This window comes from Bacteroides caecigallinarum, from assembly GCF_016901995.1.
Classification (GTDB): domain Bacteria; phylum Bacteroidota; class Bacteroidia; order Bacteroidales; family Bacteroidaceae; genus Phocaeicola; species Phocaeicola cellulolyticus.
The window spans coordinates 1-42,379 of record NZ_JACJLE010000038.1 but is presented as its reverse complement, the minus strand read 5'-3'; the positions used below and the strand labels follow the sequence as shown (position 1 = coordinate 42,379).

General features: G+C 38.9%; 30 protein-coding genes. 17 read left to right on the top strand and 13 right to left on the bottom strand.

Annotated elements, in window-relative coordinates; translation table 11 throughout:
- Positions 1–174 precede the first annotated feature (174 nt).
- Genes H6A61_RS10580 through H6A61_RS10570 form a run of 3 tightly spaced genes read left to right on the top strand, consistent with a single transcriptional unit; the run spans position 175 to position 5,586 of the window.
- Positions 175–1,635, top strand: coding sequence for a DUF3375 domain-containing protein (locus H6A61_RS10580; RefSeq protein WP_204393484.1), 1,461 nt, complete (start codon positions 175–177; stop codon positions 1,633–1,635).
- A complete protein-coding gene (locus H6A61_RS10575; RefSeq protein WP_154043264.1) occupies positions 1,632–2,210 on the top strand; it encodes a DUF4194 domain-containing protein in 579 nt (192 codons plus the stop codon). Before H6A61_RS10580 ends, H6A61_RS10575 begins: the two co-directional genes overlap by 4 nt.
- Positions 2,194–5,586, top strand: a complete 3,393-nt coding sequence (locus H6A61_RS10570; RefSeq protein WP_204393482.1) for an ATP-binding protein — start codon at positions 2,194–2,196, stop codon at positions 5,584–5,586. The genes H6A61_RS10575 and H6A61_RS10570 overlap by 17 nt, the downstream gene beginning before the upstream one ends.
- A 96-nt stretch (positions 5,587–5,682) precedes the next feature.
- Here the strand turns inward: H6A61_RS10570 and H6A61_RS16190 are convergent, their stop codons facing one another.
- From H6A61_RS16190 to H6A61_RS10555, 3 genes are all read right to left on the bottom strand, one after another.
- Positions 5,683–8,133, bottom strand: a complete 2,451-nt coding sequence (locus tag H6A61_RS16190) for a glycosyl hydrolase family 18 protein (RefSeq protein ID WP_204393480.1) — start codon at positions 8,131–8,133, stop codon at positions 5,683–5,685.
- A gap of 63 nt (positions 8,134–8,196) precedes the next feature.
- On the bottom strand, positions 8,197–9,195 hold the full coding sequence (locus tag H6A61_RS10560) for a DUF5119 domain-containing protein (RefSeq protein WP_204393478.1): 999 nt from the start codon (positions 9,193–9,195) through the stop codon (positions 8,197–8,199).
- Positions 9,196–9,266: 71 nt separating this feature from the next.
- Positions 9,267–10,373: a DUF3575 domain-containing protein gene (locus H6A61_RS10555; RefSeq protein ID WP_239469186.1), complete on the bottom strand. Its 1,107-nt coding sequence runs from the start codon at positions 10,371–10,373 to the stop codon at positions 9,267–9,269.
- Positions 10,374–10,745: 372 nt separating this feature from the next.
- On the opposite strand from H6A61_RS10555, the gene H6A61_RS10550 reads away from it, so the two are divergent.
- Positions 10,746–11,051: a GNAT family N-acetyltransferase gene (locus H6A61_RS10550; protein ID WP_204393474.1), complete on the top strand. Its 306-nt coding sequence runs from the start codon at positions 10,746–10,748 to the stop codon at positions 11,049–11,051.
- A 130-nt stretch (positions 11,052–11,181) separates the two neighbouring features.
- On the opposite strand, the gene H6A61_RS10545 is transcribed toward H6A61_RS10550, so the two are convergent.
- Both H6A61_RS10545 and H6A61_RS10540 read right to left on the bottom strand, forming a co-directional pair.
- Entirely contained in the window at positions 11,182–11,370 is a 189-nt protein-coding gene (locus tag H6A61_RS10545; RefSeq protein WP_204393472.1) for a DUF6722 family protein, read from the bottom strand.
- A gap of 67 nt (positions 11,371–11,437) precedes the next feature.
- The gene (locus tag H6A61_RS10540; protein WP_204393470.1) at positions 11,438–13,240 is read right to left on the bottom strand and encodes a MutS family DNA mismatch repair protein; all 1,803 of its coding nucleotides are present in this window, start codon (positions 13,238–13,240) and stop codon (positions 11,438–11,440) included.
- Between the two features lie 109 nt (positions 13,241–13,349).
- Here H6A61_RS10540 and H6A61_RS10535 point away from each other — a divergent pair, with 109 nt between their 5' ends.
- The 3 genes from H6A61_RS10535 (at position 13,350) to H6A61_RS10525 (ending at position 17,401) form a co-directional block, all read left to right on the top strand.
- Positions 13,350–13,892, top strand: a complete 543-nt coding sequence (locus H6A61_RS10535) for a methylated-DNA--[protein]-cysteine S-methyltransferase (RefSeq protein WP_204393468.1) — start codon at positions 13,350–13,352, stop codon at positions 13,890–13,892.
- Positions 13,893–14,017: 125 nt separating this feature from the next.
- On the top strand, positions 14,018–15,016 hold the full coding sequence (locus H6A61_RS10530; protein ID WP_204393466.1) for a metallophosphoesterase family protein: 999 nt from the start codon (positions 14,018–14,020) through the stop codon (positions 15,014–15,016).
- A 33-nt stretch (positions 15,017–15,049) separates the two neighbouring features.
- Positions 15,050–17,401 carry a family 20 glycosylhydrolase gene (locus H6A61_RS10525; RefSeq protein WP_204393464.1) on the top strand — a complete coding sequence of 784 codons (2,352 nt, stop codon included), beginning with the start codon at positions 15,050–15,052 and terminating at the stop codon, positions 17,399–17,401.
- A 95-nt stretch (positions 17,402–17,496) separates the two neighbouring features.
- Here H6A61_RS10525 and H6A61_RS10520 read toward each other — a convergent pair whose 3' ends face one another.
- Positions 17,497–19,635, bottom strand: a complete 2,139-nt coding sequence (locus H6A61_RS10520) for a cation:proton antiporter (protein WP_154043275.1) — start codon at positions 19,633–19,635, stop codon at positions 17,497–17,499.
- 273 nt (positions 19,636–19,908) lie between these two features.
- Here H6A61_RS10520 and H6A61_RS10515 point away from each other — a divergent pair, with 273 nt between their 5' ends.
- Both H6A61_RS10515 and H6A61_RS10510 read left to right on the top strand, forming a co-directional pair.
- Complete coding sequence (locus H6A61_RS10515; RefSeq protein ID WP_204393462.1) at positions 19,909–20,511, top strand: RNA polymerase sigma-70 factor; 603 nt, start codon at positions 19,909–19,911, stop codon at positions 20,509–20,511.
- 24 nt (positions 20,512–20,535) lie between these two features.
- Positions 20,536–21,531, top strand: coding sequence for a FecR family protein (locus tag H6A61_RS10510; RefSeq protein ID WP_204393460.1), 996 nt, complete (start codon positions 20,536–20,538; stop codon positions 21,529–21,531).
- Between the two features lie 223 nt (positions 21,532–21,754).
- Here H6A61_RS10510 and H6A61_RS10505 read toward each other — a convergent pair whose 3' ends face one another.
- Positions 21,755–21,940 (bottom strand): DUF6722 family protein, encoded by a 186-nt coding sequence (locus H6A61_RS10505; RefSeq protein ID WP_204393458.1) that lies wholly within the window; start codon positions 21,938–21,940, stop codon positions 21,755–21,757.
- 281 nt (positions 21,941–22,221) lie between these two features.
- Here H6A61_RS10505 and H6A61_RS10500 point away from each other — a divergent pair, with 281 nt between their 5' ends.
- The 8 genes from H6A61_RS10500 to H6A61_RS10465 all read left to right on the top strand — a co-directional run bounded on the left by H6A61_RS10500 (position 22,222) and on the right by H6A61_RS10465 (position 34,370).
- Positions 22,222–25,620: a TonB-dependent receptor gene (locus H6A61_RS10500; protein ID WP_204393456.1), complete on the top strand. Its 3,399-nt coding sequence runs from the start codon at positions 22,222–22,224 to the stop codon at positions 25,618–25,620.
- Between the two features lie 11 nt (positions 25,621–25,631).
- The gene (locus H6A61_RS10495; protein ID WP_204393454.1) at positions 25,632–27,032 is read left to right on the top strand and encodes a RagB/SusD family nutrient uptake outer membrane protein; all 1,401 of its coding nucleotides are present in this window, start codon (positions 25,632–25,634) and stop codon (positions 27,030–27,032) included.
- A 20-nt stretch (positions 27,033–27,052) separates the two neighbouring features.
- Positions 27,053–28,993, top strand: a complete 1,941-nt coding sequence (locus H6A61_RS10490; protein ID WP_204393452.1) for a PQQ-binding-like beta-propeller repeat protein — start codon at positions 27,053–27,055, stop codon at positions 28,991–28,993.
- Between the two features lie 74 nt (positions 28,994–29,067).
- Entirely contained in the window at positions 29,068–29,952 is an 885-nt protein-coding gene (locus H6A61_RS10485; RefSeq protein ID WP_204393450.1) for a sugar phosphate isomerase/epimerase family protein, read from the top strand.
- A gap of 9 nt (positions 29,953–29,961) precedes the next feature.
- A complete protein-coding gene (locus tag H6A61_RS10480) occupies positions 29,962–31,026 on the top strand; it encodes an MBL fold metallo-hydrolase (protein WP_204393448.1) in 1,065 nt (354 codons plus the stop codon).
- Complete coding sequence (locus tag H6A61_RS10475; RefSeq protein ID WP_204393446.1) at positions 31,023–31,922, top strand: glycerophosphodiester phosphodiesterase family protein; 900 nt, start codon at positions 31,023–31,025, stop codon at positions 31,920–31,922. Before H6A61_RS10480 ends, H6A61_RS10475 begins: the two co-directional genes overlap by 4 nt.
- An 8-nt stretch (positions 31,923–31,930) precedes the next feature.
- Entirely contained in the window at positions 31,931–33,280 is a 1,350-nt protein-coding gene (locus H6A61_RS10470) for an MFS transporter (protein WP_204393444.1), read from the top strand.
- 103 nt (positions 33,281–33,383) lie between these two features.
- Positions 33,384–34,370, top strand: coding sequence for a hypothetical protein (locus H6A61_RS10465; protein WP_204393442.1), 987 nt, complete (start codon positions 33,384–33,386; stop codon positions 34,368–34,370).
- Between the two features lie 65 nt (positions 34,371–34,435).
- Here H6A61_RS10465 and H6A61_RS10460 read toward each other — a convergent pair whose 3' ends face one another.
- The 6 genes from H6A61_RS10460 to menB all read right to left on the bottom strand — a co-directional run bounded on the left by H6A61_RS10460 (position 34,436) and on the right by menB (position 42,273).
- Positions 34,436–35,518 (bottom strand): AMP-binding protein, encoded by a 1,083-nt coding sequence (locus H6A61_RS10460; RefSeq protein ID WP_204393440.1) that lies wholly within the window; start codon positions 35,516–35,518, stop codon positions 34,436–34,438.
- A 205-nt stretch (positions 35,519–35,723) separates the two neighbouring features.
- Positions 35,724–36,887 (bottom strand): esterase-like activity of phytase family protein, encoded by a 1,164-nt coding sequence (locus H6A61_RS10455; protein ID WP_204393438.1) that lies wholly within the window; start codon positions 36,885–36,887, stop codon positions 35,724–35,726.
- Entirely contained in the window at positions 36,887–38,728 is a 1,842-nt protein-coding gene (locus tag H6A61_RS10450; RefSeq protein WP_204393436.1) for a lamin tail domain-containing protein, read from the bottom strand. Before H6A61_RS10450 ends, H6A61_RS10455 begins: the two co-directional genes overlap by 1 nt.
- 11 nt (positions 38,729–38,739) lie before the next feature.
- A complete protein-coding gene (locus H6A61_RS10445) occupies positions 38,740–40,095 on the bottom strand; it encodes an OprO/OprP family phosphate-selective porin (RefSeq protein WP_204393434.1) in 1,356 nt (451 codons plus the stop codon).
- A 157-nt stretch (positions 40,096–40,252) separates the two neighbouring features.
- The gene (locus H6A61_RS10440) at positions 40,253–41,314 is read right to left on the bottom strand and encodes an o-succinylbenzoate synthase (RefSeq protein WP_204393432.1); all 1,062 of its coding nucleotides are present in this window, start codon (positions 41,312–41,314) and stop codon (positions 40,253–40,255) included.
- Positions 41,315–41,451: 137 nt separating this feature from the next.
- Complete coding sequence (menB, locus tag H6A61_RS10435; protein ID WP_154043278.1) at positions 41,452–42,273, bottom strand: 1,4-dihydroxy-2-naphthoyl-CoA synthase; 822 nt, start codon at positions 42,271–42,273, stop codon at positions 41,452–41,454.
- Positions 42,274–42,379: the final 106 nt, after the last annotated feature.

Sequence of the window (42,379 nt, the reverse complement as noted above, 5' to 3'; positions counted from 1 at the left end):
GAAGAGGACAAATATTCCTCCAAATAAGACAAACATTCTTCTTTTGAATACTTTCTATATTCACGCATGTTACTAAATAATTTGTGTCAACTTATTTAGTACACTACAAGCTCTCATTGCAGTGTCGGATTTTATAGCTAACTTTGTATGATAACTTATTTCGAATAAAAAAACATGTCCGAAACCCAGCTATTGTCCGATATATTGAACGATTCCCCATACGCGGAACTTTTGCGTTTGCGAAACAGGGAGATTATTGTATTGTTTCTGTATGAAACATTTTATAAGCACAGAGAGCCAGTGGCATATGATTCACTGAAAATGCGACTTTCAGATTATCTTTCTTCCATTAATCTGGAGAAGGATGAGGAGAACGATATAAATGTGTTCGATTCATACGACGAAAAGGCATACAAGTATATTCAGAAATGGACGGACAAAGGTTTTCTCCGCAATTATCAGGAAGAAAGCGGCGAGGTGTTCTACGAACTTTCGTCATATTCCAGCAAGGTGATAGACTGGCTTCTCAGTCTGAAGAAGGATGAGTTCGTGGGAACAGAGTCGAAGTTTATGAACCTTTACGGACAGATAAAGGAACTTGTTGAGTTTACCAACGAGGATCCTGAAGAACGTATCCGAATGCTTGAGCAGAAAAAGATGGAGATAGAGCATCAGATTCAGAGCCTTAGAGCAGGCGAGTCGGCAATGGTCTATGAAGATTATCAGGTGCTCCCACGTTTCCGAGACATTACCCGTACGGCAAAGGAGCTTCTTTCCGATTTCAAGGAAGTGGAAGACAATTTTAAGTCCATTACAAAATCCATATATCAGAAACATGCCGAGGGAGACGTTTCGAAAGGTGATATTCTTGGATATACGTTCGATGCACTTGACAAACTTCAGCAGAGTTCGCAGGGAAAAAGTTTCTATGCTTTTTGGGATTTCCTTATGACACCATCCATGCAGGACGCATGGGATAATATGGTTGACGATTTGTATCATTCCATCGATCCGTCGCAGATCCGTCAGGAAGATATGTTCCTGAAAAATATGAAGCAGTATCTTTATAACAGCGGAAAGAAAGTATATCAGGCAAACGACAAGATGGCTGAAAAGTTGAGCCGTATCATCTGCGAAAACAATAATTCTCAGTCGGCTGCATCGAAACGTGTTATTCAGGACATACAGTCGGTACTACTTCAGTTGGCAAGTCAGAACATCAAACCGGATGTTTCGCTCGAACTGGAGACTATACCGGAAATATCCATGCCGATAGAGAGAAAACTTACTCTTGAAAAGACTGACGATGTGAACTATAACAATGTGATAGAAATAGCAAGTGCGGACATTGCCGAGGCAGAACATGCCGACAAGCTTTTTGTAAGTCATGGAGTGGATCGTTCGATACTCAAACAGAGAATTCATGATTCATTGAAGCGTCGTAAGCAGGTTTCTCTGTCCGACGTGGTAGAGGAGAGTGGAGGACTGGAAAAAGGACTGGCAGAGCTGTTCGGATATATCAGTGTGATACGCGGATTCAGGCATACCATTAATGCCGACCGTACACAAACAATACCGTTTAACAGCGAGTTGAAGAAATCAATAGTAATACCGGAAATTATTATCTTAAAATGAATATAGATTCTATAATAGCACCTTACGGACGTACCGTAGTACGCCTTCTTAAAGGTCCCGTAGAGGTAACAGACACGAACGCATGGGAGGACATCCTTAACTATCAGTCGGAGATAAACAAGTATCTCGCAAATATTGGTATAGAGCTGATAGTGAAACGCGATGAAGGTTTTGCATATATCAAGCAGATAGTGGATGATGAGGACAGGACCACAGGACTTATTCCTCGCCAGCAGCTTGGTTTCGAAATATCGGTGATTCTGATAATCTTAAGACAGATGCTTGAAGAGTTCGATAGCAATATGGACGAGCTGTATGCTACAGAGCGTTTTGTCAGTGCCGACGAGTTGAAGGAGCGAATAGAGATATTCCTTCCTGAACGTTTCAACAGAGTGAAGTTACTCAGCGAGATAGACACATATATCAACCGTATAGTGTCGCTGGGATATCTGAAACTGATAAAGCGAGACAATGTGAATACATACCAGATTCACAGAATAATTAAAGAGAAAGTAACATTGGACAAACTACAAGAATTTAAGGATAAACTGCAAGAATATGTTGAGTCTGTTTAGTACCGGTTCCGATACGTCGGGATTTCGTTTGAAATACATGGAGATATACAACTGGGGAACATTTCACGAAAGGATTTTCCGCATGGAGCCCCAGGGAAACAATGCCCTGCTTACGGGAGCAAACGCTTCGGGAAAGAGTACCATAATAGATGCTCTACTCACTCTGATGGTACCTGCCAAGAAGGATAGGTTCTATAACCAGTCGTCGGGAGTGGAGAAGAAAGGTAACCGAACAGAGGAGACATACGTTCTTGGTAATTATGGAAATATTCAGCGCGACGGCGAAAGCGGTGCAAGCACACAGTCATTGCGCGATCATTCGGCATACTCTGTGCTTCTTGCCACTTTTACCAATACCGATACCCGTGTGGTTACAGTGTTTCAAGTACGCTGGTTCTCAGGTGGTGAGTTGAGGCGTACCTTCGGTTTGGCTCATTGCGAACTGGATATTAAGACCGACTTCCAGCCATTCGATGGCAAGGGTATGTGGCGTCGCCGTCTGGAAAGCTCGCATAAGGGGAACCGTACGATGGTGGAATTCTTTGAAGGACCTGTAGGCTATGCCGACCGTATCACACAGCTTTTCGGTATGCGTTCCGTAAAGGCTCTTTCACTGTTCAATCAGATAGTGGGTGTGAAGGTACTAGACGACCTTGATGATTTTATCCGTACCAATATGCTTGAAGAGCAGCATGCAGAGTCGCAGTATATAATGCTTAAAGACAGTTTCAAGACTCTGATGGAGGCAAAGACCAATATCGAAAAAGCAGGAAAACAGATTGAATTGCTTACACCTATATCAGAATATGCAGACGAGATAAAAGAATATGCCCAGAAAATAAAGCAACTTTCCATGGACAGGGAAAGCATTGATTACTGGTTTGCCCGTAAGACTATAGAACTGGGTAAGGAACGTGTGGATTCTTTGGAACAGGAGCAGGAACGTCTTGAAAAAGAGGAAAAGAAACTTCGTGACGACGAGGACAGAATGCGTCAGGACGAACGTTCCATAGCCCTTGCCATAGAGAATGATGAGGTTGGCAGGAAGATAAAGGAAATGGAGCAGGAGATTAAGCGTCTGGAAGAACTTCGTGACGAACGTGTATCGCGTATGGATGAATATAACTCGGTGGCATCTGTGTTGTCGCTCACTACTGACCCAGACAAGGATACTTTCATAAGTCAGCGTGACTCTGTATCCGGACGTCTGGAAAGCATGAATGCCGGTATAGAGCAGAAAATCAGAGAGACAATATCCTTTGAAAACGAAAGGAAAGATATTACTATGAAGATTGATGAGTATATCAAGACCATCGAATCTCTTAAGAAGAACAAGAACAATATTTCAGGACGTGAGTCGGAGATACGCGAAATGATTCTTGAACATACCGGAGCCACAAAGGATGAGATACCTTTCATCGGTGAGCTGATAAGGGTAAATCCTGCCGAAATGGAGTGGGAGGGTGCCATTGAGAAAATCCTTCACAACTTTGCCCTGCATCTGCTTGTGCCTGACCAGTATTATCATGAGGTAAATAAGTTTCTTAACTCTAACGACTTGAAGGGTAGGATTACTTATTACCGCTATCGTACTTACAACTCGCTTGCAGGAATGGATACATTCACATCCGATGATGCCAGACTGCTAGACAAGATTGAAATACGTCCCGACTCTGAATATGAGGAGTGGATACGCGATACCATATTCCAGAAATACAATTATGCGTGCGTAGAAAATCTTGAAGAGTTCGAACGCTATCAGGAAAAGGCTGTTACGCGTGAGGGACTTATTAAGTTCTCGCACGACAGGCATGAGAAGGACGACCGTCCTCAGGTAGTGAGCAAGGCAAATTATATCCTCGGATGGGATAATCAGGACAAGATATCCCTGCTTCAACATGAGATAAAGGAACTTCAGGAGAAAGACATAGAGCTGATGGCCAAGCTGAATGATATAAATTCCGAGAAACAGAAACTCCAGTATGACTACGACATGAGCAAGAAACTGGTGGATATGTTTAAGGACTTCGATGCCGTAAACTGGAAAGAATACGCCACACGTCTGCAGGAGAAACTTTCCGACAAGGCTGAATTGGAAAAGAACAATAATACCATACAGGCTCTTCAGAAACAGTTGGAGCAGGTACGTCAGGCCATACGTAATATTTCGCTGGAAGAGATACGCGACAAGGTGAGCCAGATTTCGGATATAAAATCCAATATAAAGGAAACGAAAAATGAGATGGAAGAATGTCAGAAGGCTATTTCATCAATGCGTTCTATTCTTCTTTCCGACTTTGAGCAGGCTTACGAAGAACTGAAGAACTGTACATTCGAAGATCTTGATAAGGAATACAAGTCATTCATCAGCCGTAATGACCGCGAACGTAATAAACTGTTTAATAAGAAGCGTGAGGCGGAAGACAAGGCGAAGAACCATATCCGTGATTTCAAATATCCTTCGGAATATATCACCGAGAAGTTCAAGGACTGGCGTTCGGACGTTAATGCTTTGCCTGATGCTGACAATATCGACCTTATAGACGAATATCAGGAAATGTTGCACCGTTTGCAGAAAGAAAACCTGCCGAAATACGAAAAGCAGTTTGACAACTATCTGCAGAAAACGCTTACAGACAAGGTGGGTGACTTCCGTATGTTCTTCATAAACTGGAAGAGTGCGATAGACGACAATATACGCATGCTGAATGAATCACTTCATGGTATTGATTACCGCAAGCAGCCGGCTACTTACATTCAGCTGGTTATGCAGACAAGAATAAATGAAGAGGTCAGAGAGTTCCGCCGTCTGATGGATGAGGCTATGCCTAATGTGCAGAAAATCAATTCTACGATAGACGGGCGTAAGATACATTTTCGCGACCATATCCAGCCGTTTATGGAACGTCTGGAAAATGAGGATTGGAGAAACAGGGTGATGGATGTGCGTTCATGGTTCACCTATAAGGCAGAGGAATTCAACCGTAATACAGGAAATAAGGAAACAACATACGAAAACATGGGACACTTGTCTGGAGGAGAGAAAGCGCAGCTCACTTATACCATCCTCGGTTCTGCCATTGCATACCAGTTCGGTTTGACAAAGAGCGGAATGCAGGACAATTCATTCCGTTTCATTGCCATCGACGAAGCCTTCAAGGCGCAGGACGAGGATAAGGCACGCTATCTGATAGACTTGTGCAAGCAGCTTCATCTGCAGCTCCTTGTGGTTACTCCGAATGACAATATACATATCGTAGAGAATGACATCTCGTATGTGTATTTCGTAGAACGTAAGGAAGAAAAGACCTCATGGCTTTACAGCATGCCTATAGAGCAGTGGAGGGCAGAGAAGAATCCGGGAACATTGTTCTGATGATTCATTTTTTATAAAACTAAAAAACTGTGTTCGCAAGCAAAATCTGACTTGCTTGCGGACACAGTTTTATATTGTATATTCTTTACTGAAAATTTATTGTGGCTGTGCAGGTATTTCCTTTAACATAGCTTTCAATAATGAATATTCATGGCTGAGTGTGACATCTGTTGCAAGGTCCCAGCTCATCATACCTGCCATGCCTTGCTCCATTGTGTATCTTGTCTTCTCACGTATGGCATCTGCTCCATCATATATAAATACTTTACCTTTGTAAGTTACTTCTTTTTGTGAGGTTGAGGTTACAAGATTGTTTTGCACAAAGTTCCAATAAGCTTCAGTACTTTTTGAGCCATCTTTAGTAACTCCATAGAAAGGTACTCCCATTACGATTTTATCTTTAGGGAATCCCCATGCTAGTACAGCCTGTGCATCATTTTTGAACTGTGACATTGGAAAACGCTCTGGTGATGGACCGTATGCCTGTATTGAAATGAAATCGACATACTTTGCAGCTTCTAGTGACATCTTATATGAAACCGGATGTAATGAAACACTAAATGTATAATCGTAGCCGATAATGCTTCTTACAGCTATAACTGTCTGATTGTATGTGTTGAAAGCACCTTCGTTGTTTGCAGGCCATTCAAAATCCAGATCTACACCATCAAGATTATATGTTTCTAATAGATTTTTAACGTTATTGGCAAACTTTTGTCTGGCGGCTGGAGAATCACACATGGCTTGCCATCCACCAGATGCTATACCGATACGTAATTTTATTCCAGGATTAAGTTTGGTACGTAAATCATTCAGAATAGTGACCCATGTATGATTATCCTTTCCAGGATTTTCTTTGTCGAATGTCCAATAGGCCTGAGTCTTGCAAATATTCCAGCTTTTATATGATAGTTTTCCTTCGGCATTCATTACAGTTCTGATGTCTCCGCCTCCAAGAGGTAGGAAATTGAAATAAGCTTCGTCGATATATCCCTTCAGACCTTTACCTAATTTAGTTTCTGTCTGCATGAAAGGAAGTTCGTTTACGCTAATAGTACCACTTGTTGCAGATGCGTCATCACCGTTTACGTATAGGCGCAAAGTACCTTTATTGCCATATGTCATAGCTATGTGTATCCATTTCCCTGATACTATATTACTGTTGCTGAGTGTTGCTGTCTGGTCGTTTATTCTGAAAATTAAATTACCTTCTGTCTCGCCAAGTGTAAGTGAAGTCCTGTTGTTTCCGCTGCTTGCTGCCTTGGAAAAGAGAGTTGCACCGGAAGTCCATTCGTCTATATATATCCATGTAGCAAATGTAAACTGGTTGACACCTTTTGTCGCAGAGTTCAGAAGACCGTGTCCTGCGTTCATTTCTCCTGTTCCGTCAAAATGCATAACCCCTTTCTTTCCGTTGAATTCATCAGTTGCTGTAACACCACTTTCTGTGAATGTAGCTGTGTTATCAGGAGTTTCAAAATAAATGTCACCGTTTGCGTATGGGCTTGCTGTCATGAATATTAGGTCATTACATGCATTCATACTTTCGGTATAAACGCGATCGGTTTCATAGAAGTTTGGTCTGATGTATGAACTGATAATCTTTTGAGGAGCAATTTCAGTAGTGTTGCCGTCTTTCCAGTTATCTATTTCAGGTTTGAATTCAATAACTTCCATGTTGGTTATATTGTCACCGTTGATTGTCGCAGTGTAGTTGTAACGGAATCCAGGTTTCCATCCTCCTTCACCTGGTGATGCCAGTTCTAATTCAAATGATTTTGTAGCTTCTTGTGACATGCCGCCTCCAGATATGCTGGCTGTAAATGAAACTGTTACTTTAGATGTTTCGTCAGTAGGAAGTTGCTGTGGAATTACAAGTTTGAATTGCGAAGCCTTGTTTGATGTTTCGCCTGCCAGATTTGCAATGTCATCATAAGTATAGGCTACATCTGCTTCTGCATTGCCATCCCATTTGATGTTACCATCCTCGTAGATACCAGTTGCAGTTTTTATAGCTTTCTTGATTTTTATATCTCGTATAGCCAGTGTATAATTTTTAAGTTCTGTATTAAAAGTGAAGCCTACCTGGCTCAGCATGTGGCTGAATGATAATGAAACTGGGGTAGAAGGTATGCCGGATACTGCATCTGCTGAACTTACTGCAGCAACCAGATCCTTGTCGTCACTAGGTGTATAATTAGGAAAAGTCAGTTTTTGTGATGTGGCGTCATAGCTGGCATCTATGATTTGTCCAGCTTCGCCGTCTGCATAAGCACCGAAGCGGTAGTAATTTCCCGTATGCCAGTAATAGGTGCTGGTATTAAGTTCATTGTTGAAAATTTGACCGTCAAAAGACGTATTGTCTGTACAGTATTTCCCGAAAACATAGAAATTATTCAATGTTTTCACTTCTGTTACAGCTCTTGTCGTGTTGCCTACAAATGCATCGAAACCAATTGTGTGCATGTTTGCCACTTTCAGCACTTCGTTGGTACAACTTGCCAAAGTCATTGCAGCCATACCCATCAAAAATAAATTCTTTTTCACGATAAAAATAGTTAAAAGGTAAAACTTAAAGTTATTATTTGGTATTATAAAAATATATGTTCATTATATTGGTAATGGTATGTCTATTGTGTCTTCCCAGTCTCCTATATCTGTATCAAAATTACCTGAACTTTCACTGCCGTCCTCATCGCTAACTTCTATGTCCGGAAAAAGCAGTATGCCGCCACGTGGTTGTACACGCATGTATTTACTGACGTCAAGATAGTAATTAAGGTGTTTACCGTTTTTCAGTATAACTTCAAGATTTAGCACGAAATGCAGTTTCTCGGCATCATCTGTGTATTCATTTGATTTGTAAGCAAAATTTGGTACACCAAACGACATAACTTTTGCATTACAGCCTAGTTCGTCTATTTTGCAGTCAAAAAGTAGTGTAGCGGTTGTGTTGTCTGTATGCCCGTCGTGTAAATAAGTCTTGTTTGCCATGCCTGTAAGTGCCCCTTTTGCACGGGACACATATTCCAGACCTGACTTGAACTTGTAGCGTATCAGGTAGGTATATGTACGTGGAAACATCGTTACAGGCAGATGTTCTGTCTCGATAGACAAATCAGCTTTGTATTTAGGTATATATGAGGCATAAAGCATATCCGGTGGATTGACGGTCTGCTCATGTTCATATCCTTCAGGAGCCTTGTAGCCGGATCTTGTGCGAATACGCGTACCGGCTGTAGCTGTTACCGGGTTATCGGTATTGCTGAATACAATATATTCTGTGTCGTTACTGTAGAATAACAGTTCATGTTCTCCCTGAGGTATAGGTAGTATCCCTCCTGAATTTTTCAGATTGTTTGTTATCGGTCGGGAACCTCCTGTATGTATTTGCGTACGGATACCTTTTGGTACATTTGGCTTATAGTCTTCGTAACTACCTGGCCAGTTTTCTTTTCTCCATATTCGTTTCCAGTCAAATCCATCTGTTCCTGCCTTATACGGATTTTCCCATTCCTGCATCCATTGTAGTTGAACATAGGCATTTGCAGACAAAGCATGTTCCTCATGGTTGAAACACAACTCTTTCCGGCATGAACTCAGCATCATATTAATGAAAAGAATGAGGAAAATACAATACAGTATATCCGGATAGTTTTTTATAGTTTTATGGTATAGTGTCATGATTTACCTCCTTTCTTGACAGTGCCCCAGCCTATGTTCCACACCAAAGCAAATTTTATTTTTAACGGACCAAAATAATTGAAGCGGTTGGTCTGTTCATAAACGTAGTGTTTGTCAATAGGAATATATTGATCGTATTTTGTAGTCATAAAACCGGCACCTATACCTGCTTCGAATGCAAGGTTTTTACCTATAGGAAACATATATCCGTAGCTTATACCTATCATTCCTCCTTCGCCTCTATATCCTGTATTGCCATTTTCCAGGTCGTACCAACCTCCTCCTCCAAACAGACCTGCATAATGTCCGTGAAGATTGTTTTTTCTGTGTATCCAGTAACGTATTTCCGGCAGTATGGTGGCTAGTTGATAGTATTTGTGTTTGTTGTCATTGTGCCACCAAGCCATATTGCCTTCAACTCCTACCGACCATTTTCTGTCGATACGGTATTCTATCTCTAATGATGGCATAATTGCACAATCATATATAATGTTTGTTTTCAGATACCATCGTTTGTCCTTATATTTTTTTTGAGGAATTTCTGTTAGAATAATTTCAGGCTGATTTTCATATAGTTTTCTGAATGGCTGTAATCTCTGAAAACTGTCATTTATTTTGTTTGTATCTGCTATATATGATTTGTTGTCATACTGTGTCTTTTCAGGAGTGTACCCTTCAACAAAGTTTATTCCTATCAAGGCCACAACATCTTTCATGTTCTTATAACTGCTGGTGCTGTTTTTTGTAAGATAATACTCTTCTTTCATGCCGTGATGTGTTATAAACCAGGACTTTACATGATTACTACGCTCTTTTGCTGCTGCCAGGTTTTCTCTAAATGTAGGAAATGAACCACAAAAGCCACGTATCAATAAATGAGCTCGTCCTGCTTCAATATCTTTACGGTGCTGGTTTATAAGCTGTACGGTGTATGTTATGGCTTCTTCATTACCTTTGAATGGAGAGTAGAAAATCTTGTTTCCAGGTATGAATCTGAATAGAATGACTGAATCTTTTTCTGATATAGTGTTTTCGTCTGTTGTGATGGAATGTGCGTTGCAGACTAGTATTGATATTCTTACTAGTGCAATTATAAAAATCATTATTTTTAGACGGTGTATTATCATATCACAGTATTGATTGTTGTTCCGATGTTTTTACATATAAAATGTGGACATCTTGAACAAGATGGTTACAAAGTTTTAGTTAGCCCGTTTTTGTGTAATTGTAAAAGATACTATAAATGTGATTTAAGTATTCTGTTTATAATTAATTGATTTCTTTTGCGCAAAAGTAGTAGTAGAAAGGTGTGTATAGTGTTTAAAAATAGCTATTTTGTTTCCAATATTTGCTATTATGGCTTATTTATCGTTTGTTTTTCGATAAAAAGCGTCTAATTACAGTATAATAGCGATGAATTTTATAACTTTGTATTTCTCGAAATTTAAAGTTAATCTGACTAAAATTTATAGCTTATGGAAATTGTACACGACGAAGCAAAGAAACAGTTCAAGGTGGAGGTGGACGGTTATACCGCTCATGTAGCTTATCTGCTGACAGAAGACGGCGGTCTTGATATCCGCCACACCATAGTGCCCGAAGAAATAGGCGGACGCGGAATAGCATCAGCCCTTGTAAAGGCTGCATACGATTATGCACGCTGTAAATGTCTGAAACCGGTCGCTACATGTGCTTATGCCGTAGTGTGGTTGCAGCGTCATCCGGAATATCAGGGCGATGTTAGTTGTGATTATGGTGGTAAGGGTACTTGCGCAATCTGAACGATTGCGCAATACATTATTTAAATCATATGGTTTGATTTTAACCATTTCTTTCCCGGAGGTGTAAGACACCATATCAGGAATATTACGCATGGTAGTCCTATTGCTGATAAAACAAATACTGCTTCCATTATTTTTCCTCCTTCTTATTACTTAATACTAAACCCGCTAAGAGTATTGAGCAAGCTACTAATAAACCTAAGACATATATTAATAGTTTGCTTTCGCCCAAATCTTTAAATAAAGATGCTATTACTATACCTGTCAACACATATTTTGAGACATCTATAAGATAGGCTCCTAACTTCTCTTTCCACATAATGTATTTATATATAAAGACAAAAATAAAAAACATCTGTCAACTTTGCAAATTCTTTGTGTAATAGTTAATTATCTTCTATCACAATCCCCATCTTCTTCATAAGGAAGCATGCATTCATATTTTGGGCTATACCTTCACGTATCTTGTAACTGAAGTATAGCTCATTGTTTTTTATGTCCGCTTCGAAACAGTAGTTCCTTATCTGGTCAGGGAAATATTTTACCAGTTCACCGAGCAGCAAATCGTGAGTGGCAATAATACCGTTTGCCTTTAGAGTCATAAACTGGCGTATAAGGCTGAACGAACCTTTTTGCTTGTCCGTAGAATTTGTTCCTTTAAGAATCTCATCGAGGATGATGAACAGCTCGTCGCCCCTGTTGAGCATGTCAATGATTCTTTTCAGACGTTTGAGTTCTGCAAAGAAATAAGATTCGTTATCGCTCAGCGAGTCTGATGTACGCAGACTTGTTATCAGCTGTGCCGGATAGATTTTCATTTTTTTACAGCACGACGGTGCACCGATACATGCCAGCAGATAGTTCACGCCTATTGTTCTCAGGTATGTACTTTTTCCCGCCATGTTGGCACCTGTGATAATGAGGAAATAAGGGCTTGAAGGAATCAGTGCATCATTTTTTACGCATTGCTCCTTAGGCATCAGCGGATGTCCCAGCTCTTCAGCCTCATAACAGAATGGAGTATCTGTGATTTCGGCATACTGATATCCGGGATGATTGTAGGCAAATGTTCCGAGCGAACAGAGTGCGTCCAGTTCTCCTACTGCCTCCAGCCATCCTGAGAGGTATTTTCCGTACCGGTCTTTCCATGCCTCGATACGTATCATCTGGCGCAACTGGAAGAACATGCTTCCTTCGAGTATTACATACATAATCTGATTATTACGCAAGTCTAGTCTGTCCAGTTCTTTAGTCAGTGCCTTTAGGGCTTCGGCAGGAGATTTTCCGTCTATCTCAAGTCTTTTTATTATATCCTTTATTCCTCTGGCATTCCATTCCTCGTTTTGTGCCAATGTTATCAGGCGGGCATATGTGCTTAGTGTTTTAAGTTTTTTGCCATACTCTTCCTGAAGTTCAGTGGCACGCTTAATAACACTGAAACTAAGTATTACGAAAAATGAAAAAGCAAGTCCGAACCATGACATGGAGATTATGTCCGCCAGTCCGCATACCAACAGTATTATATTTATGGATGGAACCAGCCATATCAATGCTTTCGCCCAAGTAGATTTTGTGAGAGTACTTTCCGTTTCTGCCCATTTGCGGATGTCGCTGTCATCGTTGTTTTCACTTCTGTTTATAAGACCTGTGATAGCGAAATTCAGTCTGAAGTCATTCCTTTCTGCCAAATCTTTTACGCAATCCTGTCTTTCCTCTATATCTTCTTTTTTACGTAAATGTTTTTTCATCCATTCCGCCAAAGTAGTTTTTCCTATGTGAGTACATGTACGGTTTATTGCCTGGAATAGTGATTTGCGGCCGAAGATATCAAGGTCGAATGAATAAAGATGTTCTGTATCGGCAAACTCCTTGCCCTCATCAAATTCCGAATAATCATTGTTAAGTCCTTTTAATTCTTTGTTTAGGATGTCAGCCTTTACTTCCAGCCATTGTCTGCGAATGAAGAAACGGCTGTGTACCTTTATCATTATAAGGAAAGGGACAAGTGTACAACAGGCTCCTGTTATGATAGTCTGTATGCTGTGGCTCCATAATGCGATGACAGTCGATATACAGCCTACGAAGAGCAGTATCCTTATAATACTTATATATAATATGGTTTTGTTTACCTTGTTCAGACTCTGTTTAGTGTCCGATAGATTGTTGTTATACCATTCCTGCGGTTTCATGATTCTTGTTTTTGTTTTGCCTGCGAAGATAATAAAGTTTTGAAAGTCTGTTTGTTTTATGCGGCGGATTTCATTTATTTTGTGATGTAATATAAATCTAGGTTAATAAATGAGGTTTAGAATAGAAAGAATGACAGACTGCGAGTTCCGTAATCTGAATATTGATTATGGATTTTACAATACTCCGGTAGGAGAAATACTGATTGCGTCAACAGTTCGCGGAATATGTTGTATTGAATTAGCCGACAACCGTGATGAGGCTTTGCAATTACTTTGCAAAAGGTTTGCAAAATCTTCTCAACAGATACATTCTACGGAGTTTCACAACCAGGCTTTGCGCTTTTTTGATAAAGATGAAAGGATGTCTTCAAATGAAATTGCTTTACATCTTTACGGTACGGATTTTCAGATAGAGGTATGGAAAGCCTTGCTTGAGATTCCTTTTGGGAAAACTTCCACTTATAGTGATATTGCAAAAGCTATAAATAATCCACGCGCTTTGCGTGCTGTAGGAACAGCCATAGGACGAAATCCGGTGGCTATACTAGTTCCTTGTCATAGGGTATTGCGTTCTGATGGAGGAATTGGCGGTTATTATTGGGGAATAGAAAAGAAAAAGATACTTTTGGAATGGGAGGGTGATATGCCTTGAATTAAATTTTCATTCATGTTATAAAGTAAAGAAAAAGCATAAATTATAAATGTCTTATTGTATTTTGTGGTTTTATTTGTTTACTTTGCACATTGGATAAATATTAGCTCTTAAATCTAGTAATAATGAAATTTTTGTGTGTATTATTATGCCTTTTATGTACTACTTTTTGTATAAAGGCTCAAAATGTTTTAAAGTTCAATCAGGAAGGAAAATTCAAGATTGTACAGCTCACCGATGTACATAATGTTTATCAGGATGCCCGTTCGCAAGTAGCTTTACAAAGAATAAGGGAAGTCTTAACATCAGAAAAACCGGATCTGGTTATAATAACCGGAGATGTTATTTACGGTAAACCTGCAGAGGAAGGTTTTCGTGAGGTACTTTCCCTGATTTCAGATTTTAAAATCCCTTTTGGAATTACTTTTGGTAATCATGATGATGAGCAGGGAATGACACGTAAACAGTTGCTTGACATTGCATCTTCGTATGAATATAATCTTACATCTACAGCAGAAGGTATTTCCGGTTTTTCTAATTATATATTGACCGTAAAGTCTAACGACTCTGCCAGAGATGCAGCTATTCTTTATTGTATGGATTCTAATTCATATTCCACAATTGAGGGTGTCAAGGGATATGGGTTTATAAAATTCGACCAGATTTCGTGGTACCGTGAAAATAGCAATAAGTTTACAGCAGCCAATGGAGGCAAACCAGTGCAGTCGTTCGCTTTCTTCCATATACCTCTTCCTGAATATTCTTATGCCGTTGAAGATCAGAATGCTGTTATGGTCGGTACACGAATGGAACAGGCGTGTTCACCGAAACTGAATTCCGGAATGTTTGCTGCCATGAAGGAAAATGGGGATGTAAAAGGAATATTTGTAGGACATGACCATGACAATGATTATGCCGTATATTGGAACAATATATTATTGGCATACGGAAGATACAGTGGAGGAAACACGGTTTATAATCATTTGTCAAATGGTGCCAGAGTTATAGAATTGACAGAAAACAGCGGGTATTTTACTACATGGATAACTTTGGAAAAAGGTGAAAGAATTAACAAAGTCGTTTGCCCGGACGATTTTATCAAAGATAAAAACAAAAATATGTAATTACCAATATCGTTAATTTAAATTTAATTTTTTATGAAAAAAAGCTGTCTAAAAGCTATCTGTACAGTGTTTACAGCTGGTATTATGATTTCGTGTGGTAATTCGGCCACAGAAATCAAGTCCTATAACGAAGGTATAAATATTATACCAAAGCCTCTTTCCCTGGAAGTAGGTAATGGAAGTTTCAAACTGAAGGACGGTATGTCTGTTCATGCCGCAGGTCAGGACGAAAAGACTGTTGCCGAATATTTCATCTCAAAAATCAACCGTGCAACAGGTTTTGACATTCAGGTTAAGGAAAACGGATGTATCCGTCTGGAACTTGACCCTTCTGCCTCTATGGATGACGAGGGATATACATTGAATGTTACTCCGGAATCAGTACTTGTAAAGGCAAAAACAGCTCAGGGACTTTTCTACGGAATGCAGTCGTTCATGCAACTTCTTCCGGCAGAGATTGAAAGTCCTGCTGTAGTAAAGAACGTTCCTTGGGTGGCACAGGCTGTAAACATTACAGACGAACCTAAGTTCGAATACAGAGGTCTGATGATTGATCCTTGCCGTCATTTCATGACTGTAGATGAGATTAAGAAACAGTTGGACGTAATGGCTCTCTTCAAAATGAACCGTATGCACTGGCATCTGACTGAAGACCAGGGATGGAGAATCGAGATTAAGAAGTATCCTAAACTGGCCGAAGTGGCTTCAAAACGAATTGAAGCAGACGGAACAGAATATGGAGGCTATTATACCCAGGAAGAAGTAAAGGAAATAGTGAAATATGCTTCGGACAGATTTATCACAGTAGTTCCTGAAATAGAATTGCCAGGACATGAACTCGCAGCCATTTCCGCATATCCTGAACTTTCTTGCAAAGGACAGTCTATCACTCCACGTACAGTATGGGGAGTGGAACACGTGGTGATGTGTGCCGGTAAGGAGCTTCCTTTCCAGTTCCTTGAAGATGTTATCGCTGAGGTTGCCGCCTTGTTCCCTGGAGAATATCTTCATATAGGTGGTGATGAATGTCCTAAGACTAGTTGGAAAACATGTCCGTTGTGTCAGAAGAGAATACGTGAAGAAAAACTGTTTGCCGACAAGAACCATACAGCTGAAGAACGTCTGCAAAGCTATTTCGTACAGCGCATGGAAAAAGTCGCGGCCAAATATGGAAAGAAGATTATCGGATGGGACGAAATTCTTGAAGGAGGTCTGTCACCAACTGCAACTGTTATGTCATGGCGTGGCGAAGAAGGTGGTATTGCTGCAGCTTTGACAAATCATGATGTAATTATGACTCCTGGTTCAAATGGCCTGTATCTTGACCATTATCAGGGAGACTGTAAAATAGGCCCTGTTGCAATCGGCGGTTTCTCTCCACTGGAAAAGACATATAGCTATAATCCTGTGCCTGATACACTTGTTGCCATGGATAAGGAAAACTTTATCAAAGGTCTTCAGGGCAATGTATGGAGTGAATATCTTTATACAAATGATATAAGGGAATACCGTACCTTCCCGCGTGCTTTAGCCATAGCAGAAACTGGATGGACAGCTACAGAACTGAAAGATTATAATGATTTTATCAGACGTATAGACAATGCTTGCGTGCGTCTTGACGGACATGGAATAAACTATTATATTCCTATGCCGGAACAACCGAACGGATCTTGTGATTTTGTTGCTTTTACAGACAATGTATCGTTGACATTTACAACCAACAGACCTGTAAAAATGGTTTATACACTAGACGGCACTGAACCTACAATCAACTCTGCAGTTTATAATGCACCGCTTGATTTCACTGAAAATGCTACAGTGAAGATTGCTTCTGTTCTTCCTTCTCACAAGATGAGCAGGGTTCGCACTGTGACAGTAGAAAAACAGACTCTTTCTCCTGCTGCAACTGTAGAAAAGAAAACTTCGGGACTTAATATGGAAGTTATTGACGGAACATATCTGAATATGGCGGAATTAGAAAAATCTGGTATGAAAGTAGCGGATAAGAAAGTCATTAAGGATACACGCGAACTTATTACCTACAGAAAGTTCTCTGAAGAAACCATGAGAGGCTTCAAGCAGTATTCCGCTATTGCTACAGGATATGTTGATATTCCGGCCGATGGTGTTTATTTCTTCTCTTCTGATCTTGAAGAAGTATGGATTGACGGTAAGAAACTTATCGATAATGGAGGACTTGTCAAACATTTCTGTCCTACAAACAAGTCTGTAGCTCTTTCTGCCGGACTTCACGAATTCAAGGTAGTGTTCCTCGGTAACTCTTACGGAGGTTATCCTACACACTGGAATGACGGAAGCATCAATATCAGAAAGTCTGATGAGGAATCATTCAAAAAGATTACGTCTGATAGACTGTTTCATTGATATTAATGAAATGATATAAAATAATAAAGGCTGTTTCTTGTGTAATATACCATCACAAAAGAAACAGCCTTTATTTTATTTCTATGTCTTATCTATTATTTCCATTCTTTCTTTTTTCTAACGAAGAACATCCAGCGAAGTATCGATGCCGGAATGGTATGGCTGAATGAGTTTACCTCGTCCGCACGTTCCTCTATGTTTTCAATCAGAGGTTCAGCGTCCTTCTCGCTTATGATACCGTTGTTTATCATCTGCTTGACAGTACGTTTCTCGTTGCTTAGCAACATACGTATGGACTTCAGCGTAAGGGCATGTCCGTAAGCTTTAGGAAACTCTTCAGCCAGAGTGCTTATAACTACATCCATACGTGAGATATTATTCTCTATTTCCGATTTCAGTGTTGGCAATACGGCTTTCTGCTCATCATCGAGAAGGTTGGAAGTTTTCAGTTCGTCTATCAACTTCAAATTCTCTTTCTGAAGAATGATGAAACCACGTCCCAAATCATAAACTACAGTAATGCGCTCGCGGAAATAGAAACTTATCCAGTCGTGTATTACTGGAGTTTTTCTCAGAGCATTGATCGTACTGCTGCGGTCGCAGAATTTGAAGATGGAGTTTCTGTAGTCCAGAGTGTATTTTCCATCGTGGTCGTACAGTTCGTCCAGTGAGTTCATCAATCTGCGGAAAGCGGTTTCGGATATGATACCTTCTTCGTAGATGGCTTTACATGTGGCTTTCTCTCTGTCAAGGACTTTCAGACGTATTTCTGATATTACATCTTTGTCTTTTGCTTCCACTATTGGGGCTACCGGAGCTGACGCCATATAGTGTTCAACTTTTATCCAGTTTGCTCCAGTCAGATGGTCTCTTGCTTTCAGCCTTTCCAAATATTTCTCAGAGTTTTCTCTGATATGTTTGTGGATATTGTAATCCAGTTTTACTCTTGCCGAAGGAACACTGATCAGTCCAAGCCTGTTGAGCAGCCAGCGCATTGTTGTGGCGTTTATACAAAGAGTCAGTGTAACTATACCGGCAGTGAAAAACAAAATCTGGTTTCTGATATCTTCCGGTATCGCTTCGGTATATGATACCATCAACGCTAAAGTCATGGCAAGCGCGCCACGTAATCCTCCCCATGTAAGTATTACCGATTCGCGTTTTGTCAGTCCGTAGCCCATTCTTTTCATTACAGGATATAGCATAGAAATCATGGCGTAGCGGAACAGGTTGAGGAAAATATATATCAGTATGAGTACTCCGAATGCACTCCATGAGAAGGTTACTTTTTCTGATATTACAATACCCACTATGATGAAAATAAGTGTGTTTGCTATATATGTTGCAAGTTCCCAGAAATGTTCCATGAAATTGTTTACTTGCGGTTTCAATCTTGGTTTACCTGTGTATGTAACGGTAAGACCGAATGCGACGAGTGCTATGACTCCGGAAACACCAAGATAGAATTGTGAAATGATGAAAGTGACGTATGCCGAAAGGATGATCACACTGTTCTGTATCATCTCTTCGGAGTTTATTCTAGTAATGAACCATATCACTACACGTGCAAGGAAATATCCCAGGATGGTACTTATGCTTATCACCTTTATGAATTCCATAACCGGTGAACTGTCCGAACCGCCTGTTGCGGCATATACTCCGAAGAACAGCATGAAGCATACGATACCGGTACCATCATTGAGCAATGATTCGGCATCTACAAGTGTAGAAAAGCGTTTGCTGGTTTTCAGTTCGTGAAGCAGAGCAACTACAGCAACAGGGTCGGTAGCACTGATCAATGCTCCGAACATCAGGGCAAATGCCCATGTCCAGTTTTCGTATCCAGGTATAACCAGACCTATTCCAACCATCAGCACTCCGGTGAGAATCATGCAGATAACAAGTCCCGGTGCAGCAAGCAGGGTAGCGTTCGCCAGTGTTTTTTTGAAGATATGCATATTCAGCTCGTATGCTGCATCGAATATAAGTATAGGAAGGAAAAGATACAGTATAAGGTCGGGATTTATATCCGCCACACTATCTACAGCTTCCGTTATTTGAGGCAATGAATTGAATATTCCCGTACGGTTCAGTATTCCTACCAGAAGTCCGATGGCGAACAATCCTACTGTGTAGGGAAAACGACTGTGTTTTAGTAATGATTTAAGTAGTGCCCCTATAATCAATCCTGTTATAGTGAGCAGCAAAGGTTGCAGAAATGCAAATTCTTCCATGGTAAAGTTTATTAATTATTACAATAATTACGAGGTCATAAAACAAAGATAGTAAATTAAGGCTACATATATATAATGTTGACATGAAAAAAAGTAATAAAATATATGTAAAATAAAGACTTGATGTTAGAGTAATGTAAAACCTTGTATTAAAAATAGTTTCTAAGGTTATTTGTATTTGTCCGAGAATGCTGTTTTTATGAAAAAATCATCCGATAGCTGTTCTTTAATTTTAATAATTGTATATTTGTTCCGCAAAAAGAACTGTTCATTATGAAAGTGTCCAAGTATTTTAGTTTTTCAGACGAGCAATTATTCAATCTTATAGAAAACGGAGATAAGATGGCTTTCACAGAAGCTTACAACAAATATCACCGTTTGCTGTATTCTGTATCTTACCGTTATCTTATGGATAAGGAAAAGGCAGAAGAAGCCGTGCAATATGTTTTTGTACGTCTTTGGGAATATCGTTCGGATTTGAATATCGGTATAAGTCTGAAGAACTATCTGTTTACGATGACAAAGAATTACGTATTGAATGTAATCCGTAATGAAAATTCAGCGATAGAGAAACAATATGAACTGGCACAAAGGGCATCCGAGTTTGCAGACGATTTTGTAGAAAAATTTGAAAACAGGGAAAGGATGGACATCTTTTACAAGGCATTGGACAAACTGCCTGAACAGAAACGCGAGATTTGTCTGCTGAAAGTGCGCGAAGAATTGTCGAACAAGGAAATTGCCGAACGTATGAACCTGTCAGTCAATACTATAAAGACACATTATTCGGAAGCGTTGAAACTATTGCGGATACATCTCAAAAAAATGTTAATGATAATACTTTTCCTTATACTTTTAGGCGTGATGGGTGTCTAATAAGATAATAGACTAATATAGAATATGAACAGACCAGATGACAAACAAATAGAAAAAGTGCTGGCCGGATTAGCTACTCCGGAGGAAGCAAGAAAGGTGGCAAAGTGGTTTGCGACGGATGAAGGTTCGGAGTATCTGTCAAAGAACTTCGATGAAGACATCAATTCATTGCCGCTTGATAATGCCGATTTGCTGATAGACCACAGTGTTCCGTCGGATAAGATGTTTCAGACAATAAATATACGCATACGAAACAAGAATATCAGACGGTGGACATTGCGTGCTGCCGCAGTGCTTCTGCCATTGGTGCTTATATTGGGATTATATCTTCATCTTAACACCAGAGTGGATATATTTGGCGGAGGCGAGTATGCCGAAATATACGTACCTAAAGGGGAACGTATGCAAATGATGTTTCAGGATGGTACTAAGGTTTATATAAACTCCGACTCGTACATGCGTTATCCTCGCAAGTTCGGTATTTCCGAACGTACGGTAGAATTGAAGGGAGAGGCATACTTTGTAGTGGCGAAAAACAAGAACCGTCCGTTTGTGGTAAACCTTAACGGTCCGTCCATACGTGTACTCGGTACTTCTTTCAATGTAGAGGCATATCCGGAAAATGACGATATAAAGGTTAATCTTGATGAAGGAAGGATAAATCTTAAATTGCTTTCTGATGAGGAAGTACCGGTATCTCCAGGTGAGTGCGTAATATATAACAAGGCAACACGTTCATATCGTGTGAACCGAAATACAGATACAGGCGCATCATCAGTATGGAAAAGCAATGTCATATCATTCAATGACGCTCCTTTCAATGAAGTGCTTATCCGTCTTGGTCGCTGGTATAATGTAGATTTTGTTGTGGAAAATGATATTCCGTCGGATTTGCATATAACACTCGTTTCCAGACATACACTGATTGAGAAGGTGCTTGAGGATCTGGAAAAAATATCTCCTCTGTCTTTCAGATATGACGAACTGTCGGCAAAGGTGTATGTATCTTTGAAGAAATGAATTATTTAAAAATTAAAAGTTGCCTTGACATCAGAAATCAGTCTATTTGTCAAGGCAACTTTTATTTTTTTCATATCATTAATATTACGGTAGGAATGGAAATACAACCAGTTCCTTTCTCATTTGGCTTTTTGAGCCTTTTTCTTGTCTTGGTGGTTGAAGTAAATTACACCTACGATTGCTACAATTGTAACAAAAGCTGAAACTACGATTGCTCCCATAATTAACTTTCTTTTTTTTCTGTATTACTAATTAACCAAAGTCCGGCTCCCAATGTCGATGCTGAAGCAACAACAACACATGCCACAATCAGCGGATTATTCATATTTCCAAAGGTTGAAGACAGTAAAAGTGCTGTAACCATATATTTGGCTATATCCATTAGCCATTTGCCAAATTCTTTTTTCATAAGCCAATAAAAATCAAATGAAAACCGTCTGTGATTTCGAACAGTACAAATATAGCGTTTTTGGTTGTATTATGCATGTAAACAGCGAAAAAATGGTGTTTTATTAAGTCGTTTCTTATATTAACAGATTTTTTTGTATATGTAATTGCTTGATTTTTAGACTTGTCATATTTTTAAAAGTACTTAGATGAAAAAAACTTCATATTTCTCTCACCCATTTTCTGTTTTCGTGTGTCAACTGATAAAACAAATTACTATTTTTATTAATTAAATTCTAATGTATGAGAATCAGATTTCTATTAGCATTATTATGCTTTAGTCTGGCATCAGGCTATTCGGCCTATGCCCAGAAGGTGACAATCAATCTACAGAATGTCAAGTTAGAGAAAGTGTTCGATGCCATCACTAAGCAGACAGGCTTAAGTGTGGCTTACAGTCGCCCTACGGTTAATCCGGACCAAAATGTCAGTATCAGTGCTACCAACGAGGAATTGGGTGATGTCTTGAAACGTCTGTTTGCAGGCACAAACGTCGCTTTCGAAATCGGTGAAGAAAAGATTTATCTTAAAGACGGCAAGACATCGTCAAATGGTAGTCAGCAAGTGAAGAAAAAAAACGTATCAGGTGTAATAGTAGATACTAACGGTGAGCCTGTAATTGGAGCCAGCGTATTGGTGAAAGGAACGACAAACGGAACTATAACAGATATGGACGGTAAGTTCACAATAAACGATGTTCCGGAGAATTCTACCCTTGATATTTCTTATATAGGTTATAAGACAATGACCTTGAAAGCCACAGACAAGAATCTGTCAAGACTTGTTCTGCATGAAGATACTGAAGTATTGGATGAGGTGGTTGTAGTAGGATATGGTGTTCAGAGGAAGCGTGATGTGTCAACGGCAGTTTCTTCCGTAAAAGCAGAAGCATTGGCAAATAATCCGGCTTCAGATTTTCGTCAGGCCCTTGTTGGTAAGATGCCTGGTGTACAGGTGACTACACCGAGTGGTGATCCGGAAGGTAGTGTCAGTATTAGGGTTCGAGGTATCAGTACTGTTAATGCAGGTAGTGACCCATTATATATAGTAGATGGTGTTCCTATGGAAAGAGGATTTGCCAATATGAATACTAATGATATTGAGTCAATAGAAGTATTGAAAGATGCTTCGGCAGCTGCAATATATGGTAGCCGTGGCTCAAATGGTGTTGTTTTGATTACAACCAAAAAAGGAACATCAGAGAAATTGACAGTACAGTATGATGGATATTATGGTATTCAGAATGTTTCAAAGAAACTCCCAATGATGAATGCTTACCAATTTGCTGAATTTGCAAGGGACGGACATAATAATGCATATTTGGCTGAAGTACCGGGTGCTTCTCCTGACGACCCTAATAGTGTGAGACCACAATCATATCATCAAATCCCGGCTGAACTCTTCCCTTATCTTGAAGGACAACCTGGGCTTACAGATACTGATTGGCAGGATGCTATTTTCCGTACTGCAAATACAACAGGGCATAATATCTCATTGTCCGGTAAAGCAAATAGTGTGAACTATTTTGTTTCCGGTAATTATATGAATAAAGAGGGTATCATTATTAATTCGGACTTCAAAAAGTATAGTATGCGTATGAATATAGATGGCAAATACAAACGATTGAAGTTTGGGGTAAATTTTGCTCCTTCTTATTCTACATCTAATAGTGTTGATGCTTCTGGAGCAGGAGGTATAGTGCAATCTGCGTTAATGATGCCACCTGTTTGGCCTGTATATAATGAAGATGGTTCTTACAATTATCAAGGAAATGGCTATTGGCGTATAGGAACAGATTATCAGCATAATGAAGTATTGAATCCGGTAGCAATGGCAAATTTACAATCTAACGTAACTGATAGAATGTCTATTATAGGAAAAGTTTATGCAGAATTGGAACTTTATAAAGGTTTGACGTATAAAATTTCATTTGGTGGAGACTATTATGGTGCTCATAATGATAAGTATCGTCAATCTGCATTGCCTCTTAAAGGTAAGAATTATTATGATATGCCTTCAAATCCGGAAGGATATAGTTCCTCAAGTTTCTATTTTAACTGGCTTATTGAAAATCAGTTGACATATAATACAACTATTAATGAAAAACATAATTTGACTGCTATTTTGGTTCAGTCTGCTCAAAAGGAAACATTTAAAAGCAATAATGTTACAGCAACAGATTATCCTAATGATTATATTCAGACAATATCAGGAGGTACTGTAACAAAAGGATATTCTGAAAAATCACAATGGTCTATTGCTTCTTATCTTGCACGTGTACAGTATAGTTTTTCTGGAAAATACATGTTGTCTGGTGCTATTCGTACAGATGGATCATCTCGTTTTGGTAAAAATAATAGATGGGGATATTTCCCTTCCGCATCTGCTGCTTGGCGTATAACAGAAGAAAACTTCTTTAAAGAACAGACTGCATTGTCTTTTATTAATGATTTGAAACTGCGTTTAAGTTATGGAGTAACAGGTAATTTCCAAATAGGCAATTATGAACATTTGGCTACAATGTCTTTGGATAATTATATATTAGGAACAGGGCAAGGATTGTTGTCTTATGGATATAAACCGGATAATATAGAACGTGAAGATTTAAGTTGGGAGAAAAATAAAATGGTTAATGCTGGTGTTGACGTACAGATGTTTAATGGATTATTGGGATTTACTGTTGATTATTATAATACGAATACATCTGATATGTTGCTGAGTGTTCCTGTTCCATTAATAACAGGTTATAGTACATCATTGATGAATATAGGAAAAGTTAATAATCGCGGATGGGAAATTGGATTGAGTTCACAAAAACATATTTCTGATGATTTTGGCTATTCTTTTAATGCAAATTGGTCAAAAAATATTAATGAAGTAAAGGCATTGGGACCAAGTAATGCTCCTATTATTTCTTCTGGAAGTGTTGAACATGCTTATTACATTACTGAAGTAGGAAAACCTATTGGCAATTATTATTTGTTGGTTCAGGATGGTATTTTTGAGACAGAAGAAGATTTGAAGAAATATCCTCATTTTGAGAATACAAAAGTAGGTGATTTTCGTTTCGTGGATGTTGATGGCGATGGTGTTTTGGATTTGGATAAGGATCGTACCGTTTGTGGTAACTATATGCCGAAATTTACATATGGGTTTGGTGGTAAGTTGTGGTATAAAGGATTTGATTTGGATATTAATTTCCAGGGTGTATTTGGTAACAAGATACTTAATCTTAATCGCAGATATATAGATAATATGGAAGGGAATGTCAATGGTACAACTATAGCATTGGACCGTTGGCAGAGTGAAGACCAACCTGGAAATGGACAGGTGAATAAAGCTAATAGAAAACAGACTGGCTATAACGGAAGAACTTCTACTTGGCATTTGGAAGATGGCTCATATTTGCGCTTACAGAATGTGTCATTGGGATATACATTGCCTAAAAAATGGACTAATCGTTTTTATGTAGAGAAACTGAGACTATATGTATCTGGACAGAATTTAGCTACATTTACAAAATATAGTGGATATAATCCGGAAGTTAATGCCCGCCCTGACAATGCATTAACACCTGGTGAGGATTATGGAACTTATCCTCTTGCAAGGACATTCATGTTTGGTATCAATGTAACATTATAAAATGATTTATTATGAAAAGATATAATTACATATTAATATTGGCAGCTTCGCTTTCATTGATTTCATGCTCTGACAGTTTCTTTGACTTGGAGCCTTCAACCAGTGTTGTAACAGATAAAGTTTATCAAACGGCAAGTGATTTTAATGTTGCTGTTATAGGATGTTATTCAAAGTTACAGACTCAAGTTAATTTTTATATGGAATGCTGCGAGTACAGGAGTGATAACTTGAACCTTAGTGCTCCTACATCAGGTACGCAGGACAGATATGATATAGATCATTTTACTGAGAAGCCTTCAAATGGTATATTGAATGATTATTGGGCTAATTTCAATAACAATGTTTATCGTTGTAATATGATATTGGATCGTATTGATGCTGCTGATTTTGATGAAAACCAGAAAAAGCAATATAAAGGCGAAGCGATGTTTATACGTGCGTTGAATTATTTCAATATGTATCGTATTTGGGGTGGAGTACCTGTGACTAAGAAAGTTGTGACAGTGGATGAAGCCATGAAAATATCACGTGCCACTGATGAACAGATGTTAGAATTTATTGGAGGTGATTTGAAAACTATCGTTGAAGAAAACATGTTGCCGGAATCTTATTCAGGTGAAGATTTGGGACGTGCAACTTCAGGGGCAGCTATGGCTCTACTTGGTAAAGTATATCTGACTTTCCATAAATGGGATTTGGCAAGAGATGTGTTGTCACAGTTGATAGGCAAGTATGAACTTTTAAAGCCTGTTTCAAAAGTTTTTGATGTTGAAAACAAGATGAATAAGGAAATTATATTTGCAGTACGTTTTAATAAGAATGTTGAAAATGAAGGACACGGTTATTGGTATAGTATAACAAACCTTACGGATGATTCAAATCAGTCTGCATCTTTGGTAAATTCTTATGAAGCAAATGATGATAGAAAAGATTTGATTACATATGTCAATGCTGCAGCAAATGTTTGCCTGATGAATAAGTTTTTTGATGTAAAAAGTGATACTTACAATGTGGTAGGTAATGACCAGATATTGTTGAGATATGCCGATGTATTATTGATGTATGCTGAGGCGTTGAATGAAATTGGTTATGATGCTTCCGAAGGTTCTGTAGCATTGAAACAATTAAATGATGTAAGAGAACGTGCAGGTTTGGGAAAACTTTCCAATGTTGATCTTCCTGATCAGTCTTCATTTAGAAGGGCTATACTTGATGAACGTCAGCGCGAGTTTCCTTACGAAGGACATAGGTGGTATGATTTGGTTCGTATGGGATTGGCTAAGGAAGTAATGAGAAATGAGGGCTTTGATATTCAGGATTATCAGCTTTTGTTCCCTATCCCACAGAATGAGATAGAGAAAATAGGAAATACTGAAATCTTATGGCAAAACCCAGGTTATGGTAATAATTAATTTATAGGAGACAGATTATTATGAAAAAGATATTATATGGCATTTGCATGATGGTTACATTATTGACATTGTCATGCAAAGATGAATTACCACAAGCAAGCTGGAATTTATGTGAAATCACAAATTTGTCTGTGACACCGATGGATGAAGCGGTGGCATTGAGCTGGGATGTTCCGTCGGATGTAGTTTCTGATGGGTACTATATATCATGGACTCCTTCTGTAAATGGAGTGTCAGGAGGAAATGTCATTACTGAAAATAATACAGTCACAGTAGAGAATTTGACTAATAAAGTTTCTTATACATTTGCCGTACAAGCAATTTACGGTGATAAACGTTCTGGAAGAGTGTCAATTAAGGCTACTCCTGTTACTTCAAGAGTCGAACCGGCTAATTATCAGGTTATAGGAGGTGACCAAAAGGTTAAATTGGTATGGAATAAACCTTCAGAAGATGTAAAAGGATATAAGATAACAGTTGAACCAGAAAATAAAGTTATTGAAATAGACGATGCAAATATAGAATCTTATATTGTTTCTGAACTAAATAATGGAACAGAATATACCATCTCTTTACAAGCAGTGTATGATAAGGGAGATTCTGAGGCTGTTGTTGCAAAAGTAACACCGGGATATATTGAACCTATAAACGGATTTAAAGCATATCTTCTTGCAGGAGAATCAATATCATTATCGTATAATGATATGTATTTCATGGGCGAAATCAGGTTTGTGAATTGGACATTTGGAGATAACACGCAGGGACAGGGAAATTCTGTTGAAAAATCTTATACTAATGGTGGTGAATATACTATTAAAATCCAGGTTGTTTACTCTGATGATCAAGTAGAAGAGGCTGAAAAGACAATTTATGTAATATCAAAGAGTTGGGAACAAAATACTGGTTGTTATATAAAGACTTCCAATCCTGTATTCTCTATGGATGGAAATACATTCTATTTGCCTACTTCTAATCAGAAAGGAAATCTTAATGCATATAATAAGATTGATGGTTCTAAAAAATGGGATTTTGACATTACAAGCATCACTTATGGAGGTGGTTCAGCTGTAGGACCTGATGATGTTATATATCAAGGTGCACGTGACGGAAAACTTTATGCAGTAAAAGCTGATGGCAGTCAGAAATGGTTGTATGACACAGGTGCTACAAATAAGAATCTGGATTGTTTCCCGGCAGTGAAAGGTGATGGAAACATTGTTTATATTCTTGATGGTGACAATGTATTTCATGCCATTAATACATCAGACGGAAGTAAAATTTGGAGTCAGAATTTGGAAGGAACAGCTAATAAAGCTGGTGCTGTAGCAATAGACAAAGATGGCAGGATTTATGTAGGAACAAGAAGCTATATATATGCGTTTAACCACGAAGGAGAACAATTATGGAGGGCTTCTGCTGCAGTAACGGAGATTGGTTCATTTGCTATTGATGGCTCTACATTATATGCTGCTCAAATATCTGGAGCAGGACTTGTTGCTATAAATACAGCGGACGGAAGTATTAAATGGACTGTTCCTGCTAATGGTGATGCATATGCTCCGGTCGTAGATAAAAACGGTAATGTATATTTTGTTGATAAAGGTGGTAAATCTCTTTATGCAGTTAATTCTTTGGGCGAACTTGAATGGGAATTTAATGCTGGGGCGGCTTTGACGTACTGTTTTCCGGTATTGGATGAAAAAGGTATCATATATTTCGGTGCATCTAATGGTATTATACATGCCGTTGATACATCTACTGGTGAAGAGGTTTGGAATATGACAACAGACGCTTCAGGTGACAACAAGAAAGTAATGGCAGGTATGACAGTCGGTCCAGATAAGAATTTGTATGTTGGTTATATTGGAGGTAATGTAGTTGCTATACCGGTATTTGCAGGTCCTGAAACATCAACATGGAGCTGTAGAGGTGGTAATATTCACGGAACTAACCAATATTAGTAAAATTATGCTGTTTAAACGGTGTTTAAATGGTTTTTAAATACTGTTTAAACAGCATTAAAAAATTGTGTAAAATGAAAGTGCACTTAATTTTAATATCTTTTTTTGTTCTATCTTCTAATCTTTTTTCGCAAGATTTTGAGTACAAGGTTGGAACGACATCTGCATTGTGGAAGAACCCAAAAGTTGAAGATTTTAAGAATGCGAAAATTCATGGAATAGATTTTATAGAAGTAGCGTTTAATCAATTTTACAGAGGAGTTCCTGCTGATGAAGTAATTCAACGTATTCAGAATATGAAATTGAAAGTTGATAGTGCTGGTATAAATGTCTGGTCAATACATCTTCCTTTTTCAAGGACACTTGATATTTCCGTATTAAACGATTCTTTGCGTAAGGAAAATGTTAAGTTTATGGCAAAAATGATAAAGCAGGCTGCTGTTTTCAATCCGCAAAGATTAGTCCTTCATCCAAGTTCAGAGCCTATATCAGATGAAGAAAGAGGTGAACGATTGAAGAATACCAAGGAATCTATTAAACAGCTTAAAGAATGTGCGGATAGCCTTAAACTTCAGCTTTGTATAGAGAATTTACCTCGTACTTGTCTTGGAAATACACCTGAGGAGTTATTGTTTATAATTAAAGATATACCGGGTTTGAAAGTTTGTTTTGATACAAATCATTACTTTGGTGGAACGACACAACATTTTATAGATGTGTTAGGTGATTATATAGGTACAATTCACGCTTCTGATTTTGATTTTAATAATGAATGTCATTGGTTGCCGACACAAGGGGATATTGATTGGAAAGAATTGGTATTGTCATTGCAAAAAGTCGGTTATAACGGTGTGTTCATGTATGAGGCGACAAAAGATAGATTAGCAAATAATAAACGTTTGACTCCGGAACAGATAAAAACTAGTTTTCATAATATTCGTAGTCAGGTTTTAAAATGAAATAGGAAAATGAGAAGATTATCGTTTTGTTATTCTTTACTATTCGTAGTGTTACTTCTTTCTTCTTGTAGTAAAGAAACAAAAGAGGAAATTGAAAAACCTTCAGAAGAATTGACTGTTCAACAAAAAGAAGGAAAGGAGTTGGCAGAATCATTGTGGGCTACTTCGCCTTTACAAGAACAGCCTCTTGACGAAAATAGAATATTGGCTTTTGAAAGAATACAGGAATATGCCGATAAGTGTACGTCAGATTATTTTGAGAGTTATCTTAAAAGTATCAATCTTACTTCTGAAAATAAGGAGAAATATGATGTATTGCTTTATTATTACAGGTATGCATTTGACAGGATTCTAAATGATATTAAGGAAGAACAAGTAGAGGATGGAACAGCGCATATATGGATGTTGTATAATATGGGATATGTGGTAAAAACGCCTTCATGTTGTTTTGCAATTGATATTATGCACAGATGGGCAGAGAAGTTGGCCCCTTATTTGGATTTTCTTTGTCTTACGCATAATCACCAGGACCATTATGATACTAAGCTGATAGAAGCTATGTTGGCAGAAGGGAAACCTGTGATATCTAACTTTATAGAAGAAAGTAAAGAATATTATTCAAAGAAATCTTCTAACTATACCATAGGTAAAGTTTCTATACGTACTTCTATAACTGATCATAATAATTCCGGATTATCGAATTTCGTAACAGTATTTTCAATTGATTGTGGAAATGACAGTGGTAACCTTACTATTATGCATACAGGGGATTCAAACTATAAACCTTCACAATTTACTAATATTCTCAATAGGGTTAATATATTGATTCCAAGATACGCACCAGACGCATTGACTGAAAATCGTATAATTGGTGATGGAAGTGGACAAGTTGTTCCTGATTATGTTTTGTTGTCTCATATTCTGGAACTAACACATGCAGATGTGGAAAACTCAAGATGGAGTCTGCCGATGGCGTTGGAAAGGGCATCACAAATTAATTGTGAGCAGACATACGTCCCAATGTGGGGAGAGAAATTAATATGGAAGAATAATAAATTAAATTCGGCAATATGAAAAGAATTGTATATTTCATACTCTTATTTATGGCATCTGTAGGATGCTATGCACAACAAACTGTAAATAATATTTTACAGGATTTCGAAAAACCGGCATCTGAGTCTGTTTTGGTGGTTTCTCATCGTGCCGACTGGCGTAATGCGCCCGAAAACTCGTTGCAAGCAATTCAGAATTGCATAGACATGGGTGTGGATATGGTGGAAATTGATTTGAATAAGACTAAAGATGGTCAATTGATAGTTATGCATGACAGAACTTTAAATAGGACAACTAATGGTAAAGGGATGGCAAGTGATTATACTTTAGATCAAATTAAGAAACTTGTTTTGAAAAACGGAGCAGGATGTAAGACCCGCCACAAAGTCCCAACCTTCGAAGAAGTAATGCTATTATGTAAAGGTAAAGTAATGGTAAATGTTGACAAAGGATATGATTACTTTAAGGAAGCATACGCCATACTCGAAAAGACCGGTACTGTGAACCAGTGTGTGATGAAATCAGACCATCCTTATGAAAAGGTTGTGGAGGAAAATGGTGAGGTATTGGAGAAAATGGTATTTATGCCTGTCGTTAATCTGAACAAGAAAGGTGCGGAAAAGATTATTGACGACTATCTCAAAAACCTTAAACCAGTGGCGTTCGAACTGGTATTCAAGGATGATTCGCCTGAAGTCCTTAGATTGATAAAGAAGGTAAAAGATAGCGGAGCTAAAATCTTTATCAATACCCTTTGGCCCGAACTGTGCGGAGGACATGATGACGACAGGGCTGTGGAACTTAAAGAACCGGAAGAAAGCTGGGGATGGGTTATAAATCAGGGAGCAAAGTTGATTCAGACTGACAGACCTGCGTTATTGCTGGATTATCTTAGGGTCAATAGGTTACATAAATAGATTTAGTTATGTTTAGGTCTATACTGAATTTTTACAGGGTCTCGAAAGCGAGACCTTGTAGCTTTGCTTCGCCCGATGAACAAAGAAGGAAGATGACTTATTACAAATGGTCAACGTTTCTCTCTGCCACTTTGGGATATGGGATGTACTATGTTTGCAGGCTGAGTCTTAATGTAGTTAAGAAACCTATTGTGGAAGAAGGTGTATTCTCCGAAACGGAACTTGGAATAATTGGGTCTGTGCTTTTCTTTACGTATGCTATTGGTAAATTCACAAATGGTTTCCTGGCTGACAGAAGTAATATAAACAGATTTATGTCAACGGGACTTCTTGTTACAGCATTAGTCAATCTTTGCCTGGGATTTGTTAATTCGTTTATATTGTTTGCCGTATTATGGGGTATAAGCGGATGGTTCCAGTCTATGGGGGCAGCTTCATGTGTAGTGGGATTGTCGCGTTGGTTTGACGATAAGGAACGAGGCTCGTTTTACGGTTTCTGGTCTGCCAGTCATAACATCGGTGAGGCCCTTACATTCATAATCGTAGCTTCTGTAGTCTCTGCATGGGGATGGAGATATGGTTTCTGGGGTGCCGGTATGGTAGGTATAGTTGGGGCATTGGTAATCTGGCAATTCTTCCATGATAATCCGCAAAGTAAGGGACTGCCGCCTGTGAACCAGCTTAAAGAGAAGAAGGTGATGACTGAAACGGAGACTGCCGATTATAACAAGGCACAGAAACAGGTTTTGCTCATGCCTGCAATATGGATTCTAGCATTGTCAAGTGCCTTTATGTATATCAGCCGTTATGCGGTAAACAGTTGGGGAGTGTTCTATCTGGAAGCGCAGAAAGGGTATAGCACATTGGATGCCAGTTTTATTATTTCCATAAATTCTGTATGTGGAATAGTTGGTACGGTGTTGTCGGGATTTGTTTCAGACAAGTTGTTTGGCGGCAAGAGAAATGCTCCTGCACTGATATTTGGTTTGCTTAATGTGTTGGCCTTGTGTTTGTTTTTGCTAGTCCCAGGTACGCATCTATGGATTGATGCCTTGGCTATGGTTTTGTTTGGGCTTAGTATTGGTGTCCTGCTTTGTTTCCTAGGTGGATTGATGGCTGTTGATATTGCGCCGAGAAATGCTTCTGGCGCAGCTTTGGGTGTTGTAGGCATTGCTAGCTATGTAGGTGCCGGTGTGCAGGACGTGATGAGTGGTGTGTTGATAGAAGGTCATAAGTCGATGGTTAATGGTGTTGAGGTTTATGACTTTACTGCAATCAACTGGTTCTGGATAGGTGCGGCTCTACTGTCTGTACTTTGTGCCTTAATGGTTTGGAATGCAAAGGCACCAAAGGAATAATTTATTTGAAGAAGTTAGAGAAGTTATAGTTTGAAGTTAAAGTATAATCCTTCTCTAACTTTTTCAACTTTATTACCTTCTCAACTTCTTTAACTTCATATAAATGAAAAACATATATTTGATTATAATTCTTGTCGTTTCGTCTATAGGTTATATATATGCCAATGATGGTAAAGGTGAAGCGGTTATTACGATATTTTCAGATTTTCATTCCGGATTTGGCTCTTCAAATAAAGACAGAGGTTTCGGGCTGGAAAGGGCATATATAGGATACGGATATAAACTGCCGCAAGATCTGGAGATAAAGGCTGTGATGGATTTCGGAATATCGGACGATGTAAACGATAGTCATAGGATAGGTTTCATTAAGAATGCTTTCCTAAGATGGAAGAGTGGAGAGCTTACTCTCAGCGGTGGAATGATATCTACTACACAGTTCAAATTTCAGGAATCGTTTTGGGAAAAGAGGTATGTGATGAAATCTTTTCAGGATGAATATGGATTTGGTAGCAGTGCTGATCTAGCCGTTTCGGCGGAATATAAGGTTAATGATTTTCTTGCGTTTGACGGAATAGTAGCGAACGGTGAAGGGTATAAGCAAGTGCAGGTGAATGACGGATTGCTTTATGGCGTAGGTTTTACAGTAGGGTATTTAAATGGATTTGTATTTAGGGCGTATGCTTCGTATAATGAAGCTGCCGATGGGGTTAAGACCGATGATGGAATATTGTATAGGGGAGAGACGAACCTGGCATGTTTTGCAGGTTTCAGGAATAGAATTATTTCTTTAGGTGCTGAATATAATATGATGATGAATTCAGGCTTTGTTAATGATGCAGACAGATGTGGAAGTTCTGTTTATGCGACTGTAAATATTAATAATAACTTAGGTTTGTATGGCAGATGGGATTATCTTTCATCAAAAGAGTCGTGGGATAAAATATCGGATGGAATGGCTGGTATTGTCGGTCTGGAAATAAAATTTGGAAAGTATGTCAGACTCTCTCCTAATTTCAGAATATGGAAACCTTCTGATAATTCGATTAAAAATCAGACATACTTTTATCTGAATGCTTCATTTGCATTGTAGTGTTTGGTGGTATAAAATTGTTTTTGTCTTATGGGTAAGACAAAAAATGCCCATTATTGTCTTGTCTATAAGACAAAATTTATTAATGTTCCCGCCGCAATAGCCTTCGCCTTAGCCCTGTCAGGCTTTCCTGTTCCTGTAAGCGGAAGTTCCGGGATAAGGATGATATGTTTCGGACGCCAGTAATGCGGGAGGTTGTTTATCGCATCGTCAGTATTCATTTCGCGTGATACTAACATTACTATTTTCTCGCCGAACTTGGCATCCGGTACGGAGGTTATCATATATGAACCTTCCGGCAGGTAGTGACTAAGTTTTTCTTCCACTTGTTCTATCTGTACTTTCACTCCTCCGGTGTTGATAGTATTATCCTTGCGTCCGAGTATTCGGAACTGACCTTTGTCGTTGAATTCTACTATATCGTTTGTGATTAAAGTTTCAGGGTTTACTGATGGAGCAGAGATGATAAGTGTTCCTTCATCTGAAAGATTAAGTGATACATTGTCGAAAGGTGTGTACCATTCCGACGCATCACTGCCATTAAGGCGTCGCAGTGCGATATGCGAGAGTGTTTCAGTCATTCCGTATGTGCTCCATACTGCGTTGGGGAAAGACTTCAGTTCTTCAGCCATGTTCTTGTCTATTGCTCCTCCTCCGATTATGAGGTGACGGATTTGCATCAGTTTTTCTCTATCTTCCGGATGCTGCAATGAATTGAATACCTGCATCGGTATCATAGCTGCAAAGTCCGGTATTTCTGTTATGTACTGTAGCGGTCGTCCGCATGGGGCAACTACCATAAGGTTAAGGCCTGCTATTATGCTGCGTACTACTACCATTTTCCCCGCTATGTAGGGCAGGGGCATACACAATAATGCGCTGTCGCCGGTCTTTAGTCTCAAGAATGATACTGTAAGGTGTGCACTGTTCATCATCCTTTCCTTCTCTACCCATAGTTCTTTAGGAGTACCTGTAGAGCCGGATGTGTGGACTTTCAATAACGGACTCTCGTTGTACCATTCGGCAAGGAATCCACTAAGTGAAGCCATGAAACTATCTTCACCGTATTTTGATGCGAACCGCTCTTTAAGTAATGATGCTTCTTCAGCTGTATAAGTCTTTCCGTTTATGGTGATGTTCTGATGCATTATTGAGTAAATTTTCTGGAACAAATATCGTATGCATAATTATATGCAATATTCGCAAAAATTTAGAATATATGCAAGTTAGTATGATAATACAATTATTCAAATTACTTAGAAGGAATATGGGTAATGAAAAATCTGCTGTCAAAAGCCACGTGGGTATGAGAATTCTTTATGTGACATTCAACAGCAGAAAAATACAATAGGTTCATCTAATATTAAAAAACCATAATTCGTTAAAATCCTTGCATCCAGAAGGAGTATTTTTTTCAATAACAGTGTTATTGGGTTTTTCAGGGGATGTTATGCCAAAGTCATCATCATTTGCTATGCATAAAATGGAATCACCAATCATTGCAAGACCTTCTATTTTGTCATGAACATATTCCGGTGCAGCTTTTACAATATCCAATATAAGAGTTTTCTCAAGTATCTGAAAAGATTGTGTTAGGCAGACCTTATAAACCTTTTTGTTCGCATGAAAGTTTTTATCCGGAAATTTCCCATCTCTTTCCAGAACAAGCAAGACGCTATCGCTGATCCAGCATAAAGCATTTGCACCATCACTCTCCGAGTCAAGAGGATATGTATATTCGGACCATATCTTGTTAGATGTATCATATTTAAACAATGGTACAGTATGTTCTTTCGAGTCGGTAAGAGGTGACTGCATAATGCCATACAGGAATGTACCATCAGGATTTGAACATAAACCTTCAAGTCCCCTATTAGGCCTTCTTTTCTGATAATGTATAGGCATTGTACCATCAAAAGGAGATAATGATTCTATGCACCTGCCAGTTTTGTCAAAATGCATCAGAAAAGGGCCATATTCTTCACTCACCCAAAATGAGCTGTCTGGCAAAACAGCCAAACCTTCAGGGTCTATGCCATGTTTGGTATATGAGTGGATTTTTTTTCCTTCAATATCATAGGCTATCTCACCCGTAGAGCCAGGATTGTTCTTTATAGGTAAGCCGGTGAATGGAATATTATTGGTATCTTTTAAAAGAATTTCGCGTTTTAATACAAACTGTTCTTTTTCTTTTGCAAAAATGCCGATACGAGGGCAAAACTCAGGTTGCGGGAATATTTTTCCGTCACCGGATTGATTATCTACATTGGGACCTCTGTCTGTCAATAGCCAGAATGTACTATCTTTCTTCAAATACACCAGATCAGAACCGTAGCCACCAATCTGAAATGAAATCTTTGAGTCACTGAAACTGACTGTCTTTGAAGGAATTGGATAATGATAAGTTGTTGAAACTGTAGAGTCTGAATTTTTATCTGAAGAACAGGATGCATGTAACAGAATTAATGCGGTTCCATACAGAACCGCATTAATATTTATTTTTTTACATCTATACATTATTGCTTGATACTTTTGCCATTATTACTGGCGTTTTTAGAAACTTCTGTAAATACAACAATTTCGGAGCTACCGTCAGTTTTTCTTCCAGTACTGTATATTTCATTATCTTCAAAATCCCCTGTTACCATTTCATCAATCAATTTCTTGTCTTTATTGTAGAATAGAACTTTGTCTCCACCTTTTCCCAGGCCGAAGGTAGGACCATCAGTTGCATTCTTGTCAACATTTAGAGTCAGAAATGATTTTGCTTTGATTATAGTTCCATTAGGAAATGTATAACGGTCTTCTTCATCCATCTTATCATCAAGAATACTGTATCCACCCAAATCTACGTCTTTATCTGTAGAATTAAAGAATTCAATGAAGTCTTTAGTGTCATCCCAAGAAGAAATTTGTGTATCCTGATTGTTTGTGAAAACCTCATTGATGAAAACCCCTGTAGTATTGATTACTTCCTGTTTCTCCTGCGCACCGTTGTTGGATGTTCCTTTGGTAAGTTCAGCAAAAATCACCCATTCTGTACTACCGTCAGTTTTTCTTCCATAGGTCTCATTTTCAGACATATTTGGAGTAGAAATTTGGTCAATTATATTCATGTTGGCATCAGCAAGGACTATAATTTCGTCATTCTTGCTTAACCCCCATGATGGATAGTTTACTGCATCTCCGTGAAGTCCTTCCTTATCGCATTCAATAACTATAAAACCTTTAGCAGGAATAATTTTTCCGGAGGGGACGGTCCACGCCTCTTCTTGTCCGCCACCTTCCCATAGTTTCAAACCTGACATATCTATATCTTCTGATGAATTGTTATATATTTCAATATAGTCCAAATCATTGATATCTGACTGATCACTGAAAGTATATACCTCATTAATCATTAGAACACCTTTTAAATCTGAATTTGACTCTCCGTTATTGTCTTCACCTTTCGTTGGAGTATCACAGATATGCCATGATGCGGCACCATTGGATACTCTTGCATAAGATGTTCCTTTTTCCATAGCAGGTGTCTCAACTTCGTCAATTTTTTTACCTTCGCTATCCAGGAAAGTGACCTTGTCACCTTTAGAACTCAAACCGAAACCAAAACTACCGTTAGGGTTACCTTCCTGGGCCTGACTGAAGCAGATTAAACTGTTTGCTGCTATAACAGTTCCTTCAGGAATAATATACTGTTCTGTTGCTCCTTTATCATCCTGTAAAATAAAGCCACTGATATCAACATCCTCCGTACCCGGATTGAATATTTCGATAAAGTCAAATTCTCCATCCAATGGTGCGCTCATGACTTCATTAATAAGAAGGTTTACATCACTTTCATCTGTAGAATTGTCTGTATTATCGTCTGGCTCTGATGTGTTGGATTTTCCTTTTGTTCCTGCTTCGGCAACAGCCCAATCTTTTCCACCATCAGCGGTGCGGGCAAAAGTCTGTCCGTCTTCAAGGACTGGAATAACAATCTGATCAATTGTTTTATACGTACTATCCAAGAGTTTTATTTCATCCCCGTCACCTGAAATACCAAAAGCAAAATCTGTTTCTTTTTCTAATACAAGGAAAGATTTAGATGCTATGACTGCATTTTCAGGAAATGTATATTCTTCATCTGCCCCTTTGTTATCCTGGAGTTTATATCCATCTAATTTAATGTCTTTGTCAGATGAATTGTATAATTCTACCCAGTCTGTTCCGCTAGAACATACTTCATTAATAAATAATCCTGTAATGTCAGAATTTCCTAAATTCAGATCTTCTTCTGAATCGTCTTTACAGCTTGTTACAATCAATGCAGTACCGAAAAGTACGACTGCACATTTGAATAAGTTTTTTTTCATAAAATATTTTTTTAGAATGATAGCATTAATCTCATTTGTAGAATATTGAAATCTAATCCGTTTGGCATAGCTTTGCTTAATGGCTGATTATCTTTTGTTATATGACCTTTATCATCGGCATACTTGTCGTTATCCATAAATGTATAGTTCAACCCCAGCAATATATTCGGAACAGGATACCAGTTCAGGTTCAGAGCATAGGCATAAGCTGCTCCACCTGTTATTGGATTGGATATTTCATGGAAATCATTTAGGTTTACATGGCTTACTCGTCCTGCAATTTCCAGACATCCACCCTTACGTTTCTGGTACATAGGTGCAAATTCGGCATCTTCAGGAACATATCGTTTCTGTTCGCCAAGAATCATGTAAGATGCAGCTGCATACCAGCCAATAAACTCTGCGTTTTTAAGCTGCAATTTGTTATTGTTCTCTTCTTTGAATCTTGACAGTGAGGTAAACATATATTCACCATAAGCCAGAAGTTTTTTATATTTAACGGCAGCTTCAATGCCATAAGTAGTATAGTGATTAACATTTGCTATTTCCGCACGAACAAATCTGCGACGATCTGTGCGACTCTCCGGGAAGGTCCTGAACTCTACTATACGGTTTTCAGTTCCGTTAGCATCAGGAGTTCTGTATGATGCATATCCGCCGAAATGCAAAGTAAAATCGTCATTGTTAATTGGGGCGGAAGCTACACGGCCTGTAAAGCCATAACCGTCGCTGCCTCTATTCTTTTCTTTTTGTAGAATGTCAATTTGCTGACCGAAAACGCCTCCGGACAGCCACCAATGATTTCCCCATGCTGTTAAAGCTGTACCCATGCGTCTACCACCTGCAAACATTTCTACTGGCATTGGGCGTTCATTAAAAGTCAGATATCTGGAACTTGTTAATCGTTCCATACTCATAGGTTCCTTAAAATGACCCGCCTTGATTGAAATATGATCATTGAACTTATATCCAAGATACATGTCTTTAAGTTCAACTTCATTATAGGCGAAGTCAACATCCAGTTCTGCAAACCATTTTTCGTATAAAGTGGCTTTAATTGCAAATCGGGCCCTTCTTATACTTACACCATTGTTGAATCTGAAAACACCGTCATCTTCTTCAATATCTTTATTGGGTTTGGAAGATAAACCATCTACAGATTCTGTTGGCAGATAAAAGGATAAATCGGTATAGATTCTGTTATCTAGTTTTAATTTGAAGGCTTTGTCTTTGGATTGGAAAGTTAGTTTTCCTTCATCGAAAAAGATGTTACTCTTATCATTTAAGTCTTGTGCCAATATATTTCCACACAGGATGGAAAATATTCCACATGTTGTAAGTGTCTTGGTAAATAGTTTCTGTATCATTTATAATTGCATTTAATTTTTGCGTAAAAGTATTGGCCTGTTATTACAATAATATTTCACAAAAATTAAATCAATATTTCATTTTTTTATTTCCCTATTCTCTCAGAAAATAAGACTTACCAAAACTATATGAGGTATTTTGAAAAGTAGTAAATAACTAATATTTACAAAATAAATTTTGCATTGTTGTTGGTTTTTGTTTCTCCGCATCAAACCACAACCTCTCTCCCTTAATACACAGCGGAGACTCAATATTATCAGTAAACAGCTGTCCTGTGCCGAGTCCCTGTTGTAAGATATGTTCCTGGGTAGCAGTCCATTGTGCTATGGCGTTCAATCCGATATTTGATTCCAGTGCCGATGTTATCCAATAGCCGATATTTCTTTCCTTTGCCAGTCGTATCCATTCTTCAGAACCGGCAATTCCGCCATGCAGTGACGGTTTAAGAATAATGTATTGTGGACGGATAGTTTCCAGAAGGCGAATCTTTTCGCTTTCAGTATTTACTCCTATCAGTTCTTCGTCGAGAGCAATAGGTAGTGGGGTAGTGGCACATAGTTTTGCCATTTCTTCCCATTGTCCCTGACGTATTGGCTGTTCTATGGAATGAAGGTCGAACTTGCTCAGTGCTTCAAGTCTGGACATTGCGTCGGACGGTTTGAATGCTCCGTTGGCATCCACGCGGAGTTCTATTTCATCCTTGTCGAAATGGCTTCGGATAAATTCTATCAACTGCAATTCCTTGTCGAAATCTATGGCGCCGATTTTCAGTTTTATGCAGCGGAATCCGGCACTCATCTTTTCTCGGATACGGGCATACATCTCATCGAAACTGCCCATCCATATAAGGCCGTTTATGGTAATTCCCTCTTCTCCACGCGAGAATGGTGTGTCCCAGAAAGCAAGGCTACCGGCATGTAGATGATAAAAGGCTGTTTCCAGACCGAACAGCATCGAAGGGTATGGACGCAGGCTCTTATAATCAATGGAACCGGTTTTCTCTACTTGCAGGCAATGGCAATGCAGCACATCTTCGTATTCAGGAATATCGTCACAACTCAGGTTGGGAAGTGGGGCGCACTCGCCTAATCCCGATTTACCGGTTTCTGTATCCGTGAGTCGGACATACCATACTTTGCGGGTGGTATACACACCACGTGATGTACCTGCAGGTTGTTTGAAATGGAGTTCGTAAGGGATGATTTCTGATTTAATCATAAAGTATATTTTTAGATGGGCTGTATAAATAGGCGTAACACGTAAGTGTTACGCTCGTTACACGAACGTGTCACACTCGTCACACGTAGGTGTCACATGCGTCACACGAACGTGTAACGATAAAAACGTATGTTGTTTTACGGCATTTTCGGGAATTTGCTCCAGTCCGGTTTACGCTTTTCTAGGAATGCCTTTCCGCCTTCCTGTGCTTCTTCGGTCATGTAATACAGCATTGTGGCATCTCCAGCCAGTTCCTGTATTCCTGCCTGACCGTCGAGTTCGGCATTCAGACCAGCCTTAATCATACGAAGTGCAAGCGGGCTGTGTTGCATCATTGTTTCTGCCCATTCCACAACCTCGTCTTCCAGACGGTCGAAAGGAACAACCTTATTTACAAGTCCCATTTCAAGGGCTTCCTGTGCAGAATACTGACGGCAGAGGAACCATATTTCGCGAGCCTTTTTCTGACCTACCACGCGGGCAAGGTATGAAGAACCGAAACCGGCATCGAAGCTACCTACACGAGGGCCTGTCTGTCCGAATATGGCATTCTCAGATGCTATTGACAAGTCGCAAACTACGTGAAGAACGTGTCCGCCGCCGATAGCATAACCGTTTACCATCGCTATCACAGGTTTAGGAATGGAACGTATCTGCTTCTGTACGTCAAGCACGTTGAGGCGTGGCACACCGTCTGTTCCGATATATCCTCCGTGGCCTTTCACATGCATGTCGCCGCCTGAACAGAATGCTTTGTCGCCGGCACCGGTCAGTACTACTACATTGATGTCCTGACATTCGCGGCAGATAAGCAGTGCATCGCTTATCTCGGATGTAGTGGTAGGAGTGAATGCATTTCTGTATCGCGGACGGTTGATAGTGATTTTTGCTATTCCGTTATAGAAGTCGAAAAGAATATCCTGATATTCCTTTATGGTTTTCCATTCTCTTTTTTCCATTGTATATCAATTTATAATTATAATTTTGTATAAACTTACAACATCAGGAAGTGGAATAAGGCCGATTTTTCATTAATCCTTAAGATTGTATATCATGTTCAGTCCC

Bases quoted from the DNA above. Each gene is read 5' to 3' on its own strand.
- H6A61_RS10580 (WP_204393484.1), top strand. From the start codon at position 175: ATGTCCGAAACCCAGCTATTGTCCGATATATTGAACGATTCCCCATAC.
- H6A61_RS10575 (WP_154043264.1), top strand. From the start codon at position 1,632: ATGAATATAGATTCTATAATAGCACCTTACGGACGTACCGTAGTACGC.
- H6A61_RS10570 (WP_204393482.1), top strand. From the start codon at position 2,194: ATGTTGAGTCTGTTTAGTACCGGTTCCGATACGTCGGGATTTCGTTTG.
- H6A61_RS10560 (WP_204393478.1), bottom strand. From the start codon at position 9,195: ATGATGCTGAGTTCATGCCGGAAAGAGTTGTGTTTCAACCATGAGGAA.
- H6A61_RS10555 (WP_239469186.1), bottom strand. From the start codon at position 10,373: ATGATTTTTATAATTGCACTAGTAAGAATATCAATACTAGTCTGCAAC.
- H6A61_RS10550 (WP_204393474.1), top strand. From the start codon at position 10,746: ATGGAAATTGTACACGACGAAGCAAAGAAACAGTTCAAGGTGGAGGTG.
- H6A61_RS10545 (WP_204393472.1), bottom strand. From the start codon at position 11,370: ATGTGGAAAGAGAAGTTAGGAGCCTATCTTATAGATGTCTCAAAATAT.
- H6A61_RS10540 (WP_204393470.1), bottom strand. From the start codon at position 13,240: ATGAAACCGCAGGAATGGTATAACAACAATCTATCGGACACTAAACAG.
- H6A61_RS10535 (WP_204393468.1), top strand. From the start codon at position 13,350: ATGAGGTTTAGAATAGAAAGAATGACAGACTGCGAGTTCCGTAATCTG.
- H6A61_RS10530 (WP_204393466.1), top strand. From the start codon at position 14,018: ATGAAATTTTTGTGTGTATTATTATGCCTTTTATGTACTACTTTTTGT.
- H6A61_RS10525 (WP_204393464.1), top strand. From the start codon at position 15,050: ATGAAAAAAAGCTGTCTAAAAGCTATCTGTACAGTGTTTACAGCTGGT.
- H6A61_RS10520 (WP_154043275.1), bottom strand. From the start codon at position 19,635: ATGGAAGAATTTGCATTTCTGCAACCTTTGCTGCTCACTATAACAGGA.
- H6A61_RS10515 (WP_204393462.1), top strand. From the start codon at position 19,909: ATGAAAGTGTCCAAGTATTTTAGTTTTTCAGACGAGCAATTATTCAAT.
- H6A61_RS10510 (WP_204393460.1), top strand. From the start codon at position 20,536: ATGAACAGACCAGATGACAAACAAATAGAAAAAGTGCTGGCCGGATTA.
- H6A61_RS10505 (WP_204393458.1), bottom strand. From the start codon at position 21,940: ATGAAAAAAGAATTTGGCAAATGGCTAATGGATATAGCCAAATATATG.
- H6A61_RS10500 (WP_204393456.1), top strand. From the start codon at position 22,222: ATGAGAATCAGATTTCTATTAGCATTATTATGCTTTAGTCTGGCATCA.
- H6A61_RS10495 (WP_204393454.1), top strand. From the start codon at position 25,632: ATGAAAAGATATAATTACATATTAATATTGGCAGCTTCGCTTTCATTG.
- H6A61_RS10490 (WP_204393452.1), top strand. From the start codon at position 27,053: ATGAAAAAGATATTATATGGCATTTGCATGATGGTTACATTATTGACA.
- H6A61_RS10485 (WP_204393450.1), top strand. From the start codon at position 29,068: ATGAAAGTGCACTTAATTTTAATATCTTTTTTTGTTCTATCTTCTAAT.
- H6A61_RS10480 (WP_204393448.1), top strand. From the start codon at position 29,962: ATGAGAAGATTATCGTTTTGTTATTCTTTACTATTCGTAGTGTTACTT.
- H6A61_RS10475 (WP_204393446.1), top strand. From the start codon at position 31,023: ATGAAAAGAATTGTATATTTCATACTCTTATTTATGGCATCTGTAGGA.
- H6A61_RS10470 (WP_204393444.1), top strand. From the start codon at position 31,931: ATGTTTAGGTCTATACTGAATTTTTACAGGGTCTCGAAAGCGAGACCT.
- H6A61_RS10465 (WP_204393442.1), top strand. From the start codon at position 33,384: ATGAAAAACATATATTTGATTATAATTCTTGTCGTTTCGTCTATAGGT.
- H6A61_RS10460 (WP_204393440.1), bottom strand. From the start codon at position 35,518: ATGCATCAGAACATCACCATAAACGGAAAGACTTATACAGCTGAAGAA.
- H6A61_RS10455 (WP_204393438.1), bottom strand. From the start codon at position 36,887: ATGTATAGATGTAAAAAAATAAATATTAATGCGGTTCTGTATGGAACC.
- H6A61_RS10450 (WP_204393436.1), bottom strand. From the start codon at position 38,728: ATGAAAAAAAACTTATTCAAATGTGCAGTCGTACTTTTCGGTACTGCA.
- H6A61_RS10445 (WP_204393434.1), bottom strand. From the start codon at position 40,095: ATGATACAGAAACTATTTACCAAGACACTTACAACATGTGGAATATTT.
- H6A61_RS10440 (WP_204393432.1), bottom strand. From the start codon at position 41,314: ATGATTAAATCAGAAATCATCCCTTACGAACTCCATTTCAAACAACCT.
- menB (WP_154043278.1), bottom strand. From the start codon at position 42,273: ATGGAAAAAAGAGAATGGAAAACCATAAAGGAATATCAGGATATTCTT.